The 56108-nt window shown below is 70.5% G+C and carries 49 protein-coding genes and 4 tRNA genes (2 of these 53 running past the window's edge); 20 read left to right on the top strand and 33 right to left on the bottom strand.

Annotated elements, in window-relative coordinates; genetic code table 11:
- Together ABH926_RS41195 and ABH926_RS41190 are read right to left on the bottom strand one after the other, a co-directional pair.
- A protein-coding gene (locus tag ABH926_RS41195) for an Ig-like domain repeat protein (RefSeq protein WP_370371755.1) crosses the window boundary here: on the bottom strand, window positions 1–665 show its 5' portion. It extends 94 nt beyond the left edge of the window; only the first 665 of its 759 coding nucleotides appear in the window; it begins with the start codon at window positions 663–665; its stop codon lies beyond the left edge, outside the window.
- Between the two features lie 179 nt (window positions 666–844).
- Entirely contained in the window at window positions 845–1924 is a 1080-nt protein-coding gene (locus ABH926_RS41190; RefSeq protein WP_370371753.1) for a cytochrome c oxidase assembly protein, read from the bottom strand.
- Between the two features lie 741 nt (window positions 1925–2665).
- Between ABH926_RS41190 and ABH926_RS41185 the strand changes: the two genes are divergently transcribed.
- Window positions 2666–3736 (top strand): DUF475 domain-containing protein, encoded by a 1071-nt coding sequence (locus tag ABH926_RS41185; protein WP_370371751.1) that lies wholly within the window; start codon window positions 2666–2668, stop codon window positions 3734–3736.
- Between the two features lie 77 nt (window positions 3737–3813).
- Here ABH926_RS41185 and ABH926_RS41180 read toward each other — a convergent pair whose 3' ends face one another.
- The gene (locus ABH926_RS41180; RefSeq protein ID WP_370371749.1) at window positions 3814–4287 is read right to left on the bottom strand and encodes a nuclear transport factor 2 family protein; all 474 of its coding nucleotides are present in this window, start codon (window positions 4285–4287) and stop codon (window positions 3814–3816) included.
- 203 nt (window positions 4288–4490) lie between these two features.
- Here ABH926_RS41180 and ABH926_RS41175 point away from each other — a divergent pair, with 203 nt between their 5' ends.
- Window positions 4491–4922 carry an ATP-binding protein gene (locus ABH926_RS41175; protein ID WP_370371747.1) on the top strand — a complete coding sequence of 144 codons (432 nt, stop codon included), beginning with the start codon at window positions 4491–4493 and terminating at the stop codon, window positions 4920–4922.
- Window positions 4923–5067: 145 nt separating this feature from the next.
- Here ABH926_RS41175 and ABH926_RS41170 read toward each other — a convergent pair whose 3' ends face one another.
- The 3 genes from ABH926_RS41170 to hrpA all read right to left on the bottom strand — a co-directional run bounded on the left by ABH926_RS41170 (window position 5068) and on the right by hrpA (window position 12800).
- On the bottom strand, window positions 5068–7752 hold the full coding sequence (locus tag ABH926_RS41170; RefSeq protein ID WP_370371745.1) for an ATP-binding cassette domain-containing protein: 2685 nt from the start codon (window positions 7750–7752) through the stop codon (window positions 5068–5070).
- A 187-nt stretch (window positions 7753–7939) separates the two neighbouring features.
- Window positions 7940–8785, bottom strand: coding sequence for an SAM-dependent methyltransferase (locus tag ABH926_RS41165; RefSeq protein ID WP_370371743.1), 846 nt, complete (start codon window positions 8783–8785; stop codon window positions 7940–7942).
- A 76-nt stretch (window positions 8786–8861) separates the two neighbouring features.
- Window positions 8862–12800, bottom strand: coding sequence for an ATP-dependent RNA helicase HrpA (gene hrpA / locus ABH926_RS41160; protein ID WP_370371741.1), 3939 nt, complete (start codon window positions 12798–12800; stop codon window positions 8862–8864).
- Window positions 12801–12883: 83 nt separating this feature from the next.
- Here hrpA and ABH926_RS41155 point away from each other — a divergent pair, with 83 nt between their 5' ends.
- On the top strand, window positions 12884–13489 hold the full coding sequence (locus tag ABH926_RS41155; protein ID WP_370371739.1) for a hypothetical protein: 606 nt from the start codon (window positions 12884–12886) through the stop codon (window positions 13487–13489).
- 63 nt (window positions 13490–13552) lie between these two features.
- Here the strand turns inward: ABH926_RS41155 and ABH926_RS41150 are convergent, their stop codons facing one another.
- Window positions 13553–15190 (bottom strand): ABC-F family ATP-binding cassette domain-containing protein, encoded by a 1638-nt coding sequence (locus ABH926_RS41150; RefSeq protein WP_370371737.1) that lies wholly within the window; start codon window positions 15188–15190, stop codon window positions 13553–13555.
- 91 nt (window positions 15191–15281) lie between these two features.
- Between ABH926_RS41150 and ABH926_RS41145 the strand changes: the two genes are divergently transcribed.
- Window positions 15282–15920 carry an alpha-ketoglutarate-dependent dioxygenase AlkB gene (locus ABH926_RS41145; protein WP_370371735.1) on the top strand — a complete coding sequence of 213 codons (639 nt, stop codon included), beginning with the start codon at window positions 15282–15284 and terminating at the stop codon, window positions 15918–15920.
- An 86-nt stretch (window positions 15921–16006) separates the two neighbouring features.
- Here the strand turns inward: ABH926_RS41145 and ABH926_RS41140 are convergent.
- Window positions 16007–16078: transfer RNA gene (locus tag ABH926_RS41140), tRNA-Val, on the bottom strand.
- 417 nt (window positions 16079–16495) lie between these two features.
- Between ABH926_RS41140 and ABH926_RS41135 the strand changes: the two genes are divergently transcribed.
- Entirely contained in the window at window positions 16496–16909 is a 414-nt protein-coding gene (locus ABH926_RS41135) for an SsgA family sporulation/cell division regulator (RefSeq protein ID WP_012786429.1), read from the top strand.
- A 217-nt stretch (window positions 16910–17126) separates the two neighbouring features.
- Here the strand turns inward: ABH926_RS41135 and ABH926_RS41130 are convergent, their stop codons facing one another.
- The 3 genes from ABH926_RS41130 to ABH926_RS41120 form a co-directional block, all read right to left on the bottom strand.
- The gene (locus ABH926_RS41130; RefSeq protein WP_370371734.1) at window positions 17127–17960 is read right to left on the bottom strand and encodes an aminotransferase class IV; all 834 of its coding nucleotides are present in this window, start codon (window positions 17958–17960) and stop codon (window positions 17127–17129) included.
- A 16-nt stretch (window positions 17961–17976) separates the two neighbouring features.
- Window positions 17977–19014, bottom strand: coding sequence for a chorismate-binding protein (locus ABH926_RS41125; RefSeq protein WP_370371732.1), 1038 nt, complete (start codon window positions 19012–19014; stop codon window positions 17977–17979).
- 89 nt (window positions 19015–19103) lie between these two features.
- The gene (locus ABH926_RS41120; protein ID WP_370371730.1) at window positions 19104–20027 is read right to left on the bottom strand and encodes a trypsin-like serine protease; all 924 of its coding nucleotides are present in this window, start codon (window positions 20025–20027) and stop codon (window positions 19104–19106) included.
- A 320-nt stretch (window positions 20028–20347) separates the two neighbouring features.
- Here ABH926_RS41120 and ABH926_RS41115 point away from each other — a divergent pair.
- From ABH926_RS41115 to ABH926_RS41095, 5 genes are all read left to right on the top strand, one after another.
- Window positions 20348–20420: transfer RNA gene (locus ABH926_RS41115), tRNA-Gly, on the top strand.
- A 55-nt stretch (window positions 20421–20475) separates the two neighbouring features.
- Window positions 20476–20546: transfer RNA gene (locus ABH926_RS41110), tRNA-Cys, on the top strand.
- Between the two features lie 62 nt (window positions 20547–20608).
- Window positions 20609–20680, top strand: a tRNA-Val gene (locus ABH926_RS41105).
- A 392-nt stretch (window positions 20681–21072) separates the two neighbouring features.
- The gene (locus tag ABH926_RS41100; protein ID WP_370371728.1) at window positions 21073–22431 is read left to right on the top strand and encodes an MDR family MFS transporter; all 1359 of its coding nucleotides are present in this window, start codon (window positions 21073–21075) and stop codon (window positions 22429–22431) included.
- A gap of 49 nt (window positions 22432–22480) precedes the next feature.
- Window positions 22481–23614, top strand: a complete 1134-nt coding sequence (locus ABH926_RS41095) for a hypothetical protein (protein ID WP_370371726.1) — start codon at window positions 22481–22483, stop codon at window positions 23612–23614.
- On the opposite strand, the gene ABH926_RS41090 is transcribed toward ABH926_RS41095, so the two are convergent.
- Together ABH926_RS41090 and ABH926_RS41085 are read right to left on the bottom strand one after the other, a co-directional pair.
- Window positions 23592–24182 carry a hypothetical protein gene (locus tag ABH926_RS41090; protein ID WP_370371724.1) on the bottom strand — a complete coding sequence of 197 codons (591 nt, stop codon included), beginning with the start codon at window positions 24180–24182 and terminating at the stop codon, window positions 23592–23594. The genes ABH926_RS41095 and ABH926_RS41090 overlap by 23 nt on opposite strands.
- Window positions 24183–24364: 182 nt before the next feature.
- Window positions 24365–24709 (bottom strand): hypothetical protein, encoded by a 345-nt coding sequence (locus tag ABH926_RS41085; protein WP_370371722.1) that lies wholly within the window; start codon window positions 24707–24709, stop codon window positions 24365–24367.
- 83 nt (window positions 24710–24792) lie between these two features.
- On the opposite strand from ABH926_RS41085, the gene ABH926_RS41080 reads away from it, so the two are divergent.
- Window positions 24793–25824 (top strand): IS630 family transposase, encoded by a 1032-nt coding sequence (locus ABH926_RS41080; protein WP_370371720.1) that lies wholly within the window; start codon window positions 24793–24795, stop codon window positions 25822–25824.
- Between the two features lie 30 nt (window positions 25825–25854).
- Here ABH926_RS41080 and ABH926_RS41075 read toward each other — a convergent pair whose 3' ends face one another.
- From ABH926_RS41075 to ABH926_RS41065, 3 genes are all read right to left on the bottom strand, one after another.
- Complete coding sequence (locus tag ABH926_RS41075; RefSeq protein ID WP_370371719.1) at window positions 25855–27015, bottom strand: acyl-CoA dehydrogenase family protein; 1161 nt, start codon at window positions 27013–27015, stop codon at window positions 25855–25857.
- Window positions 27016–27124: 109 nt separating this feature from the next.
- Window positions 27125–28174 carry a slipin family protein gene (locus tag ABH926_RS41070; RefSeq protein ID WP_370371717.1) on the bottom strand — a complete coding sequence of 350 codons (1050 nt, stop codon included), beginning with the start codon at window positions 28172–28174 and terminating at the stop codon, window positions 27125–27127.
- A 132-nt stretch (window positions 28175–28306) separates the two neighbouring features.
- Window positions 28307–29614, bottom strand: a complete 1308-nt coding sequence (locus tag ABH926_RS41065) for a hypothetical protein (RefSeq protein ID WP_370371716.1) — start codon at window positions 29612–29614, stop codon at window positions 28307–28309.
- Between the two features lie 191 nt (window positions 29615–29805).
- On the opposite strand from ABH926_RS41065, the gene thrS reads away from it, so the two are divergent.
- Window positions 29806–31806, top strand: a complete 2001-nt coding sequence (thrS, locus tag ABH926_RS41060; protein WP_370371714.1) for a threonine--tRNA ligase — start codon at window positions 29806–29808, stop codon at window positions 31804–31806.
- A gap of 103 nt (window positions 31807–31909) precedes the next feature.
- Window positions 31910–32581 (top strand): endonuclease V, encoded by a 672-nt coding sequence (locus ABH926_RS41055; protein ID WP_370371712.1) that lies wholly within the window; start codon window positions 31910–31912, stop codon window positions 32579–32581.
- A 10-nt stretch (window positions 32582–32591) separates the two neighbouring features.
- Here ABH926_RS41055 and ABH926_RS41050 read toward each other — a convergent pair whose 3' ends face one another.
- On the bottom strand, window positions 32592–33056 hold the full coding sequence (locus tag ABH926_RS41050; RefSeq protein ID WP_370371710.1) for a MarR family winged helix-turn-helix transcriptional regulator: 465 nt from the start codon (window positions 33054–33056) through the stop codon (window positions 32592–32594).
- A 61-nt stretch (window positions 33057–33117) separates the two neighbouring features.
- On the opposite strand from ABH926_RS41050, the gene ABH926_RS41045 reads away from it, so the two are divergent.
- Together ABH926_RS41045 and ABH926_RS41040 are read left to right on the top strand one after the other, a co-directional pair.
- Window positions 33118–34029, top strand: a complete 912-nt coding sequence (locus ABH926_RS41045) for an LLM class flavin-dependent oxidoreductase (protein ID WP_370371708.1) — start codon at window positions 33118–33120, stop codon at window positions 34027–34029.
- Between the two features lie 438 nt (window positions 34030–34467).
- On the top strand, window positions 34468–35571 hold the full coding sequence (locus ABH926_RS41040; RefSeq protein ID WP_370371706.1) for a MalY/PatB family protein: 1104 nt from the start codon (window positions 34468–34470) through the stop codon (window positions 35569–35571).
- A 31-nt stretch (window positions 35572–35602) separates the two neighbouring features.
- Here ABH926_RS41040 and ABH926_RS41035 read toward each other — a convergent pair whose 3' ends face one another.
- The 5 genes from ABH926_RS41035 to ABH926_RS41015 all read right to left on the bottom strand — a co-directional run bounded on the left by ABH926_RS41035 (window position 35603) and on the right by ABH926_RS41015 (window position 39783).
- On the bottom strand, window positions 35603–36121 hold the full coding sequence (locus ABH926_RS41035; RefSeq protein ID WP_370371704.1) for an O-acetyl-ADP-ribose deacetylase: 519 nt from the start codon (window positions 36119–36121) through the stop codon (window positions 35603–35605).
- An 86-nt stretch (window positions 36122–36207) separates the two neighbouring features.
- Window positions 36208–36765, bottom strand: a complete 558-nt coding sequence (locus ABH926_RS41030; RefSeq protein ID WP_370371702.1) for a DUF4262 domain-containing protein — start codon at window positions 36763–36765, stop codon at window positions 36208–36210.
- A gap of 20 nt (window positions 36766–36785) precedes the next feature.
- Complete coding sequence (locus ABH926_RS41025) at window positions 36786–37448, bottom strand: TetR family transcriptional regulator (RefSeq protein ID WP_370371700.1); 663 nt, start codon at window positions 37446–37448, stop codon at window positions 36786–36788.
- Window positions 37423–38997, bottom strand: coding sequence for an MFS transporter (locus tag ABH926_RS41020; protein WP_370371698.1), 1575 nt, complete (start codon window positions 38995–38997; stop codon window positions 37423–37425). The genes ABH926_RS41025 and ABH926_RS41020 overlap by 26 nt, the downstream gene beginning before the upstream one ends.
- Before the next feature lie 93 nt (window positions 38998–39090).
- Window positions 39091–39783, bottom strand: a complete 693-nt coding sequence (locus ABH926_RS41015) for a nitroreductase family protein (RefSeq protein ID WP_370371696.1) — start codon at window positions 39781–39783, stop codon at window positions 39091–39093.
- Between the two features lie 95 nt (window positions 39784–39878).
- Between ABH926_RS41015 and ABH926_RS41010 the strand changes: the two genes are divergently transcribed.
- Window positions 39879–40304, top strand: a complete 426-nt coding sequence (locus tag ABH926_RS41010; protein ID WP_370371694.1) for an acyl-CoA thioesterase — start codon at window positions 39879–39881, stop codon at window positions 40302–40304.
- Here ABH926_RS41010 and ABH926_RS41005 read toward each other — a convergent pair.
- The 6 genes from ABH926_RS41005 to tkt all read right to left on the bottom strand — a co-directional run bounded on the left by ABH926_RS41005 (window position 40283) and on the right by tkt (window position 48209).
- Complete coding sequence (locus ABH926_RS41005) at window positions 40283–41374, bottom strand: ABC transporter substrate-binding protein (protein ID WP_370371815.1); 1092 nt, start codon at window positions 41372–41374, stop codon at window positions 40283–40285. The two genes, ABH926_RS41010 and ABH926_RS41005, sit on opposite strands and share 22 nt — an antisense overlap.
- Window positions 41375–41510: 136 nt before the next feature.
- Window positions 41511–42299, bottom strand: a complete 789-nt coding sequence (gene pgl / locus ABH926_RS41000; protein ID WP_370371693.1) for a 6-phosphogluconolactonase — start codon at window positions 42297–42299, stop codon at window positions 41511–41513.
- On the bottom strand, window positions 42296–43363 hold the full coding sequence (locus ABH926_RS40995) for a glucose-6-phosphate dehydrogenase assembly protein OpcA (RefSeq protein ID WP_370371692.1): 1068 nt from the start codon (window positions 43361–43363) through the stop codon (window positions 42296–42298). The genes pgl and ABH926_RS40995 overlap by 4 nt, the downstream gene beginning before the upstream one ends.
- The gene (zwf, locus tag ABH926_RS40990; RefSeq protein WP_370371813.1) at window positions 43360–44892 is read right to left on the bottom strand and encodes a glucose-6-phosphate dehydrogenase; all 1533 of its coding nucleotides are present in this window, start codon (window positions 44890–44892) and stop codon (window positions 43360–43362) included. The genes ABH926_RS40995 and zwf overlap by 4 nt, the downstream gene beginning before the upstream one ends.
- Before the next feature lie 62 nt (window positions 44893–44954).
- Window positions 44955–46055 (bottom strand): transaldolase, encoded by a 1101-nt coding sequence (gene tal, locus ABH926_RS40985; protein ID WP_370371690.1) that lies wholly within the window; start codon window positions 46053–46055, stop codon window positions 44955–44957.
- Between the two features lie 27 nt (window positions 46056–46082).
- On the bottom strand, window positions 46083–48209 hold the full coding sequence (gene tkt, locus ABH926_RS40980) for a transketolase (RefSeq protein ID WP_370371688.1): 2127 nt from the start codon (window positions 48207–48209) through the stop codon (window positions 46083–46085).
- A gap of 301 nt (window positions 48210–48510) precedes the next feature.
- On the opposite strand from tkt, the gene ABH926_RS40975 reads away from it, so the two are divergent.
- The 4 genes from ABH926_RS40975 to ABH926_RS40960 all read left to right on the top strand — a co-directional run bounded on the left by ABH926_RS40975 (window position 48511) and on the right by ABH926_RS40960 (window position 52373).
- Window positions 48511–49500 carry a heme o synthase gene (locus tag ABH926_RS40975; protein WP_370371687.1) on the top strand — a complete coding sequence of 330 codons (990 nt, stop codon included), beginning with the start codon at window positions 48511–48513 and terminating at the stop codon, window positions 49498–49500.
- Between the two features lie 42 nt (window positions 49501–49542).
- Window positions 49543–50745 (top strand): mannose-6-phosphate isomerase, class I, encoded by a 1203-nt coding sequence (manA, locus tag ABH926_RS40970; RefSeq protein ID WP_370371685.1) that lies wholly within the window; start codon window positions 49543–49545, stop codon window positions 50743–50745.
- Window positions 50746–50838: 93 nt separating this feature from the next.
- Window positions 50839–51375, top strand: coding sequence for a SigE family RNA polymerase sigma factor (locus tag ABH926_RS40965; protein WP_370371683.1), 537 nt, complete (start codon window positions 50839–50841; stop codon window positions 51373–51375).
- Entirely contained in the window at window positions 51372–52373 is a 1002-nt protein-coding gene (locus ABH926_RS40960) for a hypothetical protein (protein WP_370371682.1), read from the top strand. The genes ABH926_RS40965 and ABH926_RS40960 overlap by 4 nt, the downstream gene beginning before the upstream one ends.
- Window positions 52374–52429: 56 nt before the next feature.
- Here ABH926_RS40960 and ABH926_RS40955 read toward each other — a convergent pair whose 3' ends face one another.
- The 5 genes from ABH926_RS40955 to ABH926_RS40935 all read right to left on the bottom strand — a co-directional run.
- Window positions 52430–53476: a heme A synthase gene (locus ABH926_RS40955; protein WP_370371681.1), complete on the bottom strand. Its 1047-nt coding sequence runs from the start codon at window positions 53474–53476 to the stop codon at window positions 52430–52432.
- 7 nt (window positions 53477–53483) lie between these two features.
- Window positions 53484–54203 (bottom strand): ABC transporter permease, encoded by a 720-nt coding sequence (locus ABH926_RS40950; protein WP_370371811.1) that lies wholly within the window; start codon window positions 54201–54203, stop codon window positions 53484–53486.
- Between the two features lie 110 nt (window positions 54204–54313).
- Entirely contained in the window at window positions 54314–55240 is a 927-nt protein-coding gene (locus ABH926_RS40945) for an ABC transporter ATP-binding protein (RefSeq protein ID WP_370371679.1), read from the bottom strand.
- Window positions 55241–55334: 94 nt separating this feature from the next.
- Window positions 55335–55973, bottom strand: coding sequence for a hypothetical protein (locus tag ABH926_RS40940; protein ID WP_370371677.1), 639 nt, complete (start codon window positions 55971–55973; stop codon window positions 55335–55337).
- Between the two features lie 129 nt (window positions 55974–56102).
- Window positions 56103–56108, bottom strand: the 3' end of a protein-coding gene (locus tag ABH926_RS40935) for a LacI family DNA-binding transcriptional regulator (RefSeq protein ID WP_370371675.1). The gene runs 1026 nt beyond the window's last position; 6 of the gene's 1032 nt are visible here — the last part of the coding sequence; the start codon falls outside the window, past its right edge — the gene reads right to left on this strand; it ends in the stop codon at window positions 56103–56105.

Below are 56108 nucleotides of genomic sequence, written 5' to 3'. Positions count from 1 at the left end.
GCCTCGGCCTGCACCATCGCGCGGCCCCCGGTCAGCGGGATCGGGCCGGACGAGGCGCCGTCCAGCGTGAACACCACGCTGCCGGTCACCGCGGAGGCGCCGGCGGTGCGGTGCGCCGGCGACACGCGCGCCGACATCGTCAGGACGCCGTCGTCCGCGGTGCCGCGGGACACGGAGAGCTTGGTGACCGTCGCCCCCTGGTCGGCGGCCGAGGTGTTCGTGCCGGCCGCCTTCGCCCGCGTTGCCGAGCCGGCCGCCCTACCCGTCGCCGCACCGCTGCTGTGCGACGCCGATCCGGTCCGGTGCGATGCCGTCCCGGTCCGGTGCCCCGCCGTGCCGACGCCGCCGTGCGTCGTCGCCTTCGCGCCGCCGTGACCGGAGCCGGTGCGCCCGGGGTGTCCGGCGTGTCCGGTGGTGGTGTGCGTGCCGTGGCCCGCCCCGGCATGTCCGGTCCGGTGCGAAGTCGAACGGCCCGCACCAGCGTGCCCGCTCGTGGGCCCCGAGTGCCCGCCCCGGTGGCTGACGGAGTGCCCGCCGCCCGGGCCCGCCGGCTGCCCGGCCGCGAACGCCGCCCCCGGCGTCAGCACCAGCGCGGCGGCCGCGGCCGCGACCACCGCCCCCGAGCAGCGGCGGGCGCGGGACGTGGTCAAAGTCGTGCGAAACATGGTTGTCCTCCAGATCGGTCGTGATCGGTGGCCGTCCGGTCCGGCGACGGGGTGTCGGCGCGGTTCCCGGTGGCGAGAACAACTCTCCCGGATATCCACAAAACGGACATCCGTCATCATGCTGAGATGAGTCTGCTGTTATTGCACGAGGCCAAATGGGTGACGACCGGCCGGCGCGATCACTCCTCTTCGAGGAATCCCATGCGTCGGCCGAGCAGCGGATCGGTCTCCCACCAGGGGCGGGTCCGCTTCGCGTCCTCGCCGGTCGCGGCCGCGCCGACGGTCGCCGGAGAAGTATGAGAGATAGACGCCGGGGTGGACGCGTCTACGTCGCCCACTACGTCACCGGCTCCGTCACGCGCCTCGTCGACGGACGACGAGACCGTCCCGTAGACGATCGCGCCCTGGGCCTCCAAAGCGTCCAGCTCCGCGTCCACCTCGGCGGCCCGGTCCCGGTCCTCGTCGAACATCCGCCGCCACAGCGCGCCGAGGAACGGCACCCCGGCCAGGTCCCCGATCAGCCACAGCGCCCCGCCGCCCCACACCTGGTCCTGCCTGGGCGACAACCCGCCCGGCCGGTTCAGGGCCGTGTACCAGTCCCCGGCGACCAGGTGGTGCCCCAGCATCAGCGTCAGGCCCAACGCCCCGTCGGCGATGGCCTCCGCGAACGTGATCCACACGGACACCAGGTGCGGGTACTCCTTCGGCACCGGGTCCAGCCGCAGCCGCGTCCAGTAGTAGAAGAAGCCCAGCGCGCACAGGGCGAAGCTCAGCACCCACGCCGAGCCGCGCGAACGCAGCGTGGCCTCGTAGATCGGCGAGAAGTAGACGGTGAACGGCGTCGCCAGGAACACGATCGACACCACGGCCGGGAACGTCGCCAGCGCCGCGATCCGGGTCGCCAGCGCCCGCCGGACCAGGGCCGCCAGCCACCGCGGGCCGCCCTCGATCACCAGGGCCAACGGCATCCCGAGCGCCAGGAACAGCGGCACCACCATGAGCAGGGTGATGATCTGCACGGCGTGCGGCCAGAACATCACCTGCTGGTACACCGCCAGGAACGACATGGTCGTCCAGGCGAACAGCGCCAGGCCCAGCAGGAAGGTCACCGTCCGGTAAAGCGGCCAGCGTCCGCCGCGCCGCCGGGCCACCAGCGTGCCGACCACGTAGAGCGCCGCCACGGCCAGCAGGATCGCCCCGACATAGGGATTCAGCCGCCACGCCGAGCCCACCTGCGACCCGGTCAGTGGATCGGGCATCGGAACGGCTGTCGAAGCTGGCGTCACCATGGGTCCTGGCCCCTGCTCATTTCGTCGTGCGTGGTGGTTCCGCCCTGAAAAGGACGGGAAGCGCAGTCATTTTATGACTGCGCTTCCCGGGCCCGGCGGGCAGGTCCCGCAAGACGTCAGCCGCTGACCGCCGCGTTGTAGTCGCCGATCAGCTTGGAGATCTTCGTCGAGGCGTCGGACAGCGCCGAGTCCGCCGAGGTCCCCGTGGTGGCCGCGGTCAGCATCGCCTGCTCCAGGTCGGCAGCAGGGCTGAGCGTTTCCCGGCATTCCCGACGCTCCCGCCCCCCGACGTCACGAGTGTCGCGTCAGCGTTTGGCGACGCCCCGTCCAACACAGCCAAAACCCCACCCCTTTGGACAATCCCTTGAACCGAGGACCCGTTGACAGTCCACGGAGCCCCGTTCTGCTGATCAGCGTGGCGGTGGTGGCGGTCGAACGACCGGTGGCGCCGCGAGGATTCCGGTGTGGGGTGTTGTGGAAAGGCGATGTTTAGGGATCTACGCGACCTGATGCGGCAGCGGTGGGTGCGATCGGTGGCGTGCCGCGGGGCGAGCGCCCCTTTCCGATGACCCCTGTCGTGTATTAGGAGTCTGAGTAGGGCATCCTAAGTACAGGCGGTGGGTGCGCGTCATGCGGGCCCGATCACGACGGCGCGGTCGGCTTCCGGGGTCCCCGGGGAGGGCTGCGTGCTTGGCAGAAAGGGCCGTTGACATGCGCGGACGGGACTTCGGCGTCGCCTATGGCGCCACCCTTCTGGGTTTAGTGCTCGCCCTGTGGCTCGGGGGCGTCGAGTCGGCGACCGTCGTGGCGATGCTGGCTGTGCTGGAAGTGGCGCTGTCGTTCGACAACGCCGTCGTGAACGCGACGGTGCTGCGCCGGTTCGACGTGCGCTGGCAGCGCATCTTCCTGACGGTCGGTGTCCTCATCGCGGTCTTCGGGATGCGGCTGGTCATCCCGATGGTGGTGCTGGTGGCGGCCACCCGCCAGAGCCCGGTGCACGTGTTGAGCAGTTCCATCCATGATCCGAACGGCTACGCGCACGAGATCCTCGGTGTGCAGCCGCTGATCGCCGCGTTCGGCGGCGTCTTCCTGCTGATGATCTTCATGGACTTCTTCCTCAGCGGCAACGACCAGGTCTGGCTGCCGTTCTTCGAGCGGCGGCTGGCCGCGCTCGGCGAGCGGTTCAAGCCGCTGGCGCTGGAGGCGTTCCAGGTCGTCGGCGTCGTGCTCTTCCTGCTGATCGCCGCCCGGACCTTCGCGACCGATCATCCGCTGGGCGTCCCGGTCGCCGGGATCATCGGGCTGGCGACCTACTTCACCATCAAGCGGCTCTCCGAGGCCGCGGCGGACCGCAGCGAGGCGCTGGCCGAAGAGGCCGACGAGAGGCCACCACAGGGGCGCCAGGCGCTGATGCTTTTCATCTACCTGGAAGTCCTGGACGCCAGCTTCTCCTTCGACAGCGTCATGGGTGGCTTCTCCGTCACCGTCGACATCGCGCTGTTCACCATCGGCCTGGGCATCGGCGCGGCCTACGTCCGCAGCCTGACGGTGTTCCTGGTCCGCAAGAAGACCCTTGACCGCTACGTCTACCTCGAACACGGCGCCTACTACTCGATCGGCGTGCTCGCCGTGCTGTTGCTGGTGGAGATCGGCCCGGACGTGCCGGACTGGCTGGCCTCGCTGGCCGGCACCTCGATGATCGTGGCGGCCTTCGTGCATTCGGCGGTGAAGGCGAAGGGGGAAGACAGGGCGGGCGCCGAGCGCCGCGCGCTGAAGTCCTGACGGACCGGGCGCCCGGTGCGCCGGCCGAGGCCGTCCTGGACGGCGATCGGCCCGCGGCGAACCCGGATCCGGACCTGTCAGGAAGCGCGGTGCCCCCCGCCCGCCTTTCCCGCCGTGTGCACCGCGACGGCGACCCGCCACGTCTGGAGCATGACGAGCTCTGAGATCCGCCAGCCCTTCTCCGTCCGCCGGAAGTTGACGGAGTAGTAGCCCCCGCCGGGGTTCCACATGTCGCTCTTCTGCCCGGGCACGCGCACAGACATCGGGTTGAAGAAGTGCGCCTCGGCGCAGGCGGTCTCCCCGTGGATCTCGAAGCGCCGGTTCACGATGAGGTGCGCCCGGACCGGGACCTGCGTGAGTGACTTCTCCAGCCACTGCTGTGCGTCCTCCACGGATCCGCGCGGACCGCCGCTGGACTGGTAGTCGAAAACCGCGTCCGGTGTCGACAGACGTGTGAGTTCCGTCACCTGGTCGGTGTCGATCGCGACCGCGTAAGCCGTGAGCAGGTCGTCGAGGGCGAAGCGGTCGGCTATCGCGTGCTCACTGTTCAACGGAGCCTCCAAATGAACGTGCATTCGCAGGAGTGAATCTGCCGTGCAGGGGGCATGACTGCCAACGCACGGGCAGCATGGCAACTGTACCGACGGCGGGGGAGCCGTTCCGAGACGGAACGCAGCGCGCCACTACGTGTGAGGTGATGGAAGTGCTCGGGGTCGGGCGGGAGTCGAGATGCGGCTACCGGATCACCTTCGCTGTGCCCACGAAATCCGAGGGCGCGGCGGCCGCGCGCCGGGTGGCGCGCGAGGTATTCGTCGACTGGGGCCTGGACCTGGACGAGACGATGGTCGACTCGGCGATCGTGATCATCAGTGAGCTGGTCACCAACACGGCCAAGCACGCGGCGCTGCTGTGCCGCCAGGCCGAGGTGACGCTGGCCCTGGAGTACGGCTGCCTGACGGTGGCCGTCCACGACCGCCATCCGCACCGGCCCAAGGCCCTGTTGAGCCCGCACCCCGACGACAGCGGCGGCTGGGGCCTACAACTGGTGCGCGACCTGACCGCGGAGGTCGGCGGGCGCACCGAGGTGCCGGCCGATCCGGACGGCGGCGGGAAGACGGTGCGGGTGGAGTTGCCTTTGCGGGCGAACAGGTACTGGGAGTTCGAGGACGCTGTCGGGGCGGCCTAAGCGGATCCCCGCTATACGGCGCGCTCTATAGGCGGCTACAGAGACTGCATCTCTATAGGTCGCACTGCTCAACGAAACGTATGGTGCGCATCCCCTATACCCGGGACGCGCACCATTGCCGTGTCGGCACCACATAACCGCGGCGTTACTTCCGCTTCGGCTGCCCCACCGGCCGGATCGCCAGCCACGCGCCGGCGACGCACACCACAGTGAGCGCGGCGAGCGCGGCGATGTCGCCGGACCAGGCGCCGGCCTTGTGGGCCTGCGTGGCGTCGCACTTGGCGCCCGGCAGCGGACCGCGCAGCGAGGTGTCGTTGCAGCCGGTCCCGAGCAGCACGTCGGCGTCCGCCGTGGAGGCGGCGGCCGAGTAACCCCACTTGGCCGAGGCCAGGTAGCTGGCCTGCTCCAGGCCCGGGGTCTTGTTGACCGGGAATGCCGAACCCGTGAACAGGAACTCGGCGAACAGGATGACCGGCAGGATGGTCAGCGCCTTGTCGCCGTTCGACACGAACGCGGAGATCAGCAGGCCCAGGGCCATCGCCGCCAGCCCGGCCAGCGCCACGTCGATGAAGAGTTCGAACTGGCCGGAGGACAGCACCGAGCCGTGGCCGGGACCGCCTTGGCGCACGATACCGAGGAACACCAGGACCGCGGCCTGCGCGATCGTCAGCATGCCCAGCAGGATCACCTTCGACAGCACATACGCCGACGGCGACAGCCCGATCGCTCTCTCCCGCGCGAGGATCGGTCTCTCCTTCACGATCTCGCGGATCGAGTTGGAGGCGCCGAGGTACGTCGCGCCCAGCACCAGCGCCAGTAGCACCGAGCCGGCCTTGTGGGCGGCGACCGGGTCCTGCGCGGACAGATCGTTGGAGCCCAGCACCGCAAGCATCAGCAGGCCCAGGATCGGTGCCTGCATGAACAGCATCGCGGTGTTGCGCTTGTCGGCCCACACCACGGAGCTGAACCGCTTGAACAGGGTGGCGAGCTGGTGGCCCCAGTGCGGGTTCGCGGCCGGGGTCGCGGCCTGCTGCGCGTTGGCCGCGCCGTTGACCTTGTTCAGCTGTGCGCCCAGCGGGCCCTGCACGTACTGCTGGTCGGCCGGGGAGCCGGCGAAGGCGTGCTGCGCGAAGCCGGGCGCGGCGCGGTCCAGGTCCTGGAAGACCTCCGCGTAGGTGCTCCTGCTGAAGAACTGCAGCGTCTCCGGCGGTGGCCCGAAGAACGCGGTCTGCCCGCCGGGCGCCAGGAACAGGATGCGGTCGCAGCGGTCCAGGCTCTGGATGCTGTGCGTCACGGTGATGACCGTGCGGCCGCCGTCGGCGAGCTTGCGCAGCAGGTCCATCACCGACTTCTCGTACCCCGGGTCCAGGCCGGAGGTCGGCTCGTCCAGGATCAGCAGGCTGGGCCGGGTCAGGAGCTCGATGGCGACCGAGGTGCGCTTGCGCTGGCCGCCGGAGAGCTTCTCGACGGCCAGGCCCGCGCGCTCGGTCAGGCCGAGCTCGGCCATGACCTCGTCGACGCGGGCGTTGCGCTCGTGGGCGGCGACGTCCGGCGGGAAGCGCAGCTGCGCGGCGTAGCGCAGGGCGTCGCGGACCTTCAGCTGCGGGTGCAGGATGTCGTCCTGCGGGACGTAGCCGACGCGGTTGCGGAGTTCCGCGTAGTTGGCGTACAAGTCGCGTCCGTTATAGAAGACCGCGCCGCGGTCCGCGGGACGGTTGCCTGTCAGGGCCTTCATCAGCGTGGACTTGCCGGCGCCGGTCGGACCGAGCACCGCGAGGAAGTCGCCGCCTTCCAGAGCGAAGCTCACGTTGTCCAACAGGACCTTCGGTCCGGCCAGCACGCCGAGGTTCGCCGCGGAGAAGGTGATCCCGCCGGTGTCGACGAACTCCTGGAGCATGCCGTTGTGGAAGCGCAGCAGGTGCCGGGCTATCGCGATGATCGCGCCCTCGCGCACCTCGGCGCGGTTGACGCGCACGCCGTTCAGGTAGGTGCCGTTGTGGCTGCCCTTGTCGACGATCTCGAAGCGGCCGCCGCGGAACTGCAGCTCGGCGTGGAAGCGCGAGGCCTGCAGGTCGTGCAGGACGATGTCGTTGGCGGCGTCGCGGCCTATTCGCAGCGTGTTGGAGGTCTGGTAGACGCCGGTGTACTCACCGAGGCGCGGCTGCTGCGGCTGCTGTCCCGGGCTCTGCTGGGGCACGTACGGAGCGGCCTGTGGGACGGCGCCAGGCTGCTGGGCCCACGGCTGGGGGTTGATGATGGTGGCGCTGCCAATGGGGGCGCCAGGGCCCTGAGGCGCCTGCTGCCCGGGGTGTCCCTGCTGTGAGGGCTTCGGTCCCGGCTGTCCCCGCGGACCTGGGAACGGCTGCCCCGGGAATCCCTGCTGTGGTGCGGGGCCGGCTTGCTGATAGCCGGGCTGTGCCTGCTGTGCCTGCTGTGCCTGCGGGCCCTGCTGTCCTGCCTGCCCGGGCTGCCCCGGCTGTCCGGGCGGCGGCAGGTTGGGCCGGCGCGCCCCGGGCACCAGGCGCACCTCCTGCCCGTCCACTGGGTGGCCGAGCCGCACCACCACCGGCCCCGGCAGCGCCATCGGCGCCGTCAGACGGGTGTTCTGCACGAACGTGCCCTGGCTCGAGGCGTCCTCCAGGACCCACGCGCCACCCTGGAGGTACAACGTCGCGTGGACCCGGGACGCCCGCGGCTCGGCGACGATCACGTCGGCCTGGTTGGGGTCGCGGCCGATGACGACCCGGCGGGTTCCGTCGAAGACCCGCTCGCTCCCGTCGGGGAGGATCTGCAGAGTCAGCGGTGCGGCCTGTTCCGGTTGCTGGGACACGCAGCCATCATTTCGGCTCGGCCCCCCCGGGCTGCAACGCGGGTCCGGAACCGTGAAAGGGCTGTGACATGCGGGATGTCGCAGGTCTCCGGCCGCTACCGGGTTTGTCCCGGGGCCTCAGGGCGGGGCGTTCCGGGACAGTCGGGACAGCGGGGCGGCGTAAAGCTCTGAACCCTGTTAGGGGTTATCACCGCTTCCGGCCGACACCGCCGTACATCCAGTACTGGTCGATATCCGCCGGCGGCTCCTCGGTCGGGTGCCACAACGGCACCCGTACCAGGCCGGGGTCGATCAGATCGAAGCCCTCGAAGAAGGCGGTGATCCGCGCGTGGTCGCGGGCCGCACCCTCGGCGGCCTTCTGGTAGATCTGCAGCTTGTCCTGGTCCCTCGGCAGCAGGTCGGAGCCCGCGTGCGAGATGACCAGGTGGCTGCCCGGTGCCAGGTTTTCGGTCAGGGCGGCGATCACGCCGGCCGGGTCGTCGGCGTCCGGGAAGAAGTGCAGCACCGCGACCAGCAGCAGGGCCACCGGCCGGTCGAAGTCGATCAGCGCGGTGACGTCCGGGTGCGTCAGGATCGCCTTCGGGTCCCGCAGATCGCCTTCGAAGACGCGGGTCCGGTCTTCGTCGGCGAGCAGGGCCCGGCCGTGCACGGTGACCAGCGGGTCGTTGTCGACGTAGACCACCGAGGCGTCCGGGTGCACGGACTGCGCCACCTCGTGGGTGTTCCCGGCGGCCGGCAGCCCGGCGCCGATGTCCAGGAACTGCTTCACCCCCTGCTGCGCCGCGTACCGCACGGCGCGTCCCAGGAACGCCCGGTTCGCCCGCGCGATCATCGGCACCGCCGGCATCGCCTCGGCCACCTTCTCGGCGACCTCGCGGTCGGCCGGGAAGTTCTGCTTGCCGCCGATCCAGTAGTCGTAGATCCGCGCCGTGTGCGGCTTGGAGGTGTCTATCCGGCTTGCGGGATCGGCCCCGGCGTCCCTGGACGGGGCGGCGACGGGGTCGGACCATGGGGTCCCGGCGGCAGGGCTCATGAGGCTGGATCCTACCGTCGCCGCACGAGTCCTGATACGCCGAATGGATGATGCCGTTGAGCCCTGCCGGTGCTCGTCAGCCCTCGACCGCGTCGATCGCCCGATAGATCCGCTTGGCCGAGACCGTCTCCGGGGTTCCGAGCTGCTGGGCGAACAGGCTGACCCGCAGCTCCTCGATCATCCAGCGGACCCGCCGCACATCCGGGTCGCCGCGCCGGCCGGCCGGCAGCCGGTCCAGCAGCAGCTGGTACTCGTCGCGGACGTCGTGGATCTGGAACATCAGCAGCTGGTCCTGGTTCGGGTTGTCCGGGAGCTTGTCCAGACGCCGGTCCACGGCCCGCAGGTAGCGGACCAGCTGCGGCAGCTGGTCGAAGCCGGTCTCGGCCACGAAGCCCTTGTGGATCAGCCCGCTGAGCTGGTCGCGGACGTCGGCCAGGGCGGTGAGCAGGGAGCGGCTGGTGGTGGCCTTGAGCTTGCGCTCCACCTCGTGCCAGACCGACAAGACCCGCTCGACGGTCTGCACCACCTGCATCGAGGTGTCGGCCAGGTCGGCGCGCACCGCGTCGAACAGCTTCTGGTAGCCCGCCTCGTCCCAGGCCGGACCGCCGTTCCGGGCGATCAGGTGGTCCGCCGCGCACGCGACACAGTCCTCCAGCAGCGCCAGGGCGTTGCCGTAGGGGTTGTGGCTCAGCGCCAGCTTGGCTGGATTGCTCAGCCGGCCGTTGAGGTATTTGATCGGCGAGTTGACGTTGAGCAGCAGCATCCGGCGGGTGCCGGCGGCCATGGCCCGGCGCTGGTCCTCGGCCGTGTCGTAGAGCCGCACCGCCACGCTGTCGCCGGCGTCGGCCAGCGCGGGGTAGGCCTTCATGGTCAGCCCGCGCCGCTTCTGCTCGAAGGTCTGGGCCAGCGTGCCGACGCTCCAGGTCTTCAGCCCTTCGCGGGCCAGGCCGTCGGCCGCGTCGTTGATGACGTCGCGGGTCTTGACCTTGAGCTTGAGCTTCAGCGCCTCCAGGTCCTTGCCCTCGGCGAGCTTGCGGCCCTTGTCGTCGACGATGCGGAAGGTCATCTTCAAGTGGTCCGGGACGCGCTGCACGTCGAAGTCCGCCGGCTCGACCCGGTGTCCGGAGACCGCGCGCAGCTCGCGGGCGATCGCGTCCAGCAGCGGGTCGGAGTTGGGCACCAGGCTCTGGCGCAGCGCCCGGGCGAAGTTCGGCGCCGGCACGAAGTTCACCCGCAGCGCCTTGGGCATCGACTTGATCAGCGCGGTGAGCAGCTCCTCGCGCAGGCCCGGGATCAGCCAGTCGAAGCCGTCGGCGGTGACCTGGTTGAGCACGGTCAGCGGGATGTGCACGGTGACACCGTCGGCGTCCGTGCCCGGCTCGAACTGGTAGGTCAGCCGGAACTTCATCCGGTTCTGCCGCCAGGAGTCCGGGTAGTCCTGCTCGACCACGGCGCCCGCGCCGTCGTTGATGAGCATCGACTTCTCGAAACTCAGCAGGTCCGGCTGCTCCCGGCTGGACTTCTTCCACCAGGAGTCGAAGTGCTGCGCGGAGACCACGTCGGCCGGTACGCGGTCGTCGTAGAAGACGAAGAGCGTCTCGTCGTCGACCAGGATATCGCGGCGGCGTGCGCGGTTCTCCAGCTCCTCGACTTCGGCGAGCAGTTTGCGGTTCTCGGAGAAGAACTTGTGATGCGTCTGCCAGTCGCCCTCGACGAGTGCGTGGCGGATGAACAGCTCGCGCGACACCTCGGGGTCGACGCGGCCGTAGTTCACTTTGCGGGAGGCGACGATCGGGATCCCGTAGAGCGTCACCTTCTCGAACGCCATGACGGCGCCCGCGGACTTCTCCCAGTGGGGTTCGCTATACGTGCGCTTCACCAAGTGCTGCGCCAGCGGCTCAGCCCATTCCGGCTTGATGGTGGCGACCACGCGTCCCCACAAGCGGGTCGTCTCCACGAGTTCGGCCGCCATGACCCACTGCGGCGACTTCTTAAAGAGGACCGAGCCGGGGGAGATGGCGAACTTCGCATTGCGTGCGCCGATGTACTCGAAGGACTCCGTGTCCTTCAGGCCGATGTGCGACAGCAGTCCGCTGAGCAGACTGATATGGATCTGGTCGGGACCGGCCTCGGTGCTGTTCGGGGTGAGCTCCAGCTGCTTGGCGATCTGCTTGAGCTGGCTGTGCACGTCCTGCCACTCGCGGATGCGCAGGTAATGCAGGAACTCCGCTTTACAGAGCTTCCGGAACTGGTTCGAGGAGAGCTCTTTCTGCTTCTCCTTGATGTAGTCCCACAGCTTCAGCCACGCCAGGAAGTCCGAACCCTGTTCCTTGAAGCGGGCGTGCTTCTCGGCGGCGGCCTGCTGCTTGTCCGCGGGACGCTCGCGCGGGTCCTGGATCGACAGCGCGGCGGCGATGATCATTATTTCCTTCAGCGCGCCGTTGCGGTCCGCCTCCAGGACCATGCGGCCGAGCTTCGGGTCCACCGGGAGCTGGGCGAGCTTGCGGCCGACCGGCGTCAGGCGCTTGCGCGGGTCCTGCTCCTCCGGGTCGAGCGCGCCGAGCTCGTGGAGCAGGTTCACGCCGTCGCGGATGTTGCGGGCGTCCGGCGGGTCCAGGAACGGGAACGCGGCGACGTCGCCGAGGCCCAGCGCGCTCATCTGCAGGATGACGGACGCCAGCGAGGTGCGCAGGATCTCCGGCTCGGTGAACTCCGGACGCGACAGGAAGTCGTCCTCGGAGTACAGCCGGATGCAGATACCGTCGCTGGTGCGGCCACAGCGACCCTTGCGCTGGTTCGCCGAGGCCTGCGACACCGGCTCGATCGGCAGGCGCTGCACCTTAGTGCGGTTGCTGTAGCGGGAGATGCGCGCGGTGCCCGGGTCGATCACATAGCGGATACCCGGGACGGTGAGACTGGTCTCGGCGACGTTGGTCGCCAGGACGACGCGGCGGCCGGCGTGGGGCTCGAAGACCTTGTGCTGCTCGGCGGTACTGAGGCGTGCGTAAAGAGGGACGATCTCCGTGGTGCGCAGGTTGCGCTTCTTAAGGGCGTCCGCCGTGTCGCGGATCTCGCGCTCCCCGGACAGGAACACGAGTATGTCGCCGTGGCCCTCCCGGCCGAGCTCGTCCACAGCGTCGCTGATCGCCTGGATCTGGTCGCGGTCCGCGGCGTCTGCATCGCCATCGGGGTCGGGGGCATCCAGCAGCAGCGGCCTGTAGCGGACCTCGACCGGATAGGTGCGGCCGGACACCTCCACGATCGGGGCGTCCTGGCCGTCCCGGTCGGCGAAGTGCCGGGCGAACCGCTCCGGGTCGATGGTGGCCGAGGTGATGATCAGCTTCAGGTCGGGGCGGCGCGGCAGCAGGTTCTTGAGATAGCCGAGCAGGAAGTCGATGTTCAGCGACCGCTCGTGTGCCTCGTCGATGATGATCGTGTCGTAGCGGCTGAGCGTGCGGTCCTGCTGGATCTCGGCCAGCAGGATGCCGTCGGTCATCAGCTTGACCAGCGTGTTGTCGCTGGAATGGTCGGTGAAGCGGACCTTGTAGCCGACGGACTCGCCCAGCGGCTGCCCCAGCTCCTCGGCGATGCGCTCGGCCACGGTGCGGGCGGCCAGCCGGCGCGGCTGGGTGTGCCCGATCAGCCCGGCCACGCCCCGGCCCAGCTCCAGGCAGATCTTCGGGATCTGGGTCGTCTTGCCCGAGCCGGTCTCACCGGCGATCACCACGACCTGGTGGTCCCGGATCGCCGCGGCGATGTCGTCCTTGCGCGCGCTGACCGGCAGGTTCTCCGGATAGGTGATCTCCGGGATGCTGGCCCGCCGGGCCTGCGCCCGGCCCGCGGCGGCCTGGATCTCGACCTCGATCTCCGCCGCCACGGCCTGCAGCGCCTGCGGGTTGCGGATACGGCGGGCACCGTCGATGCGGCGCGACAGGCGACGCCGGTCATGCGGCGTCAGCTCCGCGAGGCGAGCTGTGAGTTCGGCGAGCGGAGCCGTCTTGAGCTGAGAGTCCATGGCAGTTCAAGGATAGGGTGGCCGCAGGCTTTACTTCTTCTGGTTATCGCCGGGGCCACGCCGCCGGCGGATGGGAGCACACGATGGGTTCCGACCAGACGACCAGGGCCTCCCTGCATGGCATAGCCGAGCTGCTGCTCGCCGGGCCGCAGTACCGTCAGCACGGCACCATCAGGCTCCGCGTCCTGCCCGGTGCCATCGCCACGATCGCGGCACCTGACCTGCGCCTCGACCACCGGAAGCTGCGGACCCACGACGCCGCGGTGGACCTGCGCGGCGCCACCTATGCCGAGATCGGCTCCCGCCTGGGTGTGGTCGCCGGCGCCCCGGAAGGCCTCTATGGCGAAGGCTCTGGCGCCCAGCCCTCGGACCGCCCGGTCGTGGACCCGGATACCGCCCGGACCCTCCTCGCCGCGCTGGACCGCGGCGATCAGGGTCTGCGCCGCTTCGCGCCGGACCAGACGCCGGTGCTGTGGCCGGAGCACTTCGACGTCGCCGTCACCATGGACGAGGTCAACTACGGCGTCTCCCTGGGCGACACATTCCTCGACGAGCCCTACATGTACGTCGGGCCGTTCAAGCCGCGCACGGGACCGTTCTGGAATGCACCGTTCGGGGCGGCGCAGCCGCTGGCCGCGACGGTCGAGGGGATCGCGGAGTTCTTCGCCGAGGGAAAGCGATCGCTGTAGCCCCTCAGCGAGGTTTTCAGCGAGCTCCTCAGGGAGCCCTTCAGCGAGCCCCTTAGCGAGCCCTCAGAGCTCGGTCACCTTCCCGGCATCCACGCTCAGCCGCCGCGTCGTCTGCACCGCCTCCAGCATCCGCCGGTCGTGCGTGACCAGCAGCAGCGTCCCCGGGTAGTTGGCCAGCGCCGCCTCCAGCTGCTCGATCGCTGCCAGGTCCAGGTGGTTCGTCGGCTCGTCCAGGACCAGCAGGTTCACGCCCCTGGCCTGCAGCAGCGCCAGCGCCGCCCGGGTCCGCTCGCCGGGGGACAGGGTCGCCGCCGAGCGCAGCACGTGCTCGGCCTTCAGCCCGAACTTCGCCAGCAGTGTGCGGACCTCGGCCGGCTCCATCTCCGGCACCTGCTCCTCGAAGGCCCGCAGCAGTGCCTGCTCGCCCAGGAAGAGCCCGCGCGCCTGGTCGACCTCGCCGACGACCACACCCGAGCCCAGGGAGGCGGTGCCCTCGTCCAGCGGCAGCCGGCCGAGCAGCGCGGCCAGCAGCGTCGTCTTGCCCGAGCCGTTGGCGCCGGTGATCGCCACCTTCTCGGCCCAGTCGATCTGCAGGCTCACCGGGCCCAGGGTGAAGTCGCCGCGGCGGACCACGGCCTCCCGCAGCGTCGCCACCACGGCGCCGGAGCGGGGCGCGGCGGCGATCGTCATCCGCAGCTCCCACTCCTTGCGCGGCTCGTCCACGACCTCCAGGCGCTCGATGCGCTTCTCGGTCTGGCGGGCCTTCGCGGCCTGCTTCTCGGTCGACTCAGCCCGCGCCTTGGCGAGCATCTTGTCGTTGTCCGGCCGCTTCTTCAGCGCGTTCTTGACGCCCTTGTCCAGCCAGTTGCGCTGCATCCGGGCTCGCGCCTCCAGGCCCGCCTTCGTGTCGGCGTAGTCCTCGTACTCCTCGCGCGCGTGCTGCCGCTCGACCTCCCGCTCCCGCAGGAAGTCCTCATAGCCGCCGCCAACCTGGCGGATCAGCTGCTGCGCGAGATCGAGCTCGACGACGCGGGTCACGGTGCGCGCCAGGAACTCGCGGTCGTGGCTGATCAGGACCACCGGCGCGCGCAACTCGGAGACGAAGCGCTCCAGCCGCTCCAGGCCGTCCAGGTCCAGGTCGTTGGTCGGCTCGTCGAGCAGGAAGACGTCGTAGCGGCTCAGCAGCAGCGAGGCCAGGCCGGCGCGCGCGGCCTGGCCGCCGGACAGCGAGGCCATGGTCTGGTCCAGGTCCACGGCCAGCCCCAGGTCGGCGGCCACCGCCTCGGCGCGCTCGTCGAGGTCCGCGCCGCCCAGGCTCAGCCAGCGCTCCAGGCTCTCGGAGTACGCGTCGTCGGCGCCGGGGGCGCTCTCGACGAGGTCGGCCGTCGCGGCGTCCAGGGCCTCCTGCGCGGCGCTCACTCCGGTGCGGCGGCCCAGGAACTGCCGGACCGTCTCGTTCGGCCGGCGCTCGGGCTCCTGCGGCAGGTGGCCGATCGTGGCGCTCGGCGGACTCAGCTGGACGCCGCCGTTCTCGGGCTTGTCCAGGCCGGCGAGCAGGCGCAGCAGCGTGGACTTGCCGGCGCCGTTGACCCCGACCAGGCCGACCACGTCGCCGGGGGAGACCACGAGGTCCAGGCCGGAGAACAGGACGCGGTCGCCGTGGCCGGCGGTGAGTTCCTTGGCGACGAGCGTGGCGCTCATGCGGCGTGACTCCTGTGGTGCTCTTGACGTTGAGATGGTGTGGGACTCGACGATAGCGGCCCCGTCAGCGGCTTCGCTTAGAATTGCACACATGTTCGACGACGCCTGGTTCCAAGGCTCCCTCCTCGACGTCGACACGCCCCAGACCGTGGGCGCGCTCGGCGCGACGGTGGAGCGCGTGACACTGGCCGACGGCGCCTGGGTGGATCTGCGCCGCGGCTGGGTCTCCGGAGCCGACGAACTGTTCGCGCGTCTGATGGATGTCGTCCCCTGGCGCGCCGAACGCCGGATGATGTACGAACGCGTGGTCGACGTCCCCCGCCTGCTGTGCTTCTACGGCGACGGCGAAGCCCTCCCCGACCCGCTGCTCACCGAGGCGCGCGCGACCCTCGACGGCCACTACGGCCCCGAACTCGGCGAGCCCTTCACCACCGCCGGCCTGTGCCTGTACCGCGACGGCCGCGACAGCGTGGCCTGGCACGGCGACACCATCGGCCGCGGCTCGTCGGAGGACACGATGGTCGCGATCCTGTCGCTCGGGACACCCCGCACCCTGGCCCTGCGACCGCGCGGCGGCGGAGCCCCGACCCTGCGCTACGAAGTCGGCCACGGCGACCTGCTGGTGATGGGCGGCAGCTGCCAACGGACCTGGGAGCACGCCGTGCCGAAATCGGCGCGGCCGCTGGGCCCGCGGATCAGTGTCCAGTACCGGCCGCGCGGAGTGCGGTGACGCGCAGGGCCCGATGATCCTGCGGAAAGGCAAGCGGAAAGACAAGAAGACCGCCATCTCCGATGAGATGGCGGCCCGTTTTCGGGTGGGCGATACTGGGATCGAACCAGTGACCCCTGCCGTGTGAAGGCAGTGCTCTCCCGCTGAGCTAATCGCCCTTGCCTGGTCGGCGCGCCCTTGCGGGCCGTTCCGACGTCCGTAACCTTACCGCATCCGAACGGTCCCGTGCGCACCCCTTTCCTCGCCGCGCGTGGCATTCCGGGTAAGGGTCGGCGACCCGCCGGAAAGCGTGGAATTCGTCACACTGTGTCACTGGTGGTATACGGTGTGTTCTGTCCCGATTCGGGGGATTGCGCCTCGTGTCGCCGAGGCGCCTGTCGTGCACGTCAAGGTCTTGTCCTCGACCTGATGGCCTACGCACATCGCCGTATACCGGGCACACGGGTTTACCGACCACCGGACCGTGGCATTCCTCCTTCGCGCCCCTCGACGCGAACCACTAGGAACGCGGGGGTGTGAACCGCTGAGTACGGGACCGCCCGCCTCGGCGCACTCCTAGCGAAAGGCCGACCGCCATGAGCTCATCGGTCACCTGTGAGCTGCAGCTGCGTCTCGTCATCTCCGGCGACTCCTCGCTGCCGGTCCCCGCGGGCCTGCGCTACGACACCGCCGACCCTTACGCCGTGCACGCCACGTTCCACACCGGCGGGCAGGACACCGTGGACTGGGTCTTCGCCCGGGAGCTGCTGGCCGAGGGGCTGCGGCGCCCCACCGGAACGGGCGACGTGCGGGTGTGGCCCTCGCGCAGCCGCGGGCAGGCGATCGTGTGTCTGGCGCTCAGCTCGCCCGAAGGGGAGGCGCTCCTGGAGGCTCCCGCGCGGGCCCTGGAATCCTTCCTCAAGCGCACCAACACGGCGGTCCCGCCCGGGCTGGAGCACCGCTTCTACGACCTGGACGCCGAGCTCGTGCACCTGTTCGCGGACAACTGAGGCGCACGGTCCCCAACCGACCCGCCCCCGCCGATGCGATCACCATCGGCGGGGGCGTTGCGTTTCCTGCGCCTGGGGCTGGGCCTGGGCCTGGGCCTGCTGAGGTTCCGGGGGAATCGCTGGAACTGCTGGAACTGCTGGGACTGCTGGAACTGCTGGAATCGCGGAATCGGTGGCCTTGGTGGCCTCGATGGGCTCGGTGCAGGCGCTGGAGCCGCTACTGCGGGTCGTGGTCCTCGGCGGAGCGCTCGGCGAACACGGCCATGGCGGCCTTGGTGAGCGGGCCCGGCGCGGCCACCTCGCGGCCGTCCGCGCGGTGCACGCCCTGCACGTCGCGCAGCGTCGAGGTCAGGAAGATCTCGTCGGCGTCCAGCAGGGCCTCGATCGGCAGGTCGGTCTCCTCGGCGGGCACCCACTCCAGCACCAGGGCGCGGGTGATGCCGGCCAGGCAGCCGGTGTCCAGGGTCGGCGTCATGATGCGGCCGTCGCGGACCACGAAGATGTTGCTGCCGGTGCCTTCGCACAGGCGGCCGGTCGTGTCGGCGAACACCGCTTCCGTGGCTCCGGCGCGCTGTGCGTGGGCCAACGCTTTAGCGTTCTCGGCGTAGGAGGTCGTCTTGATGCCCGCCAGCGCTCCGCGCTCGTTGCGGGGCCAGGGCACGGTGGCGATGGCCGTGGTCTCGGCGCGGGCCTTGCTCGCGGCGATGGCGACCACCAGCGTGGGCCCCTGGTCGCCGCGTTCGGAGCCGAGCGGGGCCAGGCCCGCGGAGTAAGTGATCCGGATGCGGGCCAGCGGCGGCACGTCGTTGGCGAGCAGCGTCTCGATCACCGCGTGCCGGACGGCGTCCACGTCCACCGGGGGCAGCCCCAGGCCGTCGGCCGAACGGGCCAGCCGCGCGAGGTGCCGGGTCAGTGCGAACGGCCGGCCGCCGACCGCCTTGACCGCCTCGAACACCCCGTCGCCGACGGTGAAGCCGTGGTCGAAGACCGAGATGTGCGGGGTCGCGGCGTCGACCAGGCCGGAGCCGACCCAGACTTTGTCAGTGCTCATGGCTCCCAAGTCTCCTTCACTGCCCGGACGGCTGCGGACCGGACGCGACCGCCAGCAGTCGCGCGGCCTTGAGCTCGGTCTCGTCCCATTCTCCCTGCGGATCGGATCCCCACGTGATGCCGGCCCCGGTCCCGAAGCACAGTCGGTCGCCCTGCCACCAGAAGGTCCGGATGCCCACCGCCAGCTCCCCGATCCCGCGGTCGGCGTCCACCCAGCCGATGGCGCCGCAGTAGGGGCCGCGCGGAGCGTTCTCCAACTCGTCGATGATGCGCAGCGCACTGCTCTTGGGGGCGCCGGTGATGGACCCGGCCGGGAAGGTGGCCGCGATCAGCTCGGGCCAGCCGGCGCCGGCAGCGAGCTCGGCGGTCACGGTCGAGACCAGGTGGACGAGCCCGGGGTGCGGCTCGACACGCAGCAGCGCGGGCACCTCCACGGAGCCGATCTCGGCGACCCGCGCCAGGTCGTTGCGGACCAGGTCGACGATCATGATGTTCTCGGCGGTGTCCTTCGGCAGGAACTCCGCCGCGGTCCGGGCGGTGCCCTTGATGGGCTCCGAGGTGACGGAGCGGCCCTCGCGGCGCAGGAAGAGTTCGGGGGAGGCGGTCACCACGCGGGTCCCGGGGACGTCCACCAAGCCGGCGTACGGAGCGGGATTCCCCATGCGCAGGCGCGCGGCCAGCGCGAGCGGCTCGGCCCGCGGATCGATCGGCGCGGACAGGACCCGGCACAGGTTCACCTGGTAGACCTCGCCGGAGGCTATCTCGTCGCGGATGGCTTTCACGGCGCCGACATAGGCGCCCTGATCCATGGAGGAGACCCACGCATCGCGGTCGGGGCCGCGCCAAGGCGCCCTCGGCGGCGGCAGGGGAGCGTCCCGGACGTCGTCGAAGCGCGCCAGCGTCCAGGCGCCTTCGTAGGTGCCCACGACGGCCCAGAAGCCGCCGGAGTCCAGGGCGGTCAGGTCCGAGGTGACGTCGCGCAGCCCGGTCGCGAGCCGGCCGGCGAAGTGGGCCACGGGCTCGGGGCCGGATATGGGAGTCGGGCGGGAGGGCACATCTCATTGTCTCCCGGCTGCTGACCGGGCCGCTCCCGGCCCGATCTTCCCGCCTTCCGCCTTCGGGACGTTCACAGCCTTCACGGCCTTCACGGTCCGAAGTCGGATGCCCCGCTCGCGCTGGCCACGAAGTTGTGGATGTCCGGCGCCGACAGGCGGGTGAACACGCCGGGCGTGCCCGGGACCGCGCAACCGTTGCCCCAACTGGTGACGCCGATCAGCTCCCAGGTGCCGCCGGGCAGCGGGCTCAGCAGCGGGCCGCCGCTGTCGCCGGTGCAGGCGTCGTGCCGGCCGTCGCCCCCGGCGCAGAGCATCTCCTGAGGGTAGAGCGCGGGATTGCGGACGCCGTCGAACACGCTCTGGCAGGGGACGTCGCCGACCAGCGGGAGGTCCACCTGGCGCAGCTCGTCCGGGTAGACGCCGCCGCCGACGTCGGCCGGTCCCTGCGGCTGGGTGCTGCCCCAGCCGATGGCGCGCGCCGGGGTCCCGGGCTGCTCGTAGGCCTGGTTGCCGGAGGTCGGCATGTTCGGCGAGGCGACGCCGTCGATCGGCGAGTCGAGCTGCACCACCGCGGCGTCGTCGGACTCGGTGGCCGAGTCCCAGGTCGGATCCACGCGGATGGCCTGGGGCAGCCGAACCGCGCCGTCACTGGCGCTCAGCACAGTCCGCCCCACGATGACGCGCTCCTTGGGCTCCCCGTCAGAAGCCGCCTGCCCGACCGACCACTGGTCCACGCAATGCGCCGCGGTCAGCACCTCATCCGGCGCGATGAGCGTCCCGCCGCAGATGGTGAGGTAACCGTTGCCGACCCACTGTTGCAACGCGGCCATGAACGGATACGCACCATCCGGTGCCGCGGCACCCCCGACGATCCGCGGAATCGGCCGCAACGTCGCCGCCACGGGCGTCGCCGGCGCTCCCAGCGCGGTGGCCGCAGCCACCCCGGCCACCGTCAGCACCCCCGCGACGCCCCACGCCGCCATCCGTGCGACCCGCCGCCTCAGCCGCGCCATCCCCGCACCTCTTCCCGTCCACACCAGAAACCCGGACCGACCGCCGACCCGCCGACCGGCCCGCACCATCGTCGCCGCGCGGACCAGCACCCCGACCGGCCACCACCGCCGAACCACCCGAACGAATGGCGACTCAGTGTAGCGGCATGCTCGCCCAGTGAGACCATGGACACCGTTCTGCCCAAGTTCGAGATGATTTCAACCCAACCCTGTGACGCCTGAGGGGAATGGTTTTTGGATCCCCGGCCCTATCCGCTACAGTTCATGGTGTCGCCAGGGGGCGCAGCGAGGGAAACCAAGCGAAAACCCCGGAAGCGCACGCGGATGTGGCTCAGTTGGTAGAGCATCACCTTGCCAAGGTGAGGGTCGCGAGTTCGAGTCTCGTCATCCGCTCGGTTGGAAGGCTGGTCGGGTACCGTGTTCCACGCCTGATCGAGCCCACTCCCACGGTGGTGTGGCCGAGAGGCGAGGCAACGGCCTGCAAAGCCGTCTACACGGGTTCAAATCCCGTCACCACCTCGCACGACGGCAAGTAGCAGGGCAGCAGGACCAGCAGTGAGCAAGACAATGTAATACAGCACGGGCGATTAGCTCAGCGGGAGAGCGCTTCCCTGACACGGAAGAGGTCACTGGTTCAATCCCAGTATCGCCCACTTGTTCGGAGGGCTCGGATCTACGGATCCGGGCCCTTTGGCGTTGTCTGGGGCGGGATTGCTTCGGAGGGCTATGCGCGGGCTTGTTGGCGGCACGCGCGCTGGCTGACGTCAGGTTGTTGATCTTCGGGGGTGAGGCGAGTCCGCCGGAGCTGGCCGAGCGCCGACAGGCCTACTCGTCGAAAGCGATCTGCGGCCACCTGCGGCGGTGCGGTATCCAGGTCGTCATCCCGTTCCCGGTTGACCAGATCGCGCCCCGTGAACGCCGTCGGGCGCCGCGCGTGTCTGGGCCGGGGCTGCTGAAAAGCCGGTGCGGGTGTCGGACCTCGTCGGTAACGTCTCGCGCGGCGGGGTGGTGATTACCGCGTGCTGGGTGGCTGCGGGTTGGCGGCGTGGACTGGGGTGGGGTTGTGCGGGCGAGGGTGCTGCGTGTGCTGGATGTCGGGGGGCTGCCGCGCGTTTTCTGGTGGGTGTGGGTCAGTACGTTGGTGGCGCGGACGGGGGCGTTCGTGGCGCCGTTCTTGTCGTACTACCTGACGCGGTCGTTGGGGCATTCGGCGGCTTTTGCGGGGTTCGTTGCCGCGTTGAATGCTGTGGGGGCTGCGGTTTCCGCGGTGGTGGGGGGTGTGCTGGCTGACCGGGTGGGGCGGCGGGGGACCTTGTTGGGGGCGCTGGTGGCCTCGGCGGTGACGTTGGTGGCGCTCGGGTCGGTGCACTCGGTGGGGCTGATCGCGGTGTTGGCGTTCTTGGCGGGGTTGGCCAACAACGCGACGCGGCCGGCGACGGGGGCGATCATCGCGGACATCGTGCCGTCGGGGGATCGGGGGCGGGCCTATGCGCTGAACTACTGGGCGATCAATCTGGGGTTCGCGGTTGCCATGCTGTCGGCGGGGGCGGTGGCTTCGCACGGGTATTCGCTGTTGTTCATGGGTGATGCGCTGGCGAATGTGGGCTGCGCGGTCGTCGTCTTCTTCACGGTGCCGGAGACGCGGCCGGTGGCCGGGGCTGCGGAGGGCTCGGACGGTGCGGGCGCGATAGTCGCTGCGCCGGCCGGGAGCTTGGCCGATGTGCTGCGGGACCGGGTCTTCCTGGGGTTCCTGGGGGCGGTGCTGGTCGGGGCGATCATCTATTCGCAGGCGCAGACGGTGCAGCCGATCATGATGGGCCAGGACGGTCTCGGGCCCGGGGCGTACGGGGCCGTCGCGGCGCTCAACGGCATCCTCATCGGGGTGCTGCAGCTGCCGATGACGACCTGGATGCGCCGCTACACCCATGGCTCGGTGCTGGCCGCCTCGTCGTTCCTGATGGGAGCGGGGTTCGCGGTGCCGCTGCTGATCTCGGTGGTGGGACACCCGATGGGGGTCTACGCGGGCTCGGTGGCGGTGTGGACGATCGCGGAGATCGGGAGCACGCCGCCGCAGATGGCGTTGGGGGCGGATCTGGCGCCGGCGCACCTGCGCGGGCGGTATCAGGGCATGTCGACGCTGGCCTGGAGCGTCGCCGGAATCGTCGGTCCGCTGCTGGGCGGTTGGGCGCTGAGCGCCATCGGCGCCTCGGCGGTGCTGTGGGCGAGCCTGGTGCTCGGCGCGGCCGGTGTGCCGGCGTGGCTGCTGCTCGATCGCCGCTCGGCGGTGCGGGTGGCCGCGCTGCGGGCGGCCGAGGCGGGCTGGGAACCGGTGCCGGTCGTCGCCGCGTCGTCAGGGTTGTCGGCTGAGGTGACCGAGGTGGGGTCGGAGCCGGTGTGCGCATAGGCGGGGCGGCGACGGCGTCGAGAGCCCGCCGTCGGAAAGGGGCGACCCGGTGGTCGAGTCGGTGGTTGAGCCCGCGGTCGAGCCCGATGAGATACCCGGGCCCCGGCGGCGCAACCCGCTGAATCGGCCCGTCGCCTGGTACCGGAGCCTGCCGCGGTGGTGGCGCAGGGCCCTGGCGGCGCTGGTGGCGCTGTGCGCCCTGCTGGCCACGCTGGTCGGCGTCACCGGTGCGGCGTTGTTCGCGGAAGGCGCCGGCACGCCCCCGGCCGCCGCGCACAGTACCGGCGACGACGCCCTGTGGCTGGGCCACGCCTGGGTCGGGTGGCAGCCCGGCAGCGCCGGGGCGCCGAAGACCGACGCCGACCTCCAGGCCCTGGTGGCCCAGGTTCGCTCTTCAGGTATCAAGGATCTGTTCGTGCACGACGGCCCCTTCGAGATGGACGGCTCGCTGAACCCGGCGCGCAGTCCGAAGGCCGAGTGGTTCATCGGCGCCGTCCACCGGGAGCTTCCCGGGGTGCGGGTCCAGGCCTGGCTCGGGCAGGTCGTCGGCGGGCCGAGCCTGCATCTGGACGATCCCGCCACCAGAGGCCGGATAGTGGCGGGGGTGGGCGCCGCGCTGGACCGCGGGTTCGACGGCGTCCACTTCGACTTCGAGCCGGTCTCCGACGGCGACCCCGGCTTCCTGGACGTGCTCGGCGCGGCGCACACCGTCACCGCGTCCCACCACGCGCTGCTGTCGGCGTCGGTGCCGCAGGTGGAGCCGCTGTCCGGCTTCCGGTTCCCGGGCGACTTCCTGGCCGGGCATCCGAAGTGGTGGTCCCAGGACTACCTCCACCGGGTCGCGGTGGACTGCGACCAGGTGGCGGTCATGGCCTACGACACCTCCCTGCCCACGGCGTGGGCCTACCGGGGCTATGTGGCCCGGCAGACACAGGTGGCCCTGAGCGCGGTGCCGCGGAACGTCCAGCTCTTCATCGGGGTCCCGGCCTTCCACACCCACGACCCCGGCCACTGGGTCAACGCCGAGACCATGCCCGCGGCGCTGGACGGGGTACGCCTGGGGCTCGGCGCACATCCGTCGTCCCGGCCGTTCGGCGTCGCGCTGTACGTCGACTTCGCCGCGACCCCGGCCGACTGGGCGGCCTACCACGCCGACTGGCTCAGTCCGGCCCCGGTGGGGTGACCAGCGCCCGGGCGTCGACATAGCGGGTGTTGGGGTCCAGGGGGAGCGGCTCGCCGCTGCTGGCCTCGGAACAACAGAAGGCGAACATCCCGGCGGCGTCGATCGGCGTAGTCGTGCCGCCGGCCACGCGCCAGCCGCGCACCACGTATCCGGGCGTCCCGGAGCCGGCGTCCGGCTCCAGCAGCGGACGCGAGCGCAGGATCAGTGTCGCCTCGGCGCCGCTGACGTGCGCCAGCGCGAACAGCTCGCACAGCTCGCGCTCGGCCCCGGACGCCGGCAGGCCGACCGCCGGGATCTCCGTGGCGATGTCCAGCCGCAGGTCCTCGCCAGCGGTGACGGGGCCGGATGACGTCGGTACTGAGCAGTTGAGCCGGTGCGCCCCGGACCCGATGGTCAGGACGATTCCTATGAAGACCGACTCGGCGAACTCGCGGGCTCTGAGGACGGCCAGCTGCGGGTCGTCGGTGTCCCGGGCGGCGGCCCAGATCAGGGCATCGAGATCGTCGACCCGTTCGGTGAGGTCGGTGTGGGCGGTGCGGGGGTGCGGCAGGTTGCTGACGGCGGTCATGGGGTCCCTCCCGGGTGATTCGAACTTTCGTGCTCGAATCAACTGTAATCGGACATCGCCGACAATGGGAGGTTTCTGTCATTCTGTTACGAGAAAGTGTGCTGGTGTTCGGGCTCTGCGGTATGACAATCAGATCCCGGTCACTCAGTGGCCCAGACCTAGTGCAGCACCACGTCATTCCTTCAGGACTGGGGTAGCCAGGCGGTGGGGTCGTTGAGGTAGAGGCCGCAGGCGCAGTCCAGGGCTTCCTCGGGGCTGCCGAAGGGTAGTCCCGAGGGCAGGATGTTGTCTTCATATTTGTCGCTGCTGGCCAGGTAGATGGCGAAGCCCCAGGTGTGCATGACGCCGTTGAAGCGCAGTCGGCACAGCTTGAGCACCTCGCCGTCGGGCAGCCGTCCGTCGAGGTAGGCGAACCCGGCCCGGTAGCGCACGTCGATGCCGGCCAGCGCTGGCCAGCGCTGCTTGGCGTGCCGGTTGAGGCGCTGGCGCAGGTTGACCTGCATGGATTCCGGCGGGTTCTTCGGCATGGGTCCCATCGTGCCGCATACCCCCGCCGTGCGGCGATGATCGACCCCGTTGATGCCAGGGATCTGATTAGGCGGGGGTGGGGATGGCCGTGCCGCAGGCGGTGCCGATCGTGCTGGATGAGGCGACACACCGCAGGTTGGCCAAGCTGGCCGCATCGCGGACCGCGTCCGCCGCCGATGGTGCCACGAACGCCGCGATCGCCGCGGTCGTGGGCGCCGATACCGGTACGGTGCGCATGTGGCGTGGCCGGTTCGCCGAGCACGGCCTTGCCGGGCTGGCTGATGCCGAACGTCCCGGGCGTCCCGGGCGGCTGGGCCAGACCGAGCGGGTCGCGGTGGTGGCAGTCGCAACCTCGGCCCCGCCGGGGCCGGAGGCGATCTGGTCACACCGGCTCATCGCCCAGCGCCTGGCCGCCGCCGAGAACATCACCGTCTCGGCATCCCAGGTCGGGCGGATCCTCGCCGAGGCCGACCTGAAGCCGCACAAGGTCCGCGGCTGGCTGACCCGCGGCGACGACCCGGCGTTCTGGGAGCGTGCCGCCGATATCTGCGACCTGTATCTGAACCCGCCAGCCCAGGCGGTGCGGTTGTCCATCGACGAGAAGACCGCGATCGCCGCCCGCTCCCGCAAACACCCCGCCGTCCCGGCCGTACCCGGCCAGCCGGCACGACGGGAGTTCGAGTACGTCCGCCACGGCATCGCCTCACTGGTCGCGGCGTTCGACATCGACACCGGACAAGCCCTCACCGAGATCATCGCCCGCAACGACGCCGATACCTTCATCGCCTTCCTGTGCTGCCTGGACCAGCTGATCGCACCGGGCCGTGACATCCACGCCGTGCTCGACAACGGCTCCTCGCACGTGGCCAAGAAGACCAAGGCATGGCTGGCGGCGCACCCACGCTGGCACGTGCACTGGACCCCGCCACACGCGTCCTGGCTGAACCAGGTCGAACTGTACTTCTCCGCCCTCACCCGAGCCGTGATCCGTCACGGCGACTTCACCAGCCGCGATGACCTCATCGACAAGATCGAGACCTACGTGATCGCGAAGAACGACACCGCCAAGCCATACCGCTGGACGTACGACGGCACCCCACTCAAAGCCGCATGAGAAGCCCCGAAGTATGAACGCGGTGCTGCACTAGTACGACTTCGGAAGCCCCAGCGTGTGCTGCGCGACGAAGTTCAGGATCATCTCCCGGCTGACCGGCGCGATCCGGGTCACCCGGGTCGCCGCGAGCAGCGGCGCCAGGCCGTACTCGGTCGCCAGGCCGTTGCCGCCGTGGGTCTGGATGGCCTGGTCGACGGCCTCCACGGCGGCGTCGGCCGCGGCGAACTTCGCCATGTTCGCGGCTTCGCCGGCGCCGAGGTCGTCGCCGCTGTCGTAGAGCCAGGCCGCCTTCTGCGTCATCACCTTGGCCAGCTCGACGTGGACCGCGGCCTGGGCCAGCGGGTGCGCCACGCCCTGGTGGGTGCCGATGGGGCGGTCGCGCCAGACCGTCCGGGTCTTCGCGTAGTCGGCGGCCTTGTCCAGGGCGTACTTCGCGGTGCCGATCGCGAAGGCCGCGGCCATGATGCGCTCCGGGTTCAGGCCCGCGAACAGCTGGAGCAGGCCGGCGTCCTCGTCGCCGATCAGGGCGTCGGCGGGCAGGCGGACGTCGTCGAAGAAGAGCTGGAACTGCTTCTCCGGGCCGGCGATCTCCATCTCGATCATGGTCTTGGTGAAGCCCGGGGCGTCGGTGGGGACCACCATGAGCGCCGGCTTCAGGTTGCCCGTGGCCGCGTCCTTGGTCCGGGACACGACCAGGACCGCGTCGGACTCGTCGACGCCGGAGATGAAGACCTTCTGCCCGGACAGGACCCACTCGTCGCCGTCGCGGCGCACCGTGGTGGTGATCTTGTGCGAGTTGGAGCCGGCGTCCGGCTCGGTGATGCCGAATGCCATCTTGAACGAGCCGTCGGAGATCCCGGGCAGCCACTTCCGCTTCTGGTGCTCGGTCCCGAAGCGGCTGATGATGGTGCCGCAGATGGCCGGGGACACCACGATCAGCAGCAGCGGGCAGCCGGCGCGGGCCAGCTCCTCGCCGACCGCCGCCAGATCGGCCATGCCGCCGCCTCCGCCGCCGTACTCGACCGGCAGGTTCACGCCGAGGAAGCCGGCCCGGCCCACCTCGTCCCACAGCTCGGTCGACTTCAAGCCGGCCTTGGCCTGCTTGCGCACGTAGTCCGGTCCGTACCGCTTGGCCAGGTCGCGCACCGCCTGGCGGAGCGCAACGCGCTCCTCGGGCTCCACGAAGCTCATGTCAGCCAGCCTGCCAGGCCGGGAATCCAAAAACAATCCTGCCTGTTTGTTTTTTGCCGACGACTCAGCCTGGACGTGAAGGAAGAAGCAGAGGCGGGACGCCGGGCTCTTAAGAGTCCGACACGTCCTTAGCCTCCGGCACGTCCTTCCAGTGCGGCATCTCGACCAGAGGCTCGGTCAACGGCCTGGCGATGGCGTCGGCCGGGGGCTCCATGTCGGTGGCCGGATCCACGGCCGGAACCTGCTCCGAGGCGGTGGCGCCGTCGGCCTCCGCGCCCTCGATCGCGATCGTCTCCGACCCGGTCTCCACCGCCTCGGCCGCCTCGGCCGCCTCGGGCTCTTCCGAGGTCAGCGCGTCGACCGCCTTCTGGGCGGCCTTCACCGCCGCGGGTGGGGCTCCGCCGCCGGCGCTCTCCAGGAAGCGCAGCAACTCGACCGGGAACGGCAGGACCAGCGTCGAGTTCTTCTCCGCCGCGACCTCGACGATCGTCTGCAACAGCCGCAGCTGCAGGGCCGCCGGCGTCTCGGCCATGATCCGCGCGGCGTCGGAGAGTTTGCTGGAGGCCTGGAACTCGCCGTCGGCGGTGATGATGCGGGCCCGGCGCTCGCGATCGGCCTCGGCCTGGCGGGCCATCGAGCGCTTCATCGACTCCGGAAGCGCCACGTCCTTGATCTCGACCCGGTCGATCTCCACGCCCCAGCCGGTCGCCGGGGTCTCCAGCATCAGCTCCATGCCCTGGTTGAGCGGCTCGCGGTTGGACAGCAGGTCGTCGAGCAGGCTCTTGCCGATGATCGAGCGCAGCGAGGTCTGGGCGACCAGTGACACGGCGTACTTGTAGTCCTGCACGTAGATGAGCGCGCGAGCCGGGTCGATGACCCGGAAATAGACGACCGCGTCCACCCGCACCGTGACGTTGTCCCGGGTGATGCCCTCCTGAGCCGGCACCGGCATGGTCACGACCTGCATGTTGACCGTGCGCAGCCGGTCCACGCCGGGGATGATCCGGGTCAGGCCCGGTTGCCGGACGCTGTCCAGGGCCCGGCCGAAGCGGAAGACGATGCCCCGCTCGTACTGTTTCACGGTGCGCAGCGAGGCACCGAAGGCTGCCGCCCCCGCCGCCGCCGCGGCGATGATGGCACTCACGAGCGCAGTGATCATGGCGGTCCTTCCACGAAAGGACGCGGTGTCGGTGCCCGCCGGCCGGCGTTCGCACCCTGCTCGATCAGTATTCGAATCCTCATGGTAACCGGGATCTTCCCGGCGCGGCAGGTCGCGCGGCGAATCGGCGTGTCAGCGGTATTCGGCGAGCCGGCGCCAGACCCCCGCCAGGGTCAGTGCCATCACCGCGCCGAACAGCACCGCCGGGACCGCGCCCCAGCCCGAGGCACCCGACTGCGCGCCGCTCATGGTGGCCTGGAAGGCCCGCAGCTGCGTGTCCGCGGCCTGGCCGAGGTGGGTGTCCAGGGCGTAGAAGTCCTGCCCCAGCTGACCGCCGGCGATGCCGGTCGCCTCGGTGAGCGCGGAGTCCACGTCGCCGCCGTCGACCTCGCTCTTGATTTTACCCGCGTCGCGCTGAACCGATGCCCAGTCGGCGCCCGCGCGCTGGGAAAGTGCCTGGTCGGTGTCGGTGAGACCGGTGCCGAGCAGTCCCGGGGCGCCGGCGGCGCCGTTGAGCGAGACCAGGTCGGCGGTGTAGCCGTGGTCGTAACCGAAATCCGGCGCGACGGTGTAGCGGACCATGGCGCCGACCGCGTCGTAGGAGACCGCGCGGGCGTGCTGAATGCCCAGGTAGGGGACCATGTGCTGGTCGACGGCGTGCTGGAGGCGGTCGCTCTGCCGCGCGGTCATGGTCAGGCCGGACACCAGGAAGACCGCCGTGGCGACGGTGGCCACGGCCAGGAAGGGGTTCAGCGTCCGGTGGAAGATGCGGGACAGCTTCACCTGGAAGACGATCAGCGCCGCGAGCAGCAGCAGCGTGGTGACGACCACCAGGATCGTGTCGACGGACCACGAGTCGTTCTCGCTGTTGGCCGAGTCGGTCAGCTGGTGCGCGTAGGAGTCGCGGATCTGGGCCGCGACCGGCAGCAGGTCGAAGTGCATGACGTCGGTGGCGCGGCTGTAATAGGCCAGCGCGACGGAGTCCGGATGGCCCTTGGTGGCGTCTGTCGAGAGCTGGTCCAGCGACAGCGCGGTGGCGGACAGGTCGTGGTAGAGCGTGACCTTGTCCAGCATGGTCTGGAACCGGCCCTGGACCGCCTGGTCGGACGTTCCCCCGATGGCCTGGCGCAGGTCCGCGTCGATCTCGGCGACCCGGCTGTTCACCGTGGCCTGGGCGTCGCCCTGCTCGGTGTCCAGATCGCTGTCCCCGATGGTCAGGATCTGGCGCGCGGTCTGCGAGTCGAGGTCGCTCAGCGCGAAGTACAGGTCGGAGGCGGACTGCGCCAGCGGCGCGGTCTCCCGCCCGACCCGGTTCACGCCGTGCTGCGTGTCGGCTATCGCCACCGTCCCCGCGGTCAGCGCCGCAACCGCGAGGACCACGATGGATCCGGTCCACTGTTGCAGCCTGGTCGGTGTCTTGCGTTCAGTTGTCCTCCCCACAGCACCAACCTAGGCACCGTTCGTGAACGGTCGGCGACTGCACGTAGAACGTTGATTCAACAGGCCGCTCAACCGGCACCCGGGACAGCTCCAGTACTACTGTCGCGCGAAGTACCCGCGGCGGTCGGTAAAGTTTTCTCCTGTTCGGCTTGGTAAGCCCAGCCAGTTGACCCTCTTTGAAGGAGCGCCCAGTGTCCGACTTCGCAGTGACGATCGCCGACGGCCCAAGCCGGGACGAGCGGACGGTCACGGTCGGCACGACGCTGGCGGACCTGTTCGCCGGCGACCGCTCCGTCGTCGCCGCCCGCCTGACCGACCCGGCCGGAACCCGGCTGGTCGACCTCGCCACCCTGGCCAAGGCCGGTGACCTGGTCGAGCCGGTCCCCGCCGACTCCGAGGACGGCCGGGCGATCATCCGCCACTCCACCGCCCACGTGCTGGCCCAGGCCGTGCAGCAGGCGTTCCCGGAGGCCAAGCTCGGCATCGGCCCGCCGATCCGCAACGGCTTCTACTACGACTTCGACGTCGAGCGGCCGTTCACCCCCGAGGACCTGAAGGTCCTCGAGAGCCGGATGCAGGCGATCATCAAGCAGGGGCAGCTGTTCTCCCGGCGCCCGGTCACGGATGAGGACGCCCGCAAGGAGCTCGCCGACGAGCCGTTCAAGCTGGAGCTGATCGGGCTCAAGGGCAAGGCCTCCGCCGACGACGCCGGCGAGGGCGTGGACGTCGAGGTCGGCGCCGGCGAGCTGACCATCTACGACAACCTGGACGCCAAGACCGGCGACCTGTGCTGGAAGGACCTGTGCCGGGGCCCGCACGTGCCCAACACCCGGTTCATCCCGGCGTTCAAGCTGATGCGTTCGGCGGCCGCCTACTGGCGCGGCAGCGAGAAGAACCCGCAGCTGCAGCGCATCTACGGAACCGCCTGGGAGACCCGGGACGCGCTCAAGGCGCACCTGGAGTTCCTGGCCGAGGCCGAGAAGCGCGACCACCGCAAGATCGGTGCGGAGCTGGACCTGTTCTCCTTCCCGGACGAGCTCGGTAGCGGTCTGCCTGTCTTCCACCCCAAGGGCGGCACCATCCGTCGGGTCATGGAGGACTACTCCCGTAAGCGGCACGAAGAGGCCGGGTACGAGTTCGTTAATACGCCGCACATCACTAAGGGGAACCTGTACGAGATCTCGGGCCACCTCGACTGGTACAAGGACGGGATGTTCCCGCCTATGGTGCTGGACGAGGGACACGGCAAGCAGGAGTACTACCTGAAGCCGATGAACTGCCCGATGCACAACCTGATCTACCGTGCGCGCGGTAAGTCCTACCGCGACCTGCCGCTGCGGCTGTTCGAGTTTGGCACCGTCTACCGCTATGAGAAGTCGGGCGTGGTGCACGGACTGACCCGAGTCCGTGGACTCACGCAGGACGACGCGCACATCTACTGCACTCGCGAGCAGATGCGCGACGAGCTCGTCAGCCTGCTGCGGTTCGTGCTGGACCTGCTGCGCGACTACGGACTGAACGACTTCTACCTGGAGCTGTCCACTAAGGACCCGGAGAAGTACGTCGGTACCGATGAGGAGTGGGAACTCGCCACGGACACCCTGCGCGAAGTCGCCGAGGGCGAGGACCTGGAACTGGTCATGGACCCGGGCGGCGCGGCGTTCTACGGTCCGAAGATCTCGGTGCAGGCGCGCGACGCCATCGGCCGGACCTGGCAGATGTCGACCATCCAGCTGGACTTCCAGCTGCCGCAGCGGTTCGACCTGGAGTACCAGGCCGCCGACGGGTCGCGGCAGCGGCCGATCATGATCCACCGCGCGCTGTTCGGCTCCATCGAGCGCTTCTTCGGGGTGCTGACCGAGCACTACGCCGGCGCGTTCCCGGCCTGGCTGGCGCCGGTGCAGGTGGTCGGGATCCCGATCACCGACGCGCACGTGCCGTATCTGGAGCTGGTGGCGGCCAAGCTGCGCGCCGAGGGGATCCGGGTCGAGATCGACTCCTCGGACGACCGCATGCAGAAGAAGATCCGCAACGCGCAGAAGCAGAAGATCCCCTACATGCTGCTGGCCGGTGACGACGATGTGGCCAAGGCCGCAGTTTCGTTCCGGTACCGGAGTGGGGAGCAGAACAACGGGGTGCCGGTCGACGAGGCCGTCGCCGAGATTGTGAAGGCGGTGCGGGAGCGGATCTGACCACGGATCCGTGGCGCCGCCGTCGGCGCGTCCGGCCGACCGGGACCAAACGGGGGCCCCGGTCAGCCGGCCGGACGCGGACGGGGAAACAGGGGGATGGGCTGTGCTGATCACGCATGAGAAGTGGCCGCGGACGGCGGAGGACGCCGAGGCGGAGCAGGAGCGGCTGGCCGGGCGGGTGGACGTGTCCGCGCCGCTGGCGCCATTCCGGTACGTCGCGGGGCTGGACGTGGCCTACGCGATCGACTCCTCGCGGGTCGCGGGGGCGGTCGTGGTGCTCGACGCCGACACGCTCGCGGTCGAGGACATGGCGACGGCGGTGATGGACGTCGAGTTCCCGTACGTGTCCGGGCTCTTGGCGTTCCGGGAGATGCCGGCGCTGATCAGCGCGCTGGAGCGGCTGTCGGTCGAACCGGATGTGCTGGTGTGCGACGGGTACGGGATCGCGCATCCGCGGCGGTTCGGGCTGGCGTGCCACCTCGGGGTGCTGGCGGGGAAGCCGGCGTTGGGGGTCGCGAAGACGGCGTTCGTCGGGCGGGCCGTCGAGCCGGGGATCCAGCGCGGTGAGGCCGCGGACCTGGTGCACGGCGGTGAGGTGGTCGGGGCGGTGTTGCGGACGCAGCTCTCGACGAAGCCGGTGTACGTCTCGCCCGGGCATCTGATCACCGTGGACGACGCCACGCGGCTGGCGCTGCGGTTGGCGACCAAGTACCGGCTGCCGGAGACGACGCGGCTGGCTGACCAGCTGTCGCGGCGGGCCCTGGCCGGGGCTTAGTTCTCTACTTCTACTTCTCCTTCTTTTCTTCCTCGGGCTGGTCGTCCGGCGCTTCGGCGTCGGCGGCCAGCCGCTTCAGGATGCGGACGAACAGCTCGGCCTCGATCGGGGTGAGGCCGGCGAGGAAGGCCTTCTCGGTCTCCTGATGGCGGCGTTCGCCCTCGGCGAGGGTGTTCTTGCCGTGCGCGGTGAGCTCGACGATGTTCTTGCGGCGGTCGTCGGGGCTGCGACGGCGTTCCACCAGGCCTTTGTCCTCGAGCTCGTCGACCAGCGCGACCATCGTGGTGCGGTCGACGCCGAGCTCCTTGGCCGCGTCGAGCTGGGACAGCGGCTCCGCGGCGTCGAGGACGACCAGCACGGCGAGCTGGCGTCCGGTGATGTTCAACGACTCCAGGGCGCGGGCGCCTGACTGCGAGAAGTTCAGCTGCGCGTGCTTCAGCAGGTAGCCGAGTCGGGAGGTGAGCAGTTCGGCCATACGGAGTACTGTACCCGCTCGCTGATCGTCATTGTGGCTGATGATTTGGTACGGTGACGATATGGAGTTGAGGATGGGCATCAAGACCACGCCGATGCATGTGTCGTACGAGGACATACGCCGGGTGTGGCAGGAGGCTGACGAGATACCGGAGATCGCCGACGCCTGGCTGTGGGACCACATGATGCCGCTGGCCGGCGATCGGGGCGGACCGGCGTTGGAGGGCTGGACGACGCTCGCGGCGCTGGCTGGGCAGACGTCGCGGCTGCGGATGGGGCTGCTGGTGACGAGCAACCGGTTCCGGTCGCCGGCGGTGCTGGGGAAGATGGCGACGACGGTGGACGTGATCTCGGGCGGCCGGCTGATCATGGGCCTGGGGGTCGGCGGGACGGTGCAGCCCCCGGACACCGGCGGGATCCCGGGGGAGAACCCGGGGGTGATGGAGTACGCCGCGTATGGCATACCGCTGATCAGCCCGCGCGAGGGGATAGCGCGGCTGGTCGAGACGGTGACCATCCTGCGGAGGATGTGGACCGAGGACGCGTTCGACTTCGAGGGCCCGTTCACCACGCTGGTCGGGAACCGGAACGCGCCGAAGCCGGTCCGGCCGGCGGGCCCGCCGCTGCTGATCGGCGGATGGGGCGACCGGACGCTGCGGGTGGTGGCGGAGCACGCCGACATCTGGAACATACCCGGGCCGCCGCACAACTCGGTGGAGTCGCTGGCCGAGCGCTCGCGGGTGCTGGACCGGCTGTGTGCGGCGGCGGGGCGGGATCCGGGGGAGGTGGTGCGGTCGGTGCAGGTGATCGTGGCGGAGGACGGGGCCGCCGAGGCTCGGGAGGCGATCGCGGAGTTGGTGGGGGTCGGGTTCCGGCATGTGGTGGTCGGGTCGCGGCGGATGTATCAGGACGGGGGGATGAAGTGGTTGGTGGAGGAGGTGATACGGCCGGGGGTTGAGGTGGGGGTCGGGTGAGATATCAGGCCTAGCGGGGCGGCGGGCAGAGGTGAGGGCTGGCTCGGGGCGGGGGGCTCGGCGGAAAGATAGTGGCGGCTGGCGGGTAGCGCGTGAAGTCGGCGGCGAGCACTGGGATGACGGTCGCGAGGCCGAGGCTAGGGCGGCTGGCGGGAGCTGCGAGTCGGTGGCTGCGAGGGCGAGGCAAGAGCGGCGGTCGCGAGGGCTTGGCAGTGGCGGCTGGCGGGAGCTGCGAGTTTGCCGCTCGCGATCCCGGATCGAGGATGCGTGCGGGCCTGGTGAGGCTGGTCGCGAGGCTCGGAGAAGGTGCCGGGGCTGGAAATGCGGCTTTGGGCCTCGGCTGGGGGCGGAGGCGCGCCTACTGTGTGACTTATGCGGCCTCGCGTTGAGAATCCCTTGACCCGTCTCGGGCTTGCCGAGCTTCGGACTCGGACGAGCATGAAGTGGCGGCAGTATCCGGAGGATGTGCTGCCGTTGTGGGTGGCGGAGATGGATGTGCCGACGCCGGAGGCGGTTGCGGAGGCGCTAGTCGACGCTGTGCGGCGGGGTGATACCGGGTATCCGTTGGGGGATTCGTATGCGGAGGCTTTGGGCGAGTTCGCTGTGCGGCGGTGGGGGTGGGACGGCGTCGTGGCGGAGCGGGCGGCGATTGTTCCGGACGTGATGCTGGGTGTCGTGGAGATGCTGAAGCTGGTCACGGGGCCGGGGGATCCGGTGGTGGTGAACAGTCCGGTGTATCCGCCGTTCTTCGACTTCGTCGCGCATATGGATCGGGAGGTGGTCGAGGCGCCGTTGGGTTCTGATGGGCGGATCGACTTCGGGGCGATGGAGGCGGTGTTCGGGCAGCTTGCTGGGGAGGGGCGGCGGGGTGCTTTTCTGCTGTGCAATCCGCAGAATCCGACCGGGGTGGTGCATACGCGGGAGGAGTTGGAGCGGGTTGCCGAGCTGGCTGCGTCCTTCGGGGTGCGGGTGGTCGCGGATGAGATCCATGCGCCGTTGGTGGCGGTGGGGGAGAAGTTCACGCCGTACCTGAGCGTCGCCGGTGCGGAGGATGGGTTGGCGCTGATGTCGGCGTCGAAGGGGTGGAATCTGGCGGGGCTGAAGGCGGCTGTGGCGATCGCGGGTCCGGCCTCTGCCGCGGATCTTGCGCGGATGCCGGAGGAGGTGGGGCACGGGCCCAGCCATCTCGGCGTGATCGCCCATGTCGCGGCGTTGCGGGATGGTGGCGACTGGCTGGACGCGCTGCTCGCCGGTCTTGATGAGAACCGGGTGCTGCTCGGGCGGTTGCTGGCGGAGTGCCTGCCCGGTGTGGAGTGGCGTCCCGGGCCCGGGACGTATTTGCAGTGGCTGGACTGTCGGGGCTTGGGGTTGGGCGATGATCCGGCGCGGGTGTTCCTGGAACGAGGCCGGGTGGCGGTGAACTCGGGAATTCCGTTCGGGAGCGGGGGTGCCGGCCATGTGCGGATCAACATCGCGACGTCGCCGGCCGTCCTGACCGAGGCGGTCGAGCGGATGGCGGCGGCGGTGGCGGCGGTGCGGTGAGCGCTGGAGCGGCGTCACTGGTGCGTCAGCGTCACTGCTGCGTGGCCTGGACGAAGGTCTCGTAGGCGCTGTCGTCGAACAGCACGAAGCGGACTTCCTCGACGGCGGTCGTCGCGGCGCTGACGGTGGCGACGGCGATGCGTGCGGCGTCGGCGATCGGCCAGCCGAAGATGCCCGTGGAGATGGCGGGGAAGGCGACGGTCGTGGCGCCGAGGGTGTCCGCGACTTCCAGGGAGTTGGTGTGACACGCGGCCAGCAGGGCTGAGCGGTCCTCGTCGCGGGAGTAGACCGGGCCGACGGTGTGGATGACCCAGCGGGCTGGGAGGCGGCCGGCGGTGGTGGCCACGGCTTGGCCGGTGGACAGGCCGCGGCCGTAGTGCGAGGCGCGCAGTGCGCGGCAGGCTTCCAGGATCTCCGGGCCGCCCGCGCGGTGGATGGCTCCGTCGACTCCGCCGCCGCCGAGCAGCGAGGAGTTGGCCGCGTTCACGATCGCGTCCACGTCCTGCTTGGTGATGTCGCCGCGGGCCAGGGTGATGCGGGGCTGGGACATGGGGCGATGCTGCCAATGGTGGGCGGTGGGCGCAACCGAGAGGCCGGGCGACTGCGGCCGCCCGGCCTCGGTGTGAACCAGCGTCCCTACAGCGTCAGTGAGGAAGACACCCACATGCTGTCCGGGTGCTCGTTCCGGTCCAGCCACAGGAAGGGCTGCTGGTCCCGGCGTTCCGGGTCCGCGCCCTGCTCCCAGGGGAAGCGGCCCTGGCGGTCCGGCCACACGGCCTGCAGGATCGGCCACGGCGGGGTCTGGAAGAAGTCCAGGCCGGCGCCGAACATGGCCGGGTACCAGCTCTTGTGGACCGGGCGGGTGGCGACTTCGTAGCCTTCGATCACGTTCAGGCGGCGCTTCTCGGCGCCGAGGGCGCGGCCCTCGCGGACCTGGACCGCGATCTTGGCGATCAGGGCCATGGCGTTCTCGACCGGCAGGCCGGTCATGCAGATGTCGTAGCCGCCGTGGGTGTGCCACATGCCGATCGAGTACGCCCAGTCCGGGGTGTCGTCGCCGGTGACCCCCATGATGTGCCAGCCGTGTTCGCGCACGTTGTGGGCTATCGCGCGGTCGCGGGGGTCCCACTGTGCCTCGTCGGGGTTGGCGGGCTTGCACAGCAGGCAGCGGCATGGGGCCGGTTCTATGTCCACGTCCTGAAGGTTACCCCGTGTCAGGCTCCTTGCGGCGGGCCCGGGGCGAGGTGGCCGGGGCCGTCGATCAGGATCTGCAGGGCGCTGTCGAGGATGGCGAACATGTCCGCCTCGGGGTCCGTGAGCCACAGTTGGTGGGTGGCCAGCAGGGCACCTATGACCGTGCCGGCCAGGACGCGGACCTCCAGGTCGTGGGGGGAGCGGTTCAGGCGTTCGGCGAACAGGTCGGCGAGCATGTCCGTGGTGGTGAACATGTGGTCCATCGCGCGGGCCCGGACCTCGGGGATGGTGTAGCTCAGGCGGGCGCGTTCCAGGGCCTCGGCCTGGCCGTCGGCGGGGACCTGGAGCATGGCGGTGTCGACGGCGGCGCGGAAGGCCTGCAGGATCGGGAGTTCCGGGGGCTGGGCGCGGAAGGCCGCGGCGAGCAGCGGGTCGTAGTCGTCGGTGAGGATCAGGTCTTCCTTGGTGGGGAAGTAGCGGTACAGCGTGCTCGGGGACACGTCGGCCGCGGCGGCGATCTGCTCCATGGTGGTGGCGCTGTAGCCGGAGTCGCGGAAGAGGCGGAGCGCGTGCCGCTGGATCGCGGCACGCGTCTGCGCCTTCTTGCGTTCCCGCAGGCCCGTGGGCGCCGGGGTCGCGGCCGGGGCCGAGGTTCGGTCAGTCGGCGGCATTGAGGAGATCACGACTCGATTCTGCTGCCTCGGACCCCTTCTCGGTCACCCGGGCCCGGCGGGGAAGCTGCGTGGCGGCCAGGACGCCGATCACCGCGAAGCCTGTGCTGACCCACATCGTCATGCTCGTGGCGTGCACCAGGGCCGAGCGCACCGACTCCAGGAGCGAAGGCGAGTGCAGTGCGCCGGCGACCGCCACGCCGGAGCCGGCGCTGCGGGTGGCCGCCGCGGCCGCCTCGGCCGGCAGGTGGGCCACGGCCGGTGCCAGGTGGCTGCGGTACTGGCCGTTCAGGACCGTGCCCAGGATCGCCACCGCGCAGGTGCCGCCGATCTGGCGGATGGTCATCAGCAGGCCGGAGCCGACCCCGGCGCGCTCGGCGGTGAGCTCGTCCAGGGCGACGGTCATGGTGATCGGCATCGCCAGGCCCACGCCGACGCCACCGATGGTGAGCCAGATCGCCACGAAGCCGTAGCCGTCGTGCACGCCGGTGGTGCTGCCGATCATCAGCGAGGCGGCCAGCAGCAGGAAGCCGGCGCCGATCAGCGGGGCCGGCCCCACCTTCTTCAGGAACGGCTGCCCGATCCGGACCCCGGCCATCAGGCCGGCGATCATCGGCAGCAGCCGCAGACCCGTGCCGAGCGCGTCGGCGCCCTCGACCGCCTGGTAGAACTGCGGCAGCGTGAACATCAGGCCGAACAGGGCGAAGCTGACGATGGTGGCCAGGATGGTGCCCCAGGTGAAGCCGCGGGCTCGGAACAGTTCCAGGTCGATGAGCGTCTGCTTCGGACCGCGCTGGAGCTGGACGAACCAGAGCAGCACCGCCAGCCCGCCGATCAGCGGGACCAGCGCCTGGGCCGAGCCCCAGCCGGTGTCCCCGGCCTTGATCAGGCCATAGGTGACCGCGGCCAGGCCGACCGCCGAGGTGGCCAGGCCCGGCAGGTCGATGCGCGGCTTGCGCTCGGCGCGGGACTCCGGGACCAGCCAGACCACCGCGATCAGGGCGATCACGACGACCGGCAAGTTGATCAGGAACACCGAGCCCCACCAGTAGTGGTCCAGCAGCCAGCCGCCCAGGATCGGGCCGAGCGGGATGCCCAGCATGTTGGCGGTGGCCCAGATGCCCATGGCGCGCGGCCGTTCCTCCGGCGTGAACAGCACCGTCAGCACGCTCATGCTCAGCGGGATCAGCAGCGCCGCGCCGACGCCGAGCACCGCGCGCCAGGCGATCAGCTCGCCGGCGTTGGAGGCGAAGGCGCAGAAGCCCGAAGCGACGCCGAACGCGGTCAGCGCGATGACCAGGATCCGCTTGCGGCCGAACCGGTCGCCGAGTAGCCCGCCGGGCAGCAGCGCGATGGCGAGCGCCAGGTTGTAGGAGTTCGCGAACCACTGCAGCTGGCTGGTCGAGGCCTTCAGCGACGTGGCCAGCGTCGGCAGCGCGACGTTCAGCACCGTCAGGTCCAGCCCCACCACCAGCAGGCTCAGCGCCAGACCGCCGAGCGCCCACCACTTGCGGCCGTCCGCCGCCGGCGGGACCACTGCTTTCTCTTCTGTCGCTGACATGACAGCCCCCTTCTCTTGGCAGTGACTACAAAATGGAAGCTACTCTCAGAATGAGGAGGGGGCAAGAGAAGGGGGCAAGAGAGGCGACCGCGGCTACCCGCCGAAGTACTCCAACGCCGAGGCCAGTGGCTTGCGGGTGAGCGCGGGGACCTCGCAGTCGGCGGCCGGATAGCCGACCGGGAACAGGATGAAGGGGCGCTCGGTCGAGGGACGCTCGAGGATCTCGGTCAGGAAGGCCATCGGGTTGGGGGTGTGGGTGAGGGTGGCCAGGCCCATCGTGTGCAGGGCGGCGATGAACAGGCCGCAGGCGATGCCGACGCTCTCGTTGACGTAGTAGTTCTTGCGCAGGCGGCCGTCGGGCATCGGCGTGCTCTTCTCCGCGAAGGCCACGACGATCCACGGGACGGTGTCCAGGTAGGACTTGTCGGAGTCGGTCTCCAGCGGCCCGAGGGCTTCCCGCCACGCCGCCGGCAGCCGGCCGCCCTCGTAGTTGATGCGCTCTTCCTCCTCGGCGGCCTCGCGGATCCGGTGCCGCAGCGCCGGATCGCCGACCGCGACGAACTTCCACGGCTGCTGGTGCGCGCCGGACGGGGCGGTGTTCGCCGCGGCCACCGCCAGCTCGATCATCTCGGCCGGGACCGGATCGGGGGAGAAGAAGCGGACGCTGCGGCGCGCGTCGAGGTGGGCGTGGAACTGCTTGCCGCGCTGGATCGCCTCAGCCTGGTCCAGGCGTTCGGGGCAGTACGGCAGGAACGGATGCGTGTGGCTCCGTGTGCTGGCTGTCATGCCGCTCAGCGTAGGGTCGCGATGTGGCTGGAATCACGTGGTCCCGGAGCCTTCGAGCCGGGAACGGGGCCCGCGATTGAGGTACAGCTGAGGCTATGAGCGATCTCGAAGCCGGCGGTACCGAGCCGCCGCTGCACGTCTTCCGAACCCGGGTCTGGTTCGACGAGCTCGACAAGGTCGGCGTCCTGCACAACGCCCGCTACGCCGTGCACGCCGAGCGGGCCCTGAGCACCTGGTACGAGAGCCGTCCGGAGCTGATCGACGGACCGGATATGCGGCACCTGGTGAAGGCGTACGAGGTCGAGTTCCGCGTCCCGGTCTCCGCGGTCGGCGAGCTGGACGTGGAGCTGCGCGTGGTGAAGATCGGGACGACCAGCTGCGTCTACGAGTTCCGCTTCGTCGGCGACGGCGGCGTGGTGCACGCGGTCGGGCGGCGGACCATCGTCCGCACCGGCCCGGACCGGCGGCCCACGCCGTGGTCGGACGACTTCCGCCGGATTCACGAGCGCGGGCCGGAGTAGCGGACCCGGATCCGCGCGGGGTCGGCGGGGTCGCGGTCGATGACCTGCACCGGCGGCCAGGCCCATTGCCAGATACCGACGCTGATGCCCGGGGCGCGGGAGAACCGGATGTGCCCCCGGGTGCCTTCGACGGAGATGTGCGGCCAGGCCTCGGCGATGGTCTTGCGATCCGAGCCGTGGGTGCGCAGGATCTCGGCGAGGACGGCGATGGTGTCGTAGCCCTCGAACGCGACGAACGACGGCGGGCCGGCCAGACGCTCGTGGAGTGCGGAATCGACGCGCTCGCCGAGCGGGGTGAGGGCTTCGGGCAGGTAGCTCAGGAACGGGATGCCGGTACCGTCGGCGCCGAGCAGTTCGGCCCATTCGGTGAACTCGGGCTGGCCGGCGGGAGCGCCGATGAGGATGTCGGTCAGCCGCGCGTCGGCGCGGACGGCCTTGACGATCGGCACCGCCGGCTCGGGGGTGCCGGCGAGAAGCAAGAGGGCTGTCGCGCGGCTGTCGACGAGGGCATCGCAGACTTCGGTGATGTCGACCTCGACGAGGGTGGCGCCGCGAGAGGTCAGACGGTCGCGCAGGACGCGGGTGCCGGACTCCCAGTAGACGGTCGGCTGAGCTGCGACGGCGATGCGGGTGTGGCCTGCGGCGAGCAGGAAGTCGGCGTAGACCTGCCAGCAGTGGGACTGTGCCGGGGCGATGCGGGCGACCCAGTCGGTCGGGTGCTCAGTGAGGGTGTCGAGGACCGCTGAGGAGCAGAGGAACGGGATGCCGCGGGCGTCGGCGCGGGCCGCGGCGGTGCGGGCGACGACGCTGTGGTACTCGCCGACGATGGCGGCCGCGCCGAGGTCGGCCAGCTCGTCGACGGCGGCGGTGGCCTTGGCGGGGTCGGCGGCGGTGTCGCGGATCAGGAGGTCGATGGGGATGCCGCTGTCGCCGACGGCCAGCTCGATTCCGGTGAGAAGGTGGCGGCCTGCTTCGGCCCAGCCCGGCTTGCTCAGGGGAGCCAGGGCGCCGATGCGGATGGGCGACTGCGACTGCGACTGCGACTGCGACTGCGACGGCGGCGGCGGCATGGTCATGGGCTGATCGTAGGTGTGATCATGAGGCCGGTTCCAAGGCCACTGGCAACGTGATGGCCTGGTTGCGAAAAACAAAGTGCCGCCGAGATCCGAAGACCCCGGCGGCACTCAGCGTTCTGACCAGCTGATCTCAGCTCAGCGAGTACGGTGCCAATTCCTTGGGCAGCTCCGAAGCCGAGGCCCGGTCCAGCAGGAACAGGCTCCGTCCGCGCCCGCGCGCCCCGGCGGCCGGGATCTGCACGGGCCCCGCGCCGGACAGCGCCAGGTGCGTGACCTTCGCCTTCTCCGCCCCGGCCGCGACCACCCAGACCTCGGCGGCCGCCTGGATCGAGGGCAGGGTCAGCGAGACCCGCAGCGGCGGCGGCTTCGGCGAGTTGCGGACGCCGACCGCGCTGCGCTTCTCCTCGTACAGCTCCGGGTGGCCCGGGAACAGCGAGGCGATGTGGCCGTCCGGGCCCATGCCCAGCAGGAGCACGTCGAAGGCCGGGACGTCCGCGCCCTCGCGGGCGTAGTCCGCCAGCGTCGCCGCGTACTGTTCCGCCGACTCCTCGGGCGTGAAGCCCGCCTTGTCGGCGGCCGGCATCGCGTGGATGTTCTCCGGCGGCAGGAGCCCTTCGGTGACCAGGCCGTCCAGCAGGGCCTCGCGGGCCTGGGTCTCGTTGCGCTCCGGATCCCCGGAGGGCAGGAAGCGCTCGTCGCCCCACCACAGCTGGACCCGGGACCAGTCCACCGCGGTGCGCGCCGGGGAGGCCGCGACCGCCGCCAGCGTCTTGATGCCGACGGTGCCGCCGGTCAGGACGACGTGCGCGGCGCCGCGGAGCGCCTGCACGTCGGCCACCCGGGTGATCAGCCGCGCCGCCACAGCCTGCGCCAGGACCTCCGCGTCGCGGTGGACGATGACGACCGGAGTGGCGCTCATGGAGCGTCGTCCAGCGGCTTGTCGATCGCCAGGTCCTGGTCTTCCTTCTCCTGCTCGACCGACTCCCTGGGCAGCTCGCCCAGGGGGCCGGAGTCGGGCTCGGCGGTCATCGTGATGGTGGCCTGCTTCGCCGGCTTCGGCGCCACCTCCTCGATCTGCGCCACGTCCCGCTCGGTGACGTGCCGGAGCACCTCCTCGTACGTCTCGTCGACGTCCAGGCGGCGCAGCTCCTCGGTGAGCAGGTCGGCCAGCTCGCGGCGCTTGAGCGCGACGTGCCGGTCGGGCTGCTCGGGCATGGACAGGATCGCGAGCATCCCGTCCGGGCGGGTCAGGCTGATCTCGCCCATGTCGGTGCCCAGGTGCACCCCGGTGATGCCGGGGCCGGTGTCCGTGGACAGCGTCACCGGCACGCCCAGGCGCCAGCCCAGCCAGACCGCCAGCAGCCGCGACGACGCGTTGTCGATCTCCGCGGTGACCTTGACGCTCTTCACCATGCAGGGCATCTGATCCAGGGCCGCGGCCAGCATGGAGCGCCACGGGGTGCAGCGGGTCCAGGACAGGTCGGTGTCGCCGGGGGAGTAGCCGCGCAGCCGGTCGGCCACCTGGATCGGCTGGTGCGTGCCGGAGGCGTCGGTGATCCGGCGCGTCGCCAGCTTGCCCAGGGCCGACTCGGCCGGGTCCTCGGGGGAGTCGGCCGGCCACCAGGTGACCACCGGGGTGTCCGGCAGCAGCAGCGGCAGCACGACCGCGTCGGCGTGCGCGGCCAGCTCGCCGTTCAGGCGCATCACCACCGCCTCGCCCGGGCCCATCTCGTCGCCCACCCGCACCTCGGCGTCCAGCCCGCTGAAGGGCTGCTCCGGGTGCGGTATCACGACCAGGATGCGCGAGGGGTGCGCGCGCGAGGCCTCGCGCGCGGCCCGCAGGGCGTAGTAGTGGTGCCGTTCATCGGTCTCGATCACCAGGGTCAGGACCGCGCCGGTGGTGGCCGCCCCGGCCTCCTTGCGGATGTCGATCAGGGCGCCGGCGATCTTCGCCGAGGTGGTGGAATCCAGGTGCTTGATCATGGCCGCCGCCAGCTCCGTCCGTCCTTCGCGAGCATCTCGTCCGCCTTGGCCGGACCCCAGGTGCCCGAGGTGTACTGCTCCGGCTTGCCGTGCTGGCCCCAGTACTCCTCGATCGGGTCCAGGACCTCCCAGCCCAGTTCGACCTCCGCCACGCGCGGGAACAGCGGCGCGTCGCCGAGCAGCACGTCCAGGATCAGCCGCTCGTAGGCCTCCGGGGAGGACTCGGTGAACGCCTCGCCGTAGGCGAAGTCCATGTTCACGTCGCGCACCTCCATCGAGGTGCCCGGGACCTTGGAGCCGAAGCGGACCGTCACGCCCTCGTCCGGCTGCACCCGGATCACCAGGGCGTTCTGCCCCAGCTCCTCGGTCTGCGTCGGGGTGAAGGGCAGGAACGGCGAGCGCTTGAACACCACCGCGATCTCGGTGACGCGGCGCCCCAGACGCTTGCCGGTGCGCAGGTAGAACGGCACGCCGGCCCAGCGGCGGGTGTTCACCTCCAGCTTCACCGCGGCGTAGGTGTCGGTCACCGAGTCCGGCGAGATGCCGTCCTCCTGCAGGTAGCCGACCACCTTCTCGCCGCCCTGCCAGCCGGCCGCGTACTGCCCGCGGACCGTGTAGGTGTCCAGGTCGTCCGGGAGCCGGATGGCCGAGAGCACCTTGGTCTTCTCCGCGGCGATGGCGTCGGCGTCGAAGGACACCGGCTCCTCCATCGCGGTCAGGGCCAGCAGCTGCAACAGGTGGTTCTGGATGACGTCGCGCGCCGCGCCGATGCCGTCGTAGTACCCGGCCCGGCCGCCGATGCCGATGTCCTCGGCCATCGTGATCTGGACGTGGTCCACGTGGTCCCGGGTCCAGATCGGCTCGAACATCTCGTTGGCGAAGCGCAGCGCCAGGATGTTCTGGACGGTCTCCTTGCCCAGGTAGTGGTCGATGCGGAAGACCGACTTGGGCGGGAACACCGAGTCCACGATGGCGTTGAGCTCCCGGGCCGAGGCCAGGTCGTGCCCGAACGGCTTCTCGATGATGACGCGGCGCCAGGAGCCCTCCGGTCCCTGGTCCAGGCCCACCTCGTGCAGCTGCTCGACCACGCCGGGGAAGAACTTCGGCGGGACCGACAGGTAGAACGCGTGGTTGCCGTTGGTGCCGCGCTCGGCGTCGAGCTTGTCGATGGTCTCCTTCAGCTCGATGAAGGCCTGCTTGTCGCCGAACTCGCCGGAGACGAAGCGGAAGCCCTCGGACAGCTGGCGCCAGACCTCTTCGCGGTACGGGGTCCGCGCGTGCTCCTTGACCGCCTGGTGCACTTCCTCGGCGAAGTCCTGGTCGGCCCAGTCCCGCCGGGCGAACCCGACCAGGGCGAAGCCCGGGGGCAGCAGCCCCCGGTTCGCCAGGTCGTAGATCGCCGGCATCAGCTTCTTGCGGGACAGGTCGCCGGTGACGCCGAACATCACCAGGCCGCAGGGCCCGGCGATGCGCGGCAGGCGGCGGTCCGCGGCGTCGCGCAGCGGGTTCGCCGCGCCCTCCGGCGCCAGCTCGTGCGACAGCAGCGTCTTCTCAGCCTGAGAGAGCTGGAAGCCCAAGTGCCCCTTGTCGCTCACTTGAGCTTGTCCAGTTCGCCCTGGACCGCCTCGAGGAGCTCCTTCCAGGACACCTCGAACTTGTCCACGCCCTCGTCCTCCAGCACCTGGACCACGTCGTCGTAGGAGACGCCGGCCGCGGCCAGGTCGTCGAGCACCTTGTGGGCGTCGGCGTAGTGCGCCCGGATCGAGTCCTCGACCGGCTTGCCGTGGTCGGCCTCGGCGTCCAGGGTCGCCTCCGGCATGGTGTTCACCACGCCGCGGGTGATCAGGTCGTCGACGTACATGGTGTCCACGTACGCCGGGTCCTTCACGCCGGTGGAGGCCCACAGCGGACGCTGGGCCTTGGCGCCGGCGGCCTCGAGGGCCTTCCAGCGGTCCGAGGAGAAGACCTCCTCGTAGGCCTCGAAGGCCAGGCGGGCGTTGGCCACGCCGGCCTTGCCCTTGAGCTCCGTCTTGCCGAGCTTCTCCAGGCGCTTGTCGATCTCGGTGTCGACGCGGCTGACGAAGAACGACGCGACCGAGGCGATCTTGGCCAGGTCGTGGCCGTTCGCCTTGGCCTGCTCGATACCGGCCAGGAAGGCGTCCATCACCGCGCGGTAGCGCTCCAGCGAGAAGATCAGCGTCACGTTCACGCTGATGCCGGCGCCCAGCACCGCGGTGATCGCCGGCAGGCCCTCGCGGGTGGCCGGGATCTTGATGAACAGGTTCTCCCGGTCCACCAGCCACCACAGCTGCTTGGCCTCGGCCACGGTCGGCGCCGTGGAGTGCGCCAGGCGCGGGTCGACCTCGATCGAGACCCGGCCGTCCTGGCGGTCGGAGGCGTCGTACGCCGGGCGCAGGACGTCGGCCGCCGCGCGCACGTCGGCGGTGGTGATCATGCGGATGGCCTCGTCGACCGTCACCCCGCGGACCGCGAGGTCCGTGAGCTGCTCGGTGTAGACCTCGGAGCCGACGATGGCCTTCTGGAAGATCGTCGGGTTGGTGGTCACGCCGACCACGTTCTTCTGCGCCATCAGGTCGGCCAGGTTGCCGGTCTGCAGACGCTTGCGGGACAGGTCGTCCAGCCAGATCGCCACACCGGCGCCGGACAGCTTGTCCAGGTTCTCGTTCGTCATCTCGTCATCTCCCTCTTCACTTAAAAATCAAGCGCCGGCGGCGGCCAGGGATTCCCGGGCCGCGGCCTCGACGGCCTCGGCCGTGATGCCGAACTCGCGGTACAGGATCTTGTAGTCCGCCGAGGCGCCGAAGTGCTCCAGCGAGACACTGCGGCCGGCGTCCCCCACGTACTGCTTCCAGCCCGCGCCGACCCCGGCCTCCACCGAGACGCGCGCCTTGACGGCGGCCGGCAGGACCGACTCCTTGTACTCGGCGTCCTGCTCCTCAAACCACTCGGTGGACGGCATCGAGACCACGCGGGTCGGGATGCCGTCGGCCTCCAGCGCCTCGCGGGCCTGGATCGCCAGCTGCACCTCGGAGCCGGTGCCGATGAGGATCACCTTCGGCGCGCCGCCGGTGGCCTCGGCCAGGACGTAGCCGCCCTTGGCGGTGCCCTCGACCGCGTCCAGCGAGGAGTTCAGCACCTCGTGGTCGAAGGTCGGGATGCCCTGGCGGGTCAGCGCGATGCCGACCGGGCCGTGGTCGTCGGGGCCGGTGTGCTTCTCCATCAGGGCCTTCCAGGCGCCGACGGTCTCGTTCGCGTCGCCCGGGCGGACCACGGTCATGCCCGGGATCAGGCGCAGCGCGGCGACGTGCTCCACCGGCTGGTGCGTCGGGCCGTCCTCGCCCAGGCCGATCGAGTCGTGCGTCCAGACGTAGGTGACCGGCAGCTTCATCAGCGCGGCCAGGCGCACGGCCGGGCGCATGTAGTCGGAGAACACCAGGAAGGTGCCGCCGAACGGCAGGGTGTTGCCGTGCGCCGCGATGCCGTTGAGGATCGAGCCCATCGCGTGCTCGCGGATGCCGAAGTGCAGGATGCGGCCGTAGGGGCTGGAGGCCCCGAACTCGGTCTCGCCGTAGACCGCCGGCAGGAACGACTTGCCGCCCTTGATGGTGGTCAGGTTGGACTCGGCCAGGTCGGCCGAGCCGCCCCACAGCTCCGGCACCGACTCGGCGATCGCCTGGATGACGGCCTCGGAGGCCTTGCGGGTCGGCACGTCCTTGCCCGGCTCGAAGGTCGGGAGCTTGGAGGCCCAGCCGGCCGGCAGCTCGCGCTTGGCGATCCGGTCGAACTCCCCGGCGCGCTCGGGGTTCTTGGTGCGCCAGGCCGCGTACTCGGCGTCCCAGGCGGAGTGCGCGGCCGCGCCGCGGGCGCCGACCTGCCGGGCGTGCGCCAGGATGTCCGCGGGCACGTCGAAGTGCTTGTCCGGGTCCATGCCCAGGATCTTCTTGGTGGCCGCGACCTCGGCCTCGCCGAGGGCCGCGCCGTGCGCCTTGCCGGTGTTCTGCAGGTTCGGGGCCGGCCAGCCGATGATGGTGCGCAGCCGGATGATCGAGGGGCGCTCGGTCTCGGCCTCGGCCGCCAGCAGTGCCTCGTGCAGGGCCTGGACGTCCTCGTGGTACTCCCCGCCGGCCAGCCAGTCCACGTGCTGCACGTGCCAGCCGTAGGCCTCGTAGCGGTGCAGCACGTCCTCGCCGAAGGCCACCTTGGTGTCGCCCTCAATGGAGATGTGGTTGTCGTCGTAGACCACGACGAGGTTGCCCAGCTTCTGGTGGCCGGCGATCGAGGAGGACTCCGAGGTGACGCCCTCCTCCAGGTCGCCGTCGGAGGCGAAGACATAGACCTTGTGGTCGAACGGGGACTCCCCGGCCGGGGCGTCCGGGTCGAACAGGCCGCGCTCGTAGCGGGCCGCCATCGCCATGCCGACCGCGTTGGACAGACCCTGGCCCAGCGGGCCGGTGGTGACCTCGATGCCCTTGGTGTGGCCGTACTCCGGGTGGCCCGGGGTCAGCGAGCCCCACTGGCGGAAGTGGCGCAGGTCGTCCAGCTCGAGACCGAGGCCGGAGTAGTACAGCTGGATGTACTGGGTCAGCGAGGAGTGTCCGCAGGACAGGACGAAACGGTCCCGGCCGACCCAATGGGGGTCGGCCGGGTCGAAGCGAAGGTGCCGCTGGAAGAGCAGGTAGGCCGCCGGGGCCAGGGACATCGCGGTCCCGGGGTGGCCGTTACCGGTGTTCTGGACCGCGTCCATGGCCAGGGCTCGGACGGTGTCCACAGCGCGCTTGTCCAAGTCGGTCCACTCGAACGGGGTTGCGGTGCTTGCGGTGCTCACCGGAAGCGCTCCTTCGCAGTTCACGCGCCGAGGACCCACGCTCGGGTACAGCTGGTGGGACCCCTGCGCAACATGATTCAGATCTCGTTTCGCCAGCCTACTCGGACCTCAGGGGCATCGCGTTCCGAGTCAGCAGGTGGGACGCGTACGCGCGGGATAACCCTTGGTGAACAGGTGTGGTGCAGCGCTCGTATACATGCGGTGCGTATCTCCGCGGCGACTCAAAGCGCGATAAGCCGACCCGCCGCATGAGCGCGCGGGGCGACGGTTTAAAGTTGCGTGTTGTCCGAATCAGGCATCCATGGAGGACGGGCTTTTGACCACGGTCGAGACTCCCCCGACCACGGCTCCGTCCCGGGCCGCCGTTCCTTCAGCCGTTGAGGCGGCGGCGGCAGAACGTGGCGGACACGCTGTGGCGGTGGTCAAGGCGTACGTCGCCCTGACCAAACCCCGCATCATCGAGCTGCTGCTCGTCACCACGATCCCGGTGATGTTCCTGGCGCTGCGCCACGTGCCGCCGCTGTGGCCGGTCATCGCGGTGACCATCGGCGGCTACCTGTCGGCGGGCAGCGCCAACGCGCTGAACTGCTACGTGGACCGCGACATCGACGCCGAGATGCGCCGCACCCGGCGCCGTCCGGTGCCGGCCGCCTCGGTGAGCCCGCACAGCGCACTGGTGTTCGGGCTCGTGCTCGGGGTGGTCTCCACCCTGTGGCTGGGCCTGGCGGTGAACTGGCTGTCCTCGGGCCTGGCGCTCGCGGCGAACGCCTTCTACGTGCTCGTCTACACGATGGTGCTCAAGCGGCGCACGCCGCAGAACATCGTCTGGGGCGGAGCGGCCGGCTGCTTCCCGGCGCTGATCGGCTGGACCGCGGCGACGGACCACCTGGCGTGGGCGCCGGTCGTGCTTTTCATGGTCGTGTTCCTGTGGACGCCGCCGCACTTCTGGGCCCTGGCCATCCGCTACCGCGAGGACTACGCGGCCGCGAACGTGCCGATGCTCCCGGTGGTGGCCCCGGCCCGCGAGGTGACCAAGCAGATCGTCTGGTACTCCTACGCGACCGTGGCCTGCTCGCTGCTGCTGTGGCCGATCGGGCACACCGGCCTGGTCTACCCGATCGCCGCCGCCGTGCTCGGCGTGGTCTTCCTGGTCGAGGCGCACCGGCTGGACCTGCGGGCGCGCTCGGGCAAGGACGGGGTGGAGCTGCAGCCGATGCGGCTGTTCCACTTCTCGAACATGTATCTGGCGCTGCTGTTCGTGGCCGCCGCGGTGAGCCCTCTCGTCCACTGAGCCTTAGCGCGGCGGACTCCGTCGTCCACTAGCCTTTCCAGGGTGTACCGGCTCACCAACACCACCCAGCACTACGCGTGGGGTTCGCCCAGCGCCATCAGCGACCTGCTAGGCCGCGCGCCCTCCGGGCAGCCCGAGGCCGAGCTGTGGATGGGCGCGCACCCGACCGCGCCCTCCCGCATCGACGGCGGCGAGGCGACGCTGCTCGACTTCGTCTCGGCAGACCCGGTGGGGATGCTCGGACCCCAGGTCGCCGCCCGGTTCAAGAACCGGCTGCCGTTCCTGCTCAAGGTGCTGTCGGCGGCCAAGGCGCTGTCCATCCAGACGCATCCGACGCGGGCCCAGGCCGAGGCCGGGTTCGCCGCCGAGCAGGAGCGCGGCCTGGCCGCCGGCGACCCGAACCGCAACTACGCGGACGACTGGCCCAAGCCGGAGATCCTGATGGCGCTCACCGACTTCGAGGCGCTGGCCGGATGCCGCAGCGCCGAGGACGCCGAGCAGGTGCTCGCCACGCTGGTGGAGTTCGGCGCCGAGGCGCTGGACCCGGTCCGGGCCGGGCTCGCGGACAAGCCGGAGCCGGCCACCGTGGCCGCGGCGATCGGGCGGCTGCTGGAGTGGCCGGCGGGCACCCGCGGGCAACTGGTGGCCGACGTCGTCGAGGCCTGTCGCGCCGGGGCGGACAAGGGCGGGGAGCTCGCCGAGGACTTCGCGGCCGTCCTGCGCGTCGCCGAGGACTTCCCCGGCGACATCGGCCTGGTGGCGATGCTGCTGATGAAGCGGGTCGTGCTCAAGCCGGGCGAGGCGATCTTCCTGGAGGCCGGCGGGCTGCACGCCTACCTGCGCGGCACCGGGGTCGAGCTGCTCGCCAACTCCGACAACGTGCTGCGCGCGGGCCTGACGCCCAAGCACATCGACGTCGCCGAGCTCTTGCGGGTCATGGACGCCTCGGTCCCGGTCCCGGTGCGGCACGGCACCGCCATCGGCACCGGCGTCGTGGAGTTCGACACCCCGGCCCCGGAGTTCCGCCTGTACCACGCCAGCCTGGACACCGGCACCACGCTGCGCGTGGAGGTGCCCGGCACCGGACCGCGGATCGTGCTGGCGCTGTCCGGTGAGGTCGAGCTGCGGGGGACCCGCGGCACGGTGACGCTGACGCAGGGCGAGTCCTGCTTCGTCCCGGCGCGCGAGGGCCGGGTCGAGGCGTCCGGGATCGCCGACCTGGTGGTGGCCGCCCCCGGGGTCTGAGCGGAGAAGTTTGCCGGCCCGAGCAACCTGGCGCCCGGGCCGACCCCTCTAGGACCGGTGACAGAAGATCGAGCCGGCCGGAGGGGACAGCGCATGGCGCGGGGAGACAAGGCGGCCGTCGAGGACGAACTCGAGGAGTTCGTCCAGGGGCGGTACCTGGCGTTGCGCCGAACGGCGTACCTGTTGTGCGGGGACTGGCACCGCGCCGAGGACCTCGTGCAGGTCACGCTGGTCAAGGTCGTGGTGGCCGCCCGGCGCGGCCGCGTGGAGAGCCTGGACGCCTACTCCCGGCAGGTCCTGCTGCGGCTGTTCCTGGACGAGAACCGCCGGCTGTGGCGGCGCCGGGAGCGGTCGTGGGCCGAGCCGGTGGAGGTGGCCGACAGCGGGAGCGGGGACAGTGACCTCAAGCTCACTGTGCTCTCCGCTCTGCGCGGGCTTCCGCCCCGGCAGCGGGCGACGGTGGTGCTCCGCTACTGGGAGGACCGCAGCGTCGAGGAGACCGCGGACCTGCTCGGAGTCTCGACGGGCACGGTGAAGAGCCAGAGCGCGCGGGCGCTCGCCGCGCTGCGGACGGTGCTCCAGGACGACCGGCTCGGACTCGGCATCGGCTCGGAAGGGGCCATGGCATGAATGAGTACGAGATCAGAGACCTGCTGGGGCAGGGGATCGGGGAGGAGCCGCCGGTCGTCGGCGGGCCGGCGGCGGTGTTCGCCGGGGCGCGGGCGCGGGTGGTGCGCACGCGCGCGGTCACCGGCGCGCTGAGCGTGGTGGCGGTGCTGGGGGTGACCGCCGGGGCGGTGGCGTTCAGCGGCGGGGCGGGCAGGCCGGAGAAGGCGTCCGTGGGGGCTGCGGGGGCGACGTCGCCGTCGACGTCGGCGACGCCCGGGCTGAGTGCGCGGCCGCCGTCCACGACACCTCCTCCCACCACGACGGCACCTCCGAACACGACGACGCCGACTCCGTTGTCACAGCTGGAGGATCCCGGCCTGACCATCCACCGGGTGCCCGCGCCGCAGCCCGGAGCCGGCCGGGTGCTCATCGACGGCCGCTCGACCGCCGCGATCGTCAAGCTGCTGCTTCCCTCGGGCCTGGTCACCGCGAACTACGGTGGCCAGGACAGCTACCGCCCCACGCAGCTGGGGGTGGAGACGATCGGGTACATGTCCGTGGACGACGGGAGCGGGAAGCTCACCGCGCTGAGTGCGCATGTCGCGCAAAACAGTCCGGGCATAACGAAAGTCACGGACTGCACGACGGAGCAGGAATTGAACCCCGGCCAGGTCAGCGACTGCGAGGCTGTCGTCGAGCCGGATGGCAGCGTCGTGCTGTCCTATCGGCAGAGTGGCGATGGCCGGGGCGTGGACTCGGCCACAGCGGGCGCTTACGTCAACGAAGCGACGCGGGTGTTCCAGAACGGCACCGTGCTCTCCATCAACGCGACCAACTTCTACAGCCCGCCGAATCAGCCGCTCCACCCCGTCACCCCGTCGCGCAAGGACTCGCTGCTCTCGATCGACCAGCTCGTGGCAATGGTGATGGACGCGCAGTGGGGGTTGACCGTCCCGGCGCAGGTGGCCCAGCAGGCGAAGCAGAGTCTGGTTCCCTACATCGACAACACCCAGCACTGACACCGCATGAGCGTGCCCGGCCCGCGAGCATCGGGCCGGGCACGCCTGTGTTTGTATCAGACCGCCGCGGCGAAGGCCTTCCGCTCCCGCATCGCCAGCAGCACCCGCCACGTCGCGGCCCACACGATGGCCGCGCCGAACATGTGGATCCCGACCAGCAGGACCGGCAGGTGGGTGAAGTACTGCACGTAGCCGATCACGCCCTGCGCCATCAGCAGCAGGAACAGGTCGCGCACCGTGTTCAGGATCCGGGGCGCGGCCCCGGTGGCCTTCAGCGCGAACCACAGCGCCACGGTCAGGCCGACGACCAGGAACACCAGGTCGGCGTGCAGCTGGGTGGCGTTGGCCGGGCTGAGCGGGAAGCGCTTGTGGCCCGGGTCGCCGGCCTTGGCGCCGGAGTGCGGACCGCTGCCGGTGACGATCGTGCCGGCGATCAGGAGCGCGCCGACGCCGGCGGTGAGGACGTAGCCGAGGGTGCGCAGGACCGGCTGGACGGTCGGGGTGGGGGCGGCGTCGTTGGGCTCGCGGCTGCGGACCCACAGGACGTACGACAGCGCGACCATGCCCATGGACACCAGCATGTGCAGGGAGACCCAGATCGGGGCCAGGTGGGTGCGCACCGAGATGCCGCCGATGACCGCCTGGACCACGACGCCGACGAACAGCGTCCAGGACAGCTTGTTCAGCACCGCGCGGCGCGGGTGCCAGCGCATGCACGCGATGATCGCCGCGCCGACGACCACCGAGACCGCGAAGGTGAGCATGCGGTTGGTGAACTCCACGACGCCGTACGCGCCGAGCCGGCTGGTCGGGACCAGGCTGCCGTCGGTGCAGGTGGGCCAGGTCGGGCAGCCCAGGCCGGAGTCGGTGAGGCGGACCGCGCCGCCGGTGACGATGACGCCGATGTTGGCGACGAAGGCGGCGAAGCAGGTCCAGGTGAGGATCGCCGGGGTGGTGCGCCAGGTGAGGATGCGGGAGACGAGGCCGGTGGCCGCGGGGCGCGCACTGGTGGGCGTGGGCCCGGCCTGAGCGGGCACCTTCGCCCCGTCCGCCGGGGCCGCCGCCTGCTCGCTGGCCGGGGCGTCCCCGGCGGTCTGCGTCATCGTCCTGCTACTCCCATTTGAAGGTCCGGGCGGCCACCGCGATCGCGGCGACGGCCCAGGCGGCGAGGATACCGACGTTCGCCCAGGGCAGCGTGGCGCCGTGCTGGAGCACGTCGCGCAGGCCGTTGGTGAGGGCGCTGATCGGGAGGGCGTCCAGTACGTGGCGCACGCCCGAGGGGAACTTGGACAGCGGGATGATCACGCCGCCGCCGGCCAGCAGCAGCAGGAACACGAAGTTCGCCAGGCCCAGGGTGGCCTCGGCGCGCAGCGTGCCGGCCATGAGCATGGCCAGGCCCGCGAAGGTGGCGGTGGCCAGGACGATCAGCACGGCCACGGCCAGCGGGTCGCCGTGCGGCTTCCAGCCCATCGCCAGGGCGATCGCCGACAGCAGCGCGATCTGGATCACCTCGACGCACAGCACGCACAGCGCCTTGGCCACGATCAGGCCCCAGCGCGGCAGCGGCGTGGCCCCCATGCGCTTGAGCACGCCGTAGCGGCGCTCGAAGCCGGTGGCGATGGCCAGGCCGGTGAACGCCGTGGACAGCACCGCGGCACCGAACAGGCCCGGGGCGTAGAAGTCGATGCGCTTGCCGGGGCCGGAGGTGGCGACCAGCGACTCGCCGGAGAACAGGACCATCATCAGCGCCGGGACCACTATGGTCAGCAGCAGCTGCTCGGGGTTGCGGAGCATCAGGCGGACCTCGTGCGCGGCCTGCGCGAGGATCATGCGGGAGGCCGGGGCCGCGCCGGGCTTCGGGGTGAAGCTCAGGGACGCGGGGCGGCGGGCGGCGTTCACGGAGCCCGTGTCGGCGGTGTCGTCGGCGGAGGCGGTCGTGGTCAACGGAGGTCCCGTCCGGTGAGATCGAGGAAGGCATCTTCGAGGGTACGGCGTCCCACGCTCAGCCCCTGCGGCATCACGTCCTTGGCGGCACACCACGCGGTCACCTTGGCCAGGGCGTCCGGAGTGATGTCGCCGGCCACCGTGTAGGCGCCCGGCGGCTGCTCGACGGCGGTCAGGCCGGCCGGCAGCGTGGCCAGCAGCCCGGCCAGGTCCAGGCCGGGCGGCGCGGTGAAGCGGATCGCGGTCTCGGCGGTGCCGTCGGCCGCCGCCAGGGCAGCCGGGGTGTCGTGCGCGATCACCTTGCCGGAGTCGACGATCGCCACGGTGTCGGCCAGCCGCTCGGCCTCGTCCAGCAGGTGGGTGGTGAGCACCACGGTGACGCCGTCGGCCCGCAGCTGCTCGATCAGCTCCCAGGTGGCGTGCCGGGCCTGCACGTCCAGGCCGGCGGTGGGCTCGTCCAGGAACACCAGCTCCGGCCGCCCGACCACGGCCAGCGCCAGCGAGAGCCGCTGCTGCTGCCCGCCGGACAGCCGCCGGAACGTGGTCCGGCCGGCCGAGCCCAGGCCCAGGCGCTCGATCAGCGCGTCGGTGTCCAGGGGGTTCGCGTAGAGCTTGGCGGTGTGCTTGAGCATCTCCACCGCGCGCACGCTGGGGTAGATGCCGCCGGACTGCAGCATCACGCCGATCCGCGGCCGCAGCTGCTCACCCTGGGCGACCGGGTCCAGCCCGAGCACGCGGACGGTGCCGCCGTCGGGCCGGCGGTACCCCTCGCAGCACTCGATGGTCGAGGTCTTGCCGGCCCCGTTCGGGCCGAGCACGGCGGTGATGGTCCCGGTCTGCACGCGCAGGTCCAGGCCGTCCACCGCGGTCTTGGCGCCGTACCTCTTGACCAGGCCGGTCACTTCTACGGCTGCTTGTCCCATAGCGGAGATTCTACGAAGCCAACCTGTAGTGCTCCCTGCCGGGTCTTGCTGTTATATGCGCCACACCCTCTCAGGAGGGTGTTCGGCAGCCGGCTCAGTAGCCGGGCCGCTTGATCGGGTTGGATGTCGGCAGGTCCAGCTCCACGACCTCGAACTCCTCCAGGGCGATCAGCTGGACACCCTCCTTCATCTGCTCGAACGCCGCCCTCCGGATCGCGGCCTGCGGGCCGCGCGAGGCCGCCAGCGCGTCCATGTCCTGGAAGATCACGCTCACCCCGGCCATGCCGAGGTTCCGCTCCAGGAGCAGGCTGGCGCCCTGGAAGCCGTCGAGCTCCTGCAACCGTGGCAGGCCGACCTCCTTGAAGGCCTGGACGAGGCGGTCGGCGTGGTCCGGGGCGAAGGCCATCCGCTGGAGCCGGAAGCCGCCGCTGGTCGCCGCGGCGGGCCGGGTGAAGGCCGCCGCCTCCAGGTTCATGGTGGTGATCGTCGAGACGAACCGCGCCAGCATCTCGGTGCGCCGGTCGCGCAGGTTCTCGTCGCTGTCCTTCAGCGCCTGCTCGGTCTCCCACCAGGAGCCGGTGAGGATCTTGCCCAGGGTCCGGTCGGCGAAGACGCCGATCCCGTCGAACCCGGGCTGTTCGGCCATCATCCCGGGGACCGACTTGGCGATCACGTCCAGGGCCGGGCCGACGTCCGCCGGATCGGTGGTGATGTAGAGGCTGCGGACGAACATGATCGTCCTCCCATCCGCGTGTTCTCCCTCCAGGCCAGTGCAGGCGGGGCGGCGGGGCAAGCGGGGTGGGCTGTTCGTGGGAGGTGACGGTCGGTTACTGAACCGGTTCACCTGATTCGCTGAACCGGTTCATGC

This window comes from Catenulispora sp. GP43 (assembly GCF_041260665.1).
Classification (GTDB): Bacteria; Actinomycetota; Actinomycetes; order Streptomycetales; family Catenulisporaceae; genus Catenulispora.
Note: the sequence above shows the minus strand (reverse complement) of the source record. Positions and strands in the feature narration are given on the sequence as shown.

Excerpts from the sequence above, each read along its gene's own strand:
- ABH926_RS41190 (WP_370371753.1), bottom strand. The coding sequence starts at position 1,924 with ATGCCCGATCCACTGACCGGGTCGCAGGTGGGCTCGGCGTGGCGGCTG.
- ABH926_RS41185 (WP_370371751.1), top strand. The coding sequence starts at position 2,666 with ATGCGCGGACGGGACTTCGGCGTCGCCTATGGCGCCACCCTTCTGGGT.
- ABH926_RS41165 (WP_370371743.1), bottom strand. The coding sequence starts at position 8,785 with ATGAGCCCTGCCGCCGGGACCCCATGGTCCGACCCCGTCGCCGCCCCG.
- hrpA (WP_370371741.1), bottom strand. The coding sequence starts at position 12,800 with ATGGACTCTCAGCTCAAGACGGCTCCGCTCGCCGAACTCACAGCTCGC.
- ABH926_RS41155 (WP_370371739.1), top strand. The coding sequence starts at position 12,884 with ATGGGTTCCGACCAGACGACCAGGGCCTCCCTGCATGGCATAGCCGAG.
- ABH926_RS41150 (WP_370371737.1), bottom strand. The coding sequence starts at position 15,190 with ATGAGCGCCACGCTCGTCGCCAAGGAACTCACCGCCGGCCACGGCGAC.
- ABH926_RS41145 (WP_370371735.1), top strand. The coding sequence starts at position 15,282 with ATGTTCGACGACGCCTGGTTCCAAGGCTCCCTCCTCGACGTCGACACG.
- ABH926_RS41135 (WP_012786429.1), top strand. The coding sequence starts at position 16,496 with ATGAGCTCATCGGTCACCTGTGAGCTGCAGCTGCGTCTCGTCATCTCC.
- ABH926_RS41130 (WP_370371734.1), bottom strand. The coding sequence starts at position 17,960 with ATGAGCACTGACAAAGTCTGGGTCGGCTCCGGCCTGGTCGACGCCGCG.
- ABH926_RS41120 (WP_370371730.1), bottom strand. The coding sequence starts at position 20,027 with ATGGCGCGGCTGAGGCGGCGGGTCGCACGGATGGCGGCGTGGGGCGTC.
- ABH926_RS41090 (WP_370371724.1), bottom strand. The coding sequence starts at position 24,182 with ATGACCGCCGTCAGCAACCTGCCGCACCCCCGCACCGCCCACACCGAC.
- ABH926_RS41085 (WP_370371722.1), bottom strand. The coding sequence starts at position 24,709 with ATGCCGAAGAACCCGCCGGAATCCATGCAGGTCAACCTGCGCCAGCGC.
- ABH926_RS41080 (WP_370371720.1), top strand. The coding sequence starts at position 24,793 with ATGGCCGTGCCGCAGGCGGTGCCGATCGTGCTGGATGAGGCGACACAC.
- ABH926_RS41075 (WP_370371719.1), bottom strand. The coding sequence starts at position 27,015 with ATGAGCTTCGTGGAGCCCGAGGAGCGCGTTGCGCTCCGCCAGGCGGTG.
- ABH926_RS41070 (WP_370371717.1), bottom strand. The coding sequence starts at position 28,174 with ATGATCACTGCGCTCGTGAGTGCCATCATCGCCGCGGCGGCGGCGGGG.
- ABH926_RS41050 (WP_370371710.1), bottom strand. The coding sequence starts at position 33,056 with ATGGCCGAACTGCTCACCTCCCGACTCGGCTACCTGCTGAAGCACGCG.
- ABH926_RS41045 (WP_370371708.1), top strand. The coding sequence starts at position 33,118 with ATGGAGTTGAGGATGGGCATCAAGACCACGCCGATGCATGTGTCGTAC.
- ABH926_RS41040 (WP_370371706.1), top strand. The coding sequence starts at position 34,468 with ATGAAGTGGCGGCAGTATCCGGAGGATGTGCTGCCGTTGTGGGTGGCG.
- ABH926_RS41035 (WP_370371704.1), bottom strand. The coding sequence starts at position 36,121 with ATGTCCCAGCCCCGCATCACCCTGGCCCGCGGCGACATCACCAAGCAG.
- ABH926_RS41020 (WP_370371698.1), bottom strand. The coding sequence starts at position 38,997 with ATGTCAGCGACAGAAGAGAAAGCAGTGGTCCCGCCGGCGGCGGACGGC.
- ABH926_RS41015 (WP_370371696.1), bottom strand. The coding sequence starts at position 39,783 with ATGACAGCCAGCACACGGAGCCACACGCATCCGTTCCTGCCGTACTGC.
- ABH926_RS41010 (WP_370371694.1), top strand. The coding sequence starts at position 39,879 with ATGAGCGATCTCGAAGCCGGCGGTACCGAGCCGCCGCTGCACGTCTTC.
- ABH926_RS41005 (WP_370371815.1), bottom strand. The coding sequence starts at position 41,374 with ATGCCGCCGCCGCCGTCGCAGTCGCAGTCGCAGTCGCAGTCGCAGTCG.
- pgl (WP_370371693.1), bottom strand. The coding sequence starts at position 42,299 with ATGAGCGCCACTCCGGTCGTCATCGTCCACCGCGACGCGGAGGTCCTG.
- ABH926_RS40995 (WP_370371692.1), bottom strand. The coding sequence starts at position 43,363 with ATGATCAAGCACCTGGATTCCACCACCTCGGCGAAGATCGCCGGCGCC.
- tal (WP_370371690.1), bottom strand. The coding sequence starts at position 46,055 with ATGACGAACGAGAACCTGGACAAGCTGTCCGGCGCCGGTGTGGCGATC.
- ABH926_RS40975 (WP_370371687.1), top strand. The coding sequence starts at position 48,511 with ATGGAGGACGGGCTTTTGACCACGGTCGAGACTCCCCCGACCACGGCT.
- ABH926_RS40965 (WP_370371683.1), top strand. The coding sequence starts at position 50,839 with ATGGCGCGGGGAGACAAGGCGGCCGTCGAGGACGAACTCGAGGAGTTC.
- ABH926_RS40960 (WP_370371682.1), top strand. The coding sequence starts at position 51,372 with ATGAATGAGTACGAGATCAGAGACCTGCTGGGGCAGGGGATCGGGGAG.
- ABH926_RS40955 (WP_370371681.1), bottom strand. The coding sequence starts at position 53,476 with ATGACGCAGACCGCCGGGGACGCCCCGGCCAGCGAGCAGGCGGCGGCC.
- ABH926_RS40950 (WP_370371811.1), bottom strand. The coding sequence starts at position 54,203 with ATGATCCTCGCGCAGGCCGCGCACGAGGTCCGCCTGATGCTCCGCAAC.
- ABH926_RS40945 (WP_370371679.1), bottom strand. The coding sequence starts at position 55,240 with ATGGGACAAGCAGCCGTAGAAGTGACCGGCCTGGTCAAGAGGTACGGC.
- ABH926_RS40940 (WP_370371677.1), bottom strand. The coding sequence starts at position 55,973 with ATGTTCGTCCGCAGCCTCTACATCACCACCGATCCGGCGGACGTCGGC.